General features: G+C 51.2%; 47 protein-coding genes, 1 tRNA gene and 1 pseudogene. 16 read left to right on the top strand and 33 right to left on the bottom strand.

From position 1 onward, the window contains the following. The coding region (locus ACXJJA_RS08770; RefSeq protein WP_456487836.1) for a hypothetical protein at positions 1-227 on the bottom strand (227 nt) is incomplete at its 3' end. A 63-nt stretch (positions 228-290) separates the two neighbouring features. Here ACXJJA_RS08770 and ACXJJA_RS08765 point away from each other — a divergent pair. Continuing rightward, positions 291-761 carry a (Fe-S)-binding protein gene (locus ACXJJA_RS08765; RefSeq protein ID WP_456487835.1) on the top strand — a complete coding sequence of 157 codons (471 nt, stop codon included), beginning with the start codon at positions 291-293 and terminating at the stop codon, positions 759-761. Positions 762-927: 166 nt separating this feature from the next. Here ACXJJA_RS08765 and ACXJJA_RS08760 read toward each other — a convergent pair whose 3' ends face one another. The 5 genes from ACXJJA_RS08760 to ACXJJA_RS08740 all read right to left on the bottom strand — a co-directional run bounded on the left by ACXJJA_RS08760 (position 928) and on the right by ACXJJA_RS08740 (position 6,229). Beyond that, a complete protein-coding gene (locus ACXJJA_RS08760) occupies positions 928-2,076 on the bottom strand; it encodes an acyl-CoA dehydrogenase family protein (RefSeq protein ID WP_456487834.1) in 1,149 nt (382 codons plus the stop codon). Positions 2,077-2,178: 102 nt separating this feature from the next. After that, entirely contained in the window at positions 2,179-2,829 is a 651-nt protein-coding gene (locus ACXJJA_RS08755) for a hypothetical protein (protein WP_456487833.1), read from the bottom strand. 280 nt (positions 2,830-3,109) lie between these two features. Beyond that, complete coding sequence (locus tag ACXJJA_RS08750) at positions 3,110-5,284, bottom strand: V-type ATP synthase subunit I (RefSeq protein ID WP_456487832.1); 2,175 nt, start codon at positions 5,282-5,284, stop codon at positions 3,110-3,112. A 59-nt stretch (positions 5,285-5,343) separates the two neighbouring features. After that, entirely contained in the window at positions 5,344-6,096 is a 753-nt protein-coding gene (locus ACXJJA_RS08745) for an alpha/beta hydrolase (protein ID WP_456487831.1), read from the bottom strand. Next, the gene (locus ACXJJA_RS08740; RefSeq protein ID WP_456487830.1) at positions 6,071-6,229 is read right to left on the bottom strand and encodes a hypothetical protein; all 159 of its coding nucleotides are present in this window, start codon (positions 6,227-6,229) and stop codon (positions 6,071-6,073) included. Before ACXJJA_RS08740 ends, ACXJJA_RS08745 begins: the two co-directional genes overlap by 26 nt. Positions 6,230-6,350: 121 nt before the next feature. On the opposite strand from ACXJJA_RS08740, the gene ACXJJA_RS08735 reads away from it, so the two are divergent. Both ACXJJA_RS08735 and ACXJJA_RS08730 read left to right on the top strand, forming a co-directional pair. Next, the gene (locus ACXJJA_RS08735; protein WP_456487829.1) at positions 6,351-7,817 is read left to right on the top strand and encodes a 4-hydroxyphenylacetate 3-hydroxylase family protein; all 1,467 of its coding nucleotides are present in this window, start codon (positions 6,351-6,353) and stop codon (positions 7,815-7,817) included. A 4-nt stretch (positions 7,818-7,821) separates the two neighbouring features. Further along, positions 7,822-8,874, top strand: a complete 1,053-nt coding sequence (locus ACXJJA_RS08730) for an LLM class flavin-dependent oxidoreductase (protein WP_456487828.1) — start codon at positions 7,822-7,824, stop codon at positions 8,872-8,874. A 98-nt stretch (positions 8,875-8,972) separates the two neighbouring features. Here ACXJJA_RS08730 and ACXJJA_RS08725 read toward each other — a convergent pair whose 3' ends face one another. Continuing rightward, the gene (locus tag ACXJJA_RS08725) at positions 8,973-9,428 is read right to left on the bottom strand and encodes a methanogenesis marker 5 protein (protein WP_456487827.1); all 456 of its coding nucleotides are present in this window, start codon (positions 9,426-9,428) and stop codon (positions 8,973-8,975) included. On the opposite strand from ACXJJA_RS08725, the gene ACXJJA_RS08720 reads away from it, so the two are divergent. Next, positions 9,357-10,010 (top strand): FumA C-terminus/TtdB family hydratase beta subunit, encoded by a 654-nt coding sequence (locus tag ACXJJA_RS08720; RefSeq protein WP_456487826.1) that lies wholly within the window; start codon positions 9,357-9,359, stop codon positions 10,008-10,010. The genes ACXJJA_RS08725 and ACXJJA_RS08720 overlap by 72 nt on opposite strands. Positions 10,011-10,013: 3 nt before the next feature. On the opposite strand, the gene ACXJJA_RS08715 is transcribed toward ACXJJA_RS08720, so the two are convergent. Next, positions 10,014-10,742, bottom strand: coding sequence for an RAD55 family ATPase (locus tag ACXJJA_RS08715; RefSeq protein ID WP_456487825.1), 729 nt, complete (start codon positions 10,740-10,742; stop codon positions 10,014-10,016). Positions 10,743-10,831: 89 nt separating this feature from the next. Here ACXJJA_RS08715 and ACXJJA_RS08710 point away from each other — a divergent pair, with 89 nt between their 5' ends. Both ACXJJA_RS08710 and gatD read left to right on the top strand, forming a co-directional pair. Then, entirely contained in the window at positions 10,832-11,596 is a 765-nt protein-coding gene (locus tag ACXJJA_RS08710; protein WP_456487839.1) for a thermonuclease family protein, read from the top strand. A 67-nt stretch (positions 11,597-11,663) separates the two neighbouring features. After that, positions 11,664-12,977 carry a Glu-tRNA(Gln) amidotransferase subunit GatD gene (gene gatD / locus ACXJJA_RS08705; RefSeq protein ID WP_456487824.1) on the top strand — a complete coding sequence of 438 codons (1,314 nt, stop codon included), beginning with the start codon at positions 11,664-11,666 and terminating at the stop codon, positions 12,975-12,977. A gap of 89 nt (positions 12,978-13,066) precedes the next feature. On the opposite strand, the gene ACXJJA_RS08700 is transcribed toward gatD, so the two are convergent. The 11 genes from ACXJJA_RS08700 to flaI all read right to left on the bottom strand — a co-directional run bounded on the left by ACXJJA_RS08700 (position 13,067) and on the right by flaI (position 25,191). Next, on the bottom strand, positions 13,067-13,561 hold the full coding sequence (locus ACXJJA_RS08700) for a chemotaxis protein CheD (protein ID WP_456487823.1): 495 nt from the start codon (positions 13,559-13,561) through the stop codon (positions 13,067-13,069). Beyond that, positions 13,551-14,207 carry a chemotaxis protein CheC gene (locus tag ACXJJA_RS08695; RefSeq protein WP_456487822.1) on the bottom strand — a complete coding sequence of 219 codons (657 nt, stop codon included), beginning with the start codon at positions 14,205-14,207 and terminating at the stop codon, positions 13,551-13,553. Before ACXJJA_RS08695 ends, ACXJJA_RS08700 begins: the two co-directional genes overlap by 11 nt. Before the next feature lie 13 nt (positions 14,208-14,220). Beyond that, a complete protein-coding gene (locus ACXJJA_RS08690; RefSeq protein WP_456487821.1) occupies positions 14,221-16,197 on the bottom strand; it encodes a chemotaxis protein CheA in 1,977 nt (658 codons plus the stop codon). Further along, positions 16,194-17,246, bottom strand: a complete 1,053-nt coding sequence (locus ACXJJA_RS08685; protein WP_456487820.1) for a protein-glutamate methylesterase/protein-glutamine glutaminase — start codon at positions 17,244-17,246, stop codon at positions 16,194-16,196. Before ACXJJA_RS08685 ends, ACXJJA_RS08690 begins: the two co-directional genes overlap by 4 nt. A 3-nt stretch (positions 17,247-17,249) precedes the next feature. After that, positions 17,250-17,609, bottom strand: coding sequence for a response regulator (locus tag ACXJJA_RS08680; protein WP_456487819.1), 360 nt, complete (start codon positions 17,607-17,609; stop codon positions 17,250-17,252). A gap of 58 nt (positions 17,610-17,667) precedes the next feature. After that, positions 17,668-18,528, bottom strand: a complete 861-nt coding sequence (locus ACXJJA_RS08675; RefSeq protein WP_456487818.1) for a hypothetical protein — start codon at positions 18,526-18,528, stop codon at positions 17,668-17,670. Continuing rightward, on the bottom strand, positions 18,525-19,049 hold the full coding sequence (locus tag ACXJJA_RS08670; protein ID WP_456487817.1) for a chemotaxis protein CheW: 525 nt from the start codon (positions 19,047-19,049) through the stop codon (positions 18,525-18,527). The genes ACXJJA_RS08675 and ACXJJA_RS08670 overlap by 4 nt, the downstream gene beginning before the upstream one ends. A 14-nt stretch (positions 19,050-19,063) precedes the next feature. Continuing rightward, positions 19,064-21,337 carry a methyl-accepting chemotaxis protein gene (locus ACXJJA_RS08665; RefSeq protein WP_456487816.1) on the bottom strand — a complete coding sequence of 758 codons (2,274 nt, stop codon included), beginning with the start codon at positions 21,335-21,337 and terminating at the stop codon, positions 19,064-19,066. Between the two features lie 114 nt (positions 21,338-21,451). Further along, the gene (locus ACXJJA_RS08660) at positions 21,452-21,796 is read right to left on the bottom strand and encodes a hypothetical protein (RefSeq protein ID WP_456487815.1); all 345 of its coding nucleotides are present in this window, start codon (positions 21,794-21,796) and stop codon (positions 21,452-21,454) included. 10 nt (positions 21,797-21,806) lie between these two features. Then, positions 21,807-23,405, bottom strand: a complete 1,599-nt coding sequence (locus tag ACXJJA_RS08655; protein ID WP_456487814.1) for a type II secretion system F family protein — start codon at positions 23,403-23,405, stop codon at positions 21,807-21,809. A gap of 19 nt (positions 23,406-23,424) precedes the next feature. Next, positions 23,425-25,191, bottom strand: coding sequence for an archaellum flagellar ATPase motor FlaI (gene flaI / locus ACXJJA_RS08650; RefSeq protein WP_456487838.1), 1,767 nt, complete (start codon positions 25,189-25,191; stop codon positions 23,425-23,427). 160 nt (positions 25,192-25,351) lie between these two features. Between flaI and ACXJJA_RS08645 the strand changes: the two genes are divergently transcribed. Then, entirely contained in the window at positions 25,352-26,602 is a 1,251-nt protein-coding gene (locus ACXJJA_RS08645; protein WP_456487813.1) for a geranylgeranyl reductase family protein, read from the top strand. Between the two features lie 43 nt (positions 26,603-26,645). On the opposite strand, the gene ACXJJA_RS08640 is transcribed toward ACXJJA_RS08645, so the two are convergent. Continuing rightward, positions 26,646-27,872, bottom strand: coding sequence for an RNA-guided endonuclease InsQ/TnpB family protein (locus ACXJJA_RS08640; protein WP_456487812.1), 1,227 nt, complete (start codon positions 27,870-27,872; stop codon positions 26,646-26,648). Between the two features lie 953 nt (positions 27,873-28,825). On the opposite strand from ACXJJA_RS08640, the gene ACXJJA_RS08635 reads away from it, so the two are divergent. Next, on the top strand, positions 28,826-29,116 hold the full coding sequence (locus ACXJJA_RS08635) for a GYD domain-containing protein (protein ID WP_456487811.1): 291 nt from the start codon (positions 28,826-28,828) through the stop codon (positions 29,114-29,116). Positions 29,117-29,199: 83 nt separating this feature from the next. Here the strand turns inward: ACXJJA_RS08635 and ACXJJA_RS08630 are convergent, their stop codons facing one another. The 4 genes from ACXJJA_RS08630 to ACXJJA_RS08615 form a co-directional block, all read right to left on the bottom strand. Continuing rightward, positions 29,200-30,159 (bottom strand): transcriptional regulator, encoded by a 960-nt coding sequence (locus ACXJJA_RS08630; protein WP_456487810.1) that lies wholly within the window; start codon positions 30,157-30,159, stop codon positions 29,200-29,202. Between the two features lie 151 nt (positions 30,160-30,310). Further along, complete coding sequence (locus tag ACXJJA_RS08625; protein WP_456487809.1) at positions 30,311-30,823, bottom strand: GNAT family N-acetyltransferase; 513 nt, start codon at positions 30,821-30,823, stop codon at positions 30,311-30,313. A 5-nt stretch (positions 30,824-30,828) separates the two neighbouring features. Next, a complete protein-coding gene (gene argF / locus ACXJJA_RS08620) occupies positions 30,829-31,758 on the bottom strand; it encodes an ornithine carbamoyltransferase (protein ID WP_456487837.1) in 930 nt (309 codons plus the stop codon). Positions 31,759-31,787: 29 nt separating this feature from the next. Then, positions 31,788-31,885 (bottom strand) — tRNA-Leu (locus ACXJJA_RS08615). A gap of 118 nt (positions 31,886-32,003) precedes the next feature. Between ACXJJA_RS08615 and ACXJJA_RS08610 the strand changes: the two genes are divergently transcribed. Continuing rightward, on the top strand, positions 32,004-33,842 hold the full coding sequence (locus ACXJJA_RS08610) for a PINc/VapC family ATPase (RefSeq protein WP_456487808.1): 1,839 nt from the start codon (positions 32,004-32,006) through the stop codon (positions 33,840-33,842). A 23-nt stretch (positions 33,843-33,865) separates the two neighbouring features. On the opposite strand, the gene ACXJJA_RS08605 is transcribed toward ACXJJA_RS08610, so the two are convergent. From ACXJJA_RS08605 to ACXJJA_RS08575, 7 genes are read right to left on the bottom strand one after another with little or no spacing between them, the layout of a single operon-like run. Beyond that, positions 33,866-34,711 carry an ABC transporter permease gene (locus ACXJJA_RS08605; protein ID WP_456487807.1) on the bottom strand — a complete coding sequence of 282 codons (846 nt, stop codon included), beginning with the start codon at positions 34,709-34,711 and terminating at the stop codon, positions 33,866-33,868. Then, complete coding sequence (locus ACXJJA_RS08600; protein ID WP_456487806.1) at positions 34,711-35,718, bottom strand: ATP-binding cassette domain-containing protein; 1,008 nt, start codon at positions 35,716-35,718, stop codon at positions 34,711-34,713. The genes ACXJJA_RS08605 and ACXJJA_RS08600 overlap by 1 nt, the downstream gene beginning before the upstream one ends. 40 nt (positions 35,719-35,758) lie before the next feature. Further along, entirely contained in the window at positions 35,759-36,223 is a 465-nt protein-coding gene (locus ACXJJA_RS08595) for a hypothetical protein (RefSeq protein WP_456487805.1), read from the bottom strand. A gap of 39 nt (positions 36,224-36,262) precedes the next feature. Beyond that, on the bottom strand, positions 36,263-38,179 hold the full coding sequence (gatE, locus tag ACXJJA_RS08590; protein WP_456487804.1) for a Glu-tRNA(Gln) amidotransferase subunit GatE: 1,917 nt from the start codon (positions 38,177-38,179) through the stop codon (positions 36,263-36,265). 27 nt (positions 38,180-38,206) lie between these two features. After that, entirely contained in the window at positions 38,207-38,665 is a 459-nt protein-coding gene (locus ACXJJA_RS08585) for an Lrp/AsnC family transcriptional regulator (RefSeq protein ID WP_456487803.1), read from the bottom strand. Positions 38,666-38,676: 11 nt separating this feature from the next. Next, complete coding sequence (locus tag ACXJJA_RS08580; protein ID WP_456487802.1) at positions 38,677-39,660, bottom strand: DUF128 domain-containing protein; 984 nt, start codon at positions 39,658-39,660, stop codon at positions 38,677-38,679. A 38-nt stretch (positions 39,661-39,698) separates the two neighbouring features. Further along, on the bottom strand, positions 39,699-40,991 hold the full coding sequence (locus ACXJJA_RS08575; RefSeq protein ID WP_456487801.1) for a formylmethanofuran dehydrogenase subunit B: 1,293 nt from the start codon (positions 40,989-40,991) through the stop codon (positions 39,699-39,701). Positions 40,992-41,107: 116 nt separating this feature from the next. On the opposite strand from ACXJJA_RS08575, the gene ACXJJA_RS08570 reads away from it, so the two are divergent. Continuing rightward, on the top strand, positions 41,108-42,100 hold the full coding sequence (locus tag ACXJJA_RS08570) for a tetratricopeptide repeat protein (RefSeq protein ID WP_456487800.1): 993 nt from the start codon (positions 41,108-41,110) through the stop codon (positions 42,098-42,100). A gap of 531 nt (positions 42,101-42,631) precedes the next feature. Here ACXJJA_RS08570 and ACXJJA_RS08565 read toward each other — a convergent pair. Together ACXJJA_RS08565 and ACXJJA_RS08560 are read right to left on the bottom strand one after the other, a co-directional pair. Then, positions 42,632-43,429, bottom strand: a complete 798-nt coding sequence (locus ACXJJA_RS08565) for a tRNA (adenine-N1)-methyltransferase (protein WP_456487799.1) — start codon at positions 43,427-43,429, stop codon at positions 42,632-42,634. A 20-nt stretch (positions 43,430-43,449) separates the two neighbouring features. Next, on the bottom strand, positions 43,450-44,373 hold the full coding sequence (locus ACXJJA_RS08560; RefSeq protein ID WP_456487798.1) for a PP-loop family protein: 924 nt from the start codon (positions 44,371-44,373) through the stop codon (positions 43,450-43,452). A 745-nt stretch (positions 44,374-45,118) separates the two neighbouring features. Between ACXJJA_RS08560 and ACXJJA_RS08555 the strand changes: the two genes are divergently transcribed. The 6 genes and pseudogenes from ACXJJA_RS08555 to ACXJJA_RS08530 form a co-directional block, all read left to right on the top strand. After that, positions 45,119-45,553: a DUF3796 domain-containing protein gene (locus ACXJJA_RS08555; RefSeq protein WP_456487797.1), complete on the top strand. Its 435-nt coding sequence runs from the start codon at positions 45,119-45,121 to the stop codon at positions 45,551-45,553. Between the two features lie 3 nt (positions 45,554-45,556). Beyond that, entirely contained in the window at positions 45,557-45,730 is a 174-nt protein-coding gene (locus ACXJJA_RS08550; protein ID WP_456487796.1) for a hypothetical protein, read from the top strand. A 347-nt stretch (positions 45,731-46,077) separates the two neighbouring features. Continuing rightward, on the top strand, positions 46,078-47,487 hold the full coding sequence (locus ACXJJA_RS08545; protein WP_456487795.1) for a DNA methyltransferase: 1,410 nt from the start codon (positions 46,078-46,080) through the stop codon (positions 47,485-47,487). A 3-nt stretch (positions 47,488-47,490) separates the two neighbouring features. Further along, positions 47,491-48,048, top strand: a pseudogene (locus ACXJJA_RS08540) (CfrBI family restriction endonuclease). A 10-nt stretch (positions 48,049-48,058) separates the two neighbouring features. After that, entirely contained in the window at positions 48,059-48,460 is a 402-nt protein-coding gene (locus tag ACXJJA_RS08535; RefSeq protein ID WP_456487794.1) for a CfrBI family restriction endonuclease, read from the top strand. 22 nt (positions 48,461-48,482) lie between these two features. Beyond that, positions 48,483-48,775, top strand: a 293-nt coding sequence (locus ACXJJA_RS08530; RefSeq protein ID WP_456487793.1) for a hypothetical protein, incomplete at its 3' end; no start/stop codon positions are given.

The raw sequence follows: 48,775 nt of genomic DNA, 5'->3' as shown, positions 1-48,775 counted from the left end.
ACACTTCGAAGAGAAACTGGGTTTTCTTCAACGGTAAGAGAAAGCTGTTCAAATGCAAATGTGGCTACGAAGCCAATGTGGATAGAACTGCCTCTCGTAACATAGCAACTCTGGCTCTGGAGCGGGGTTTGGTCTCTGAGACCACTCTCAGCACCCAGCCCCCGAGTTCCAGAGCCGGGGGCGCTGTCAGCCGCCCCGTCAGGCTCGATGAGGGTTGTTGGCAACATCTCCCCTCCGAGAGCAAGCTCCTCGATTTATCGAGGAGAAGCTGACCCCACGCTTACAACATCATGAAGAATGAGTATCCAAAGTTAGGAGGGCACTTCGAAGTGCTTCATTACACGCAACTCCTACAAGAGTTAATTCAAAAAGGCGAGATAAAATTATCAGAGTTTAAATCTAAAGTTACATATCACGACCCTTGTTTTCTGGGTAGATACAATGGGATTTATGAACCTCCAAGGGAGGTTCTACGGAGCGTTCCGGGAGTCGAACTTGTGGAGATGGAGCGAAATAGAGAAAATTCCTTTTGTTGCGGTGGTGGCAGCGGGAACATCTATATGGACTTCTTAGGCGGCGACGACGCAGCTCCTAACAGGATTAGAATAAAAGAAGCTTACGATACCGGCGCTGAGGTTTTAGCCGTAGCGTGCCCTGGCTGCATGATGATGCTTGAGGACGCTTTAAAAGAAGAAGAATTAGAGGATAAAATGGTCGTCATGGACTTATCTGAGCTTGTGAGAGATGCTTGCCTGAGATAAGCTTCCTTTATTTGAGCGGATTTTGATGTTAAATTGTCAAGGTGCTGCCTGTTCAGAGCGCCGCACTACGAGCTTTACGCTTGTTTACCCGGCCGGAATGCACCCCCCGTCTGAAGCGAATGATTCTTTTATGATACTTCCAGCAATTAAATAAAAAAAGGAGAAATTAACGAGCAATTTCTCTGGAGATGATGAGTTTTTGGATCTGAGTGGTGCCTTGGGCGAAGGTGAAGCACTTTGCGTCTCGGAAACAACGTTCTACGCGTCCTTTCATCACGCCGTAGCCGCCGAGCACGGTCATTGCGTTTACTGCCGCTTTCACGGCGAGTTCCGTGCCATACCACTTCGCCATTGAGGTTTCCTTCGTGTGTTTCTCGCCACGGTCGCTGAGCCATGCCGCCTTATAGCAGAGGAGGCGAGCAGCCTCGATTTCTGTCGCAATTTCCGCAAGCATGAAGCCGATGGCTTCGTGCTCCCAGAGTTTCTTCCTAAAGGTCTCCCGCTTCTTCGCATATTCGAGCGCGGCATCGAAAGCGGCTTTCGCAATCCCGACGTTCCCCGCGGCGAGCGTCAGTCTCGTCTCGTCAAGCGTCTGCATCAGAATCCTGAAGCCCTTGTTTTCCTCACCGAGCATGTTTTCGGCGGGCACTCGCACGTTGTCAAAATGGATGACGTAGGCTTTGTGTCCTCTCGTGCCAATGTAAGGCTCTCGCTCGCCGATTCTGATGCCGTCGGCGTCCTTAGGCACGACGAAAAGGCTTACACCTCTCGCTCTGAGCGAGGGGTCGGGGTGCGTCCTTGCTGACGTCACGAAGAAGCTGGCGATGTGCACCTGGCTTATTTGCCGCTTCACGCCTTTCAGTACGTATTCGTCGCCGTCCCTTTCCGCTTTTAGCGTTATGGCGCCGGCGTCGGAGCCGCAGCCCGGCTCCGTCATCGCAAGCGCCGGGAATGCGTCGCCTCTTGCAATCTTTGGTAGCAATTCCTCCTTCAGCGACTCTTTGCCGCCGATAACTATGGGGAGCGTGCCGAGCCCTGCGACCTCGACGAATGGGATGCAGGAGCCGCAGGCATAGCCTATTTCCTCGGTGATAAGGCAAATACTCACCTTATCAAGCTCAAACCCACCGTATTTCTTCGGAATCCAGACCGCAGGTAGCCGCAACTCCTTCAGCATCTTGTCCAAAAGCTCCTGCGGCACGTCCTCCTTCTCGTCTATCTCCTCAGCTCTCGGAAGGAGCTCCTTCTGCGCAAATTCCCGAACCCGCTCCCTCCATTCTTCCTGCTCGGGGGTCAAGTCGAAAGAAATCGGCATGATTTTTAGTTGTCTTTATTGCATAAAAAAGCTCATTGTGGGGGCGGCGATTTGATAATTCAGAAGTTCTGGTGACGTGCTCTCTGCCGGGCTGCTGAGATTTCAAGGCGTCTTCTTCTGTTCGGACCCAGCCCGCCTCGCATTAAGTAGTCTTTGCATGTGTTCTTTTAAGCCTTTGAAGGGAAGTCGCTCCACATACCAGTCACACGGCAGCCGCAACTCCTTAAGCTCCGACTCCGCAAGCTCGACCTCGACACTTGTGCCTTCGGCGGTGGGCTTGACGAAGATGTCAAAGCTTTCGAAACGCTTTGACGAAACGAAAAGCATGAAATAATGGCGGTAGTTGTGCAGCTCCCACTCTAAAACTTTGATATTGTAACGGCGGAACTCCGCAGGGTGCACAAGCCGCAGCTCCTTCGGGCTTACGATGGGCTCATATCTTATCCTCGTGCGGAGGACGCCGCCAGTATCTCTCGCTGCTACGATATATTCTCTCTCCTCGCCGTCATACAGCACTCTCGCACGGTAAAAAGGTCCACCGTCGGACGAGCCTCTAAAATTTGAAACTACCTCGAAAGGAATGGTATCCCTCGAAATGAGCCCGGAGTCCGTCAGCGCCCCGTGAAGCTCGTCCGCAGTCTCCCCGAAGAACAGTGACGCTGAAATGCGGACGGTGAGCTGCGGCTTCCTCGACGTGCCGTAATTGTGAATCTCCTTAATGCGGGCTTCAAAATGCTTCGACTCTAACATCATAGCTAAACCTCGGAACACATTTTCTTAATCTTCATTTTCCCCACTCTCTTCGAGTTTTGTAAGATTCTGACGTAATTTAAGTTTTATTTTTGTATTTCAATCTTTATAGCATACTAATTTATTTTCCCGTTGCTTGCAAGACCCCCTTAGGGAATACGCAACGCAAGCGGAGGGGGCGGGTCAGATTTAAATGCTCTGAGGAAGAATACAACGACCTTGTGACAGCCGTAAGGCTGGACGTAGCTGACGGTCAAAGCACGTCGCAACTCGTCAGCTAAAATCAATAGGTATACGTCCTACTAAACTTAAACGGCGAGAATGGCGTTCCGCCGCCCTCATAGAACTTGGTGAACCACTCGTAGAAGTGCAACCTGATGGTGTGGATGCCCGCCATGATGGCTTCAAGGATAACGACGAGGGCGGTGCCGCCGAGGAAGACGAGGGCGGCTATTGCTGCGCTTATCTTCATGCACATGAACGTCAGCAGTATGAACACCTCGATGAGCGCAGCGTGGCACAACGCCAGCGCCAGAATCCTACCGTATGAAACGGTATTTGCGAGGAAGCGGAAGAAGTTTTCGAGCAAAGCGTCAATAATCCCATCTATCAGGATGATAAGCAGGTCCATGGTTGAGCGCTTCTGCTTTTCGCCGCCGTTCTCCGCAATCGCAAGCTCGCCGCCGTCAGTTGCCATTTCTCCGTGCCCGTGCGCTTCGCCATGTTCTGCATGCTTCAACTCCTCCACGATTCTGAGAATCATGAGTGTAAGTATCGGAGCGATTATGAACGCCGTGAAGTTTCTCAGCAGCACGGGGATGTTGCCGTCGCTGAGTTCCGTGAACGGCGGGAAGCCGAAGAGCAACAGCAGGAAGTAAAGGGCGCCGAAAAGACACCAGATCTTCACAAAACCAGCAACGCCTTTCAACTTATCACCTTTCAAAAAGTTGTTCACGCCGTTGAGCGTCAAGCCCAGCCCCATGTGCAGTGCGCCGATGAGCATCGAGACCACAAACATGAACTCCACGTTCGGAATCGGCTCGAACCACAGCGGCTTGAAAATCAAGGAGTGCGGCGGGTGCATATGCAGCGCCTCCTCAATCATGTGTGCAGCGTATTCGCTGAAGCCGAAGAACTCGCCAAACAGCGCCCCGGCGACCATCGAGAAAAAACCGCAGAGCGCAATCACTAACCCCATCTGCCGCATCTCCTTGCCCAAGCCTCTGAAAGCAAGCATTAAAGCAAGACCGAGCAAGAAAACGAGCAACCCATGCCCGATGTCCGGGAACATGAGGCCAAACAAGATTGGGAAAATGATGGCGGTAATGATTGTGGGGTCGATGTCGCCGTAAGACGGCGGGCTATACATGTTTATTATGGACTCAAAGGGCTTCAAGAAACTGGGGTTCCGGAGGAGCGTTGGGACTCTTGTGTCATGTCGGCTCGGCTTCCGCACCTCAAAGGCGCAAACGTCGTCCGTGACGGAGCGCACGCCCTCAATGACGGCATCCACGTCGTCCACAGGCACCCAACCCTCTATGACCTTCGCCCGCTCAGTTTCGCCGAACAGGAGTCGCATCCGGGCGCTTGTATCCTCTATTTGCACGAGCTCCCGCATCACAAACAGGTCATACAGCTTCTCTTTTTTTACCTCCTCAATCTTACGCTTCGCCTCCTTTATCTGCGCCTCAAGCTTGTTCTGCCTCTCTCTCACCTCTTTTATCGCATCCTCTATGTTCGCAGACAGGAACGGCGGCGGTGTGAAGATTTCGAAGTCTACCATCCTTAACGCTCTTGCCACTTCGTCCCTGTGGGCTTTCAGCGTGACCACGATTGCTGCCACGACGCCCGCGTCAAGCGGCTTCGAAACAACAATACTTTCTTCACCGGCAGCACCCGCAACGAGTCGCTCCAGCTCCGCAGCGTTTTCAGCAGAAACCCTTCCCACAAACACGTAAACGAATTCTTGCTCGCCCACGAAACTTAAATCCACACCCAAATCCCGCAGCACGTTTAGAATCTCAAGTGTGTTTTCAAGCTCCGAAAGCTCAGAATGAGCACGCTCTGCACGCTCTCTCGCTCCGATGACGGCTTCCTCCACCCGCCTTAGCTCATTTTCTATATCCCTAATGTCCACCCTTTCCACTTTTACCCGCCGCACCGCCTCCTCGTGCCGCTTGAACAACAAGTCCTTTATACTCCGTTTCTCCTCCTTTGCGGGGCGGAGCACTTCTATCACATTATCAATACGCATCAAAAGCCCAGAATACTTCGCTAAAGTAGGATCCGCCTTAGGCGGCTCTACCAAATCACCAAACTCGTCCAAAAACTCTTTTATGTCGGTGACATGCACGCAGCCAAGCTCGTCCATCTTCTTTATAATCGCATCCACGTGCTCGTCCAGCACGATTATGCGAAGCTCCCGCATCTCAACAGGACGTAGCATACCAACCTCCATCTTCCATGGAAGAGCTATAAAAGTTTTTTGAATTTGCTTAAAGGGAAGAGGTATTAAAATCACCGTCGCTGCTGCAACCGCCACACGACCCAATCTGCTAAGAACTCCATGGCAACGACATGCTCCCTAATCCTATGTCCGGCACCTTTGACTATAAAAAGCTCCTTTTCCGAGCTTCCAGTCGCCTCGAAAAGCTTGTAAGCGTCTCTTACGTCCACAAGCTCGTCAAGCTCGCCGTGCATGATGAGCAGCGGCTGCCTCACATCCTTAATCCAACGCAATGGCCTCAGCCCCTCAGCCTCCGCTGCAAATTTTTTTATAAATTTGTCAGCGTCTTCGGCTCTTAAGCTTCTCTGCTTTTTGATAAAGGCTTTAAAGCTTTCGGGGTCAAGCCGCAGCGCCGCCGGGCAACTGCACGTCGCTAGCACGTTTATTCGAGCGTCGTGCGCCGCATTGTAAATGGCAACGACGGCGCCGCCACTGAACGCAACGACGCCCAACTTGCTGACTTCTCTCGCGCGCGACAAAAAATCCACGGCAGCTCGCAAGTCCTCGGACCAAGAGCGCAGGCTGAAGTAGCCGCTGCTGCCCGCCGTGCCACTGAAGTTGAAGATGAGGGCGATGACGCCACGCTTGCAGAAGCGTTTGGCGAGTTCTCCGTAGCCTTTTTCCTCAACGGGCTTCGCTACCTTCGGAATGCCGTGGCAGAGGCACACCGCCGGGCGTTTCTCCGCACCTTCAGCTTGCGGCGTGAATAACGTGCCGCTCAGCCTCACGCCGTCCCGCTTAAACGAAATTTTCTCCTCCCTCATCCTCGTCTTCAGGGGACTTGTAGTAAGGACATTCTGAAAAATTGCCGTCGACGAGCAGCGGGCACTGTGGGTAGCCGAAAACGAGTGTGCAAATCCCTCTGTCCTCAAGAAGATACCGACACTTCCTCTCCATCCTTTTGAGTTTGCTTTCCACGTCGTTAAATTACATTCGTTTGGCAGCGGCAATACACTATCAGCCGCAAAATAGCTTGCTCTCGGCTTCTACCATAGAGATATAAGCCCGGAGATGTAAAATGAAAGGCATGGGACTAAGGACTTCTGATGAATATTTAGAACGACTTCGAGAGATGCGCCTCAATGTTTACATAGGTGGCGAGCGTGTCCGCCGCGATGATAAGCGGCTGCTGCCCTGCTTGCGGGTGATATGTAAGACTTTTGAGGAGGCGCAGAAGCCGAAATATGAGGGTCTGATGACGACGCCATCGCATTTGAGTGGGGAGAAGATAAACAGGTTCACGCACGTTTGCCAGACGCCTGAAGACCTTTTGAAAAAGCAGCAGATGATAAGGACGTATTGTAGGATGACTGGCGGCTGCATCCAGAGGTGTATGGGCTGTGACGCCATAAATGCGCTCTCAGTCGTCACCTACGAGCTTGACGAAGCCTTCGGCACGGACTACCACGCCCGCTTCCTCGAATACCTGCGAGAGTTTCAGCAGGAGGACATGGTCGCCGCCGCCGCTCAGACAGACGTCAAGGGTAACAGAGTCTTGAGACCTCATCAGCAGGCGGACCCCGACCTCTACGTCAGAGTCGTGGAACGGCGTTCAGACGGCATCGTGGTGCGTGGCGCAAAGAACAGCATAACGATAGCGGCATACGCCGACGAGCTGATAGTGCTACCGACGAGAGCGATGACCGAGAGGGATGCGGACTGGGCGGTCTCCTTTGCGGTCCCCGCCGATGCTGAAGGCGTGCATCTCGTAACGAGGGCGACGGCGCCGAGACAGAGAAAAGTGTTGAAGGCGCCTTACACCGAATATGGCATCGGCGACTCTTTTGTCGTCTTCGACGACGTTTTTGTCCCTTGGGACCGGGTATTCATGTGTGGGGAATGGCAGTTAGCAGGACGGCTGGCGACACTCTTCGCCCTTTTCCACAGGCACAGTTACACGGCGTGCAAGCCCGCCCTCACCGACGTCTTTCTCGGCGCCGCCGTCTTAGTTTCGGAATACAGCGGCATACTCGGCAGGGAGCACGTGAGACGCAAGCTCGTTGACCTTGCGTGCGTTGCGGAACTCGTCTATGCCGCCGGCATCGCCTCCGCAATATTTTCAAAACGAGCCACCTCTGGCACCTGCATCCCTAACGTGATTTACACGAACGTCGGCAGGCGGCACGTCGGGCTCAACATCTACCACGAATATGATATCCTTGCGGACCTTGCAGGCGGGCTTCCGGCGACGTTGCCTTTTGAGGACGACTTTTTCAACGAGGAAACAAAAGGCTTTCTCGAGAAATACATAAAACGTGCCGCCGACATCCCGTCTGAGAACGTTCACAGATGCTTCCGGCTGCTCTCCGACATACTGTGTTCGGCGCACAGCGGCGTCATGCAGCTCGTCGGAGTCCACGGCGGCGGCTCTCCGATAATGGAGGAAATAGCCGTTTACCAGAATTACGACTTTGAGGATAAGAAGAAGGTGGCGGAATATCTGGCGGGTATAAGGGGAGACCTCCCTGACTTCGAAGTGGGGTGAAGTGATGAAATACAAGAGCGTGGGCTTCGGCTACATGCTCCCGCTCCACCCTTGGAGCCTGATTTTGGAGCTTACAAAGCATTGCGAGGCAGCAGGGCTCGATGCGGTTTACATGGCAGATCACACCGTGGCGTTCGGCATAAAGAGATTTGACGCCCTCGAAGCTTGGACGACGCTCGCCGCCCTCGCCACCGTCACGAAAAAAGTCCGGCTCGGAGCCATCGTCAGCGACGTCCACCGACACCACCCTGCAGCCCTCGCTCAGATGGTAACGACCGTTGACATCATATCTGGAGGACGCACGGTCCTTGGCATCGGCATAGGCGAGGGTATGAACCTTATCCCCTTTGGCGTGCGCCACGACAAGCCCACAGCACGCACCAAAGAGGGGGTGCGGCTTATAAAAAAATTGTGGACTTCTGAGGGACGAACTTCCTGCGACGGCGAGTTTTTCAGCCTGAAGAACGCAAAGCTGCAGCCAAAGCCGATACAAAACCCACACCCGCCAATCTGGATTGCCGGGACTTCGCCTTCAATGTTAAAGCTCGTCGCCGAAGTCGGGGACGGCTGGGTTCCGGCATTCATGACGCCCGATGAGTTTGCGAAGACGCTAAATGAAATTCGGGTGATGGCGGCTGAGCTCGGCAGGGACGCTTCGGAAATAACGCCGGTATGTTACACCTACTGCGTCGTGGCAAAGAGCGACGAGGACGCTGAAAACATGATAAAAGTGCCGGCGAAGATGAATTTAGCTCATTTTTCGACGAGGCTGCGCCGCTATGGTGTGGAAGTACCTGAGGAATTAAGAGTAACGAAAATGCCGCTCGATGAGAGCTCTGCTCGCAAGCTGCTCGAATTCGCAAAGAGGCTGCCGGATGAGACCATAGAGAATCGCTTCATCTACGGCTCTCCAGAAAGGTGTATAGAAATCATCGAAGAATTCATAAAAGCCGGCGTGCAGCAATTTTGCCTGCCACTACTCGTCAGATACGAAAACATGAAGGACACGCTCAAGCTCTTCGCCGAGGAAGTAGTTGAATACTTCAAGGAAGCTTAAAAGCGATGCTGCGATGGAACAACAAGCTCGGCAGCGGGACGCAAAAGTAACGCACGCTTTAAGCTAAGCACTCCAGCCGATTTAGCCGCACTCCGCCGTTAGCCAGAGGCTTCCTGCTGTTTCAACTCCTTAAGGAACTTCATGATTTCAGAGACGAGCTCTTCAATTTTTTCTTCGCCCTCGTAGCAGACTTCGAGCACAGGAACGCCCTTTTTCCTTATCAAATATTTGAAATACTCGTCGGCGACAGCGCAGCCCATGCAGCCGAAAGTAGGTGGAGCGTTCTCTACGATGACCGCAGCCTCTGCCTCCTCAAGCAGCGGGACGAGAACTCCGATACGCCCCTTGAGCCCCGCAGGCTCCTCTACGGAGACGTAACGCAACGCCCGCTTCAAATCCTCTTCGGTGATGTTTAGCGGCGGTGCATCTATCTCTGCATCTCGAACCCGCTTACCTATCTCCTTCATTAGCACCACGGGCTCGTGCCCTGCTCGTTCTACAAGGTCCGAAAGTATCAAACTGTTCGGCGGGTAAACAAGCACCTTCATCTTCATCCCCTACTCCTTTATAATCACAAACAAAAATATACCTTCGTGGAACTTTGCCCGCCGCTGACCGAGGAGGACGTAAGGAAGCTGAAGGTAGGTGACGTCGTTTACGTCAGTGGCGAGGTTGTCGCCGTAAGAGACAGGACGCTGGCGAGAATCTTGGAATTCATCAGGGCGGAGCAGGGGCTGCCGGTGCGTCTTAACGGCGGCGTGATTTTCCACTGCGGACCCTTAGTGCGTAAGGTGGGCGAGGGGTGGGAGGTCGTTGCCGCCGGTCCTACTACGAGCTGGCGGATGAATGAAACAACGACGAAACTTCTGGAAATGTCAGAAATACGGGCGATAATAGGGAAAGGCGGAATGGATGCCGCCGTGAAGGAAGCGATGAGAAAGCACGGCGCCGTGTATCTTGCGATGACTGGCGGCTGTGGCGCTCTTGCCGCCGAATTTTTAAGGGCAAAAGAGGTGCATTGGTCCGACCTCGCCGCCGAAGCCCTCTGGATTTTTCATGCAGAAAAGCTCGGTCCTCTGCTTGTAGCCATAGATGCGCATGGGAATAGCCTTTACGAGCGGCGAAGAAGCCGTTAAAAGTTAAAGCTCCAATTCTTTTTTCGTGTAAATCACAAAGCGATCACCTTCATACATGAAAGGAAAATATTGCAGGTCGTGATGCGTGCTCCGCATCTTCACAACGCAAAGATAACGCTCAAGTTCGGGAATAGGTCCTTCCTTCCTCGTCAGATCCAGATGGATTATTGCATCAGCTATAAACTCCTCCACGCCATACCTGCTGAACCTCTTCTCAGCAAGCTCCATTTCCGAGACCAGAAAGCTCGTGACTCCCGCATCCTTTAGCCCTTTAAAAAGGTAATATATCTCCTTTCGAGGATTCGTGACCATCGTCAATGAGTATAAAGCGTTCAGGGAATCTATGACCACAAGCTCTAAACTCGCATCTTTTCTTTTTACATCCTCTACGTAGTTTTTGACACGCTTCATCCAGTTCGTCTCGAACCTCATGTCGCTTTTTGCTTCCTCCTCTATCGTGTTGTAGTCCACAATCGTCAGGTTTTCACTCTCAGCACTCATATTAAGCTTCGCCATGTGCAGTTTCAGATCCGGAATGGGCTGCTCTAAGGTTATGTAGAGCCCACGCCGCCCTTCGTTTATTGCGTTATGATACAGAATGCTGTATGCAAGAGAGCTCTTCATACAGCCCGGCATCCCACATATCAAAGAGACGCTGCCTTTAGGAATTCCTCCTTCAATGTGTTCATCTAACCTCTCGACGTAAGTTTTTATTCTTTCTATCTTAACCATAACGTTTTCCCCATTCTGCTGCCAATATATAAAAATTTCCTTGCTGATGTTATATACTTTTAGCAACACATATCAAATTGGTGGTGAACATGCGTGTGGGAATTTTGCTGGCGTTATTGCTTACAGCTTTTCTCTTTGCAGGCTGCATAGAACGCATAGGCTACGAGCAGGCGACCCCCTCGCCCTTAGAAGAGGGCACGCCGACGTCCACACCAGCACTAATGACGCCAACGCCGCCGCAGGCAACACCGACGGAGACTGCGGAAGCCACGCCGCTCGTGACCTCAACGACGGCAACGCCGCCTTTGGAGAGGCATACTCCGAACGCCACTGAAGGCACGCATACACCAACACCGACGCTCCCCGCAGCCCAAGAGAGAGTTAGAGCTTACGTCAAAAACGTTGTGGACGGCGACACCATCGACGTCGAGCTTGAAGGAGGCACGGAGGAGAGGGTGCGGCTGGTCGGCGTGGACGCTCCGGAACTTTCGGGGAACGAGCCTGAGGAGTATGGTGGGATAGATGCAGGGTGGCTTGACTTCTGGGGGTTCTTAGTAAAGAGCTTTGCGGAAGGTAAACTTATGGACAAGCATGTGTATTTGGAGTTTGACGAGCTTGCGGGCGAGCGGGATAAATACGGGCGCCTTCTCGCTTACGTTATCTTAGAAGATGGCACGGACTTCAACGCCGAACTTGTGAAAGAGGGCTTTGCGAGAGTTTACGTTGAGGGCGAGTTCGCCAAGAGGGACGAATACCTCGCTTACCAAGAAACGGCACAGGACGAGCGGGCGGGTTTGTGGTATTATTATGAAATTCTCTCTGCCCTCGAAAACTTCACAACAGAAAGCTTCTGAGCAGTAGAGCGCAGAACTGCAGGACGCTGGCGGTTAAGTTATAAATCAACTGGGAGAAAATAAGAACATGCAATTCAGCGAGGGCGCCCGTATAAGAGTGAAAAAGCGGACAAGGAAAGGTGTCGTTGTCTATGAAGGCACAGTAATGCCGACAGCGTTTTCCAAGAACATAGTTATAAAGCTCGACAACGGCTACAACATCGGCATACGCCCTGAAAACGCCGAAATCGAGGTCATAAGCGGAACTGAGGGCAGAGCAGAACGAGATACATCACGAGCGGAGAGGCAAATGAAAAAAGAGGCAAGGGGAAAGCCGACTATTTCCATACTCTCGACGGGTGGGACGATTGCGAGCAAGGTGGATTACCGCACCGGTGCTGTAACGGCACAGTTCACAACGGAGGACATCTTAGAGGCGATTCCAGAGCTTGAGGAGCTTGCGAACATTGAGGGCAAGGTAATTTACAGCATACTGAGCGAGAATATGCGTCCCGAGCACTGGATGCAGCTGGCGAAGGTGGTTTATAACGAAGTGAAAAGGGGCGCTGACGGCATCATTATTACCCATGGGACGGATACTATGGGCTACACGGCGGCGGCGCTCTCCTTCATGCTGCGCTCGCCGGTTCCGGTGGTGCTGGTCGGCTCGCAGCGCAGCGCAGACCGCCCGTCGAGCGACAGCGCAATGAACGCCATCTGTGCGGCAAAAGTTGCTACTTCCGACATCGCGGAAGTAACTATCGTGATGCATGGGGGCACGTCCGATGACTTCTGCTACGTGCACCGTGGCACGAGAGTGCGAAAGATGCACACTTCCGCCCGAGATGCTTTCCGCTCGATAAACGCATTGCCGCTCGCAAAAGTGCATTACGGCTCTAAAGCAGGCGTGCCTCGTATCGAAGACTTGAAGATAGAAATTCTTGACGAGAATTACAGGCGGCGGGGCGAAGGTGAGCCTGAGCTGCGGGCGCACATCGAGAAAAGGTGTGCGCTCGTGAAGTTCTACCCCGGAGCAGACCCGGAAGTTATTGAGTTTTTCTTGGAAAGGTATAAAGGGGTCGTCATCGAAGGCACTGGCTTGGGACACGTCTCAAGCGAGTGGATTCCGAAGATTAAGAGGGCGGTGGAGCGTGGCGTAGTCGTCGTGATGGCGTCACAGTGCCTCTACGGGCGTGTCTGTGACCGTGTCTACGACACCGGGCGAGACCTTTTAAAAGCAGGCGTCATCGAGGGTGGTGATATGCTCCCCGAGACCGCACTCGTGAAGTTGATGTGGGCACTTGGCGCTACGAGCGACGTCGAAGAGGTGAAAAAGATAATGCAGACGAACGTTGTGGGCGAGCTCTCAGAGCGAACTTGCGTTTTATGCGTGGAAAGTTAGTTGCACGACGCCGATTTTGAAATTTAAAGTGTTGAAAGGCTTAAGAACGATGTTAGATGCGTCTCCGAGCTTGAAGAGCTAAGACCGAATCACAGTATTTTGTCCCCATGCATCGTCTTGACGGTCATTTTCCCGGTGCATGTGTCCAAGATTACCGTTCTGCCGTGATTTCCACCTGTGTCCTCGGCGATGAGCCGCACACCCATGTTTCTCAGAGCCTCCTTGACTGCTCTCACGTTTTCCTCCCCGATGCTCACCGTCATAGTCTCCGGAAACATGCAGGCGCCGCCCGCTACCTTCGCCACAACTCGCCCCTTTTCCGCCCCTGCCTTCAACATCTCGTCTAAGAGCAGACGCACGGCATCCTCGGCGAACCGCCCATCCACGCCGCCGTTAGCATCGCAAAAAATGCTAACACGCCGCCGCGGCAGCATCACGTGCGCCAAGCCTCCGACTCTGGCGATAGGGTCGTAAAGGGCGACGGCTACGCAAGAACCCAACCCCACAATTCTCAAAACTTCTGGATTGTGAGAAACCCGCACCTCGCCGATTCCGACGTCTCGCTCTTTTGGCTTAGACACCATTTATTTTCGCCTCAAGTAGCGCAAGCATCTTCCTCAGACCGTCGAGGGAAGGGAAAAGTAGAATGTAGCCGTGGATATCATTCTCTTCTTCGGAGAAGTCGCACTCGAAAAGAATGATGCGGTCGGTGGCAACTGCGAGTATTGCGCTCTCGACGATGGCGCCTACGAAATCGAAGGCAAAGGACGGCGGAGAGGGAACGACGGAGACGCCGAGGAATTCCGAGAGGGCATCACAGAACGCCGATGCCAGTATGTTCCCAACTTCATTCAGCGCCGACCGCTCAAGCTCCGAGTTTATATTCTGCGTCTCCCCTACCGCTTTGCCCATGAGGACATCAACGAGCGTGAGGGCGCTGCGTTCTGGGAATAGAATCTGCATGTAGCCAGAGATCTCACCTCTCAGCTTGAAAAAGATGCCGGCGGCTATTTTATCGCCCCTCATGGTTTTTTTTGCATCTTCCAGCCGCAAAAGCTCCACACGAGGCACGTTTATGTGAACAAGCTTCCCGCCCAGCATTTCCGAGAGTGACGTAACTGCATGACCCGAACCAATGTTGGCAAGCTCCCGCAAAGCGTCCTTCTGGAACGGGCTTAGCACACCAGCGTTAAAGGCGATTCCAAGCTCCTTAAATCCTAACTTTGCCATAACGCCCCCCCAATCAAATTAGAGTTAGAACGTCAAGTATCGGCACCACCCTGCCGTCTCCGAGAATTGTAAAGCCGCTGAGCCCTTTGACACCTTGCAACAGCTTCCCCAGCGGCTTTACTACTATCTCTTGTTGCTCGATTATGGAGTCCACGAACAAGCCGAGCTTCTCGCCGCTACGCTCGACAACGACCACGGCATTTGGCTTTTCTTCACCATTGGGCAGCTCAAGGAGGCAACGCAAAGAGAGTAGCGGCAAGAGCGAGCCCCGCAGCAGCATCACTTGCTCGCCGTGCAATTGCCGCACGTTGCCGTTCAGGTCTGACCATCTTACAACCTCGACGACGCTCGAAAGCGGAATCGCATAAAGCTCGTCGCCCACGCTGATGAGCAGCGCTTGTATGATGGCAGTCGTCAGCGGAAGCCGCAGCGTTATCCTCGTTCCGCAGTCCTTTTCCGACGTTATTTCCACGGTGCCGCCGAGCGCCTCGACTTTGCTCTTCACAACGTCCATCCCGACACCCCTTCCTGAGGTCTCGGTGGCGGCGTCAGCAGTGCTGAAGCCCGGAGTGAAAATGAGTGCCGATGCGTCGGCGTTGCTGAGCCTTGCAGCGTCAGCCTCCGAAATTAGTCCTTTAGCGACCGCTTTCGCCTTCACCTTTTGCACGTCAATGCCACGCCCGTCGTCCTCGACTGTGATGGAGACGTGCCCACGCTCACGCTGCGCAGTCAGCCTTACCCGCCCCTTACGATTTTTGCCCTTACTCTCCCGCTCCTCAGGCGGCTCGATACCATGGTCTATGGCGTTTCTTAAAAGGTGAATTAAGGGTTCTACGATTTCGTCGAGGACTGTCCTGTCAAGCTCTATCTCTTTGCCTTCAATGATAAATTCAACCTCCTTGCTGAGCTTTCTACAGAGGTCCCGCACAAGCTTCGGGAAGCGGTTAAAGATATGTTCGACGGAAACCATCCGCATTTGCATGATTTCATATTGTAAATCGGTAATCGTGCGCTCGACGATGGACATCGTGTCGCCCAGCTCCTTAATCCCGTATTTGCGGGCGATTTGCACGAGCCGCCCCTTGTTGATCACGAGCTCACCGACGAGGTTCACGACGGTATCGAGCTTTTCTATGCCGACCCTGACGCTTCTTATGCCCTCTTCCCGCTTCTTACTTTTCTCGGTTCTCGCCTGCTTCGTTTCTTGTGACTCTTCTTGTAACTCCCGCACCTTCACGCACTCGATTTCTGCAATTGCGTTCAAAACTCGCTTTATGTCAGCTTCGTCGGCATCTGTTACCAAAACCACCTTGAACTCAAAGTCAAATCGTTCCTCCTCGATGTCTTGCGGCGGTGGTGTTGTTTTAACAATCTCTCCCACTTCAGAAAGTCCTTTCAAGATGAGAAAGCCACGAGCGCCCTTGAACATACAACTCTTGTCTAAAACAACCGTTATTTCGTAAGTTCTATTTCTTCCCTCTCTCTTTTCAGTCTTCTCTTCCACAGCATCCGACTCGCAACTTTTAGTGACGCTTGCGGCGCCTTCAGCATCAGCGCTCATAGTGTCTGCGCTTGCGGATACGCACGCGTCTAACTTCGAAAGAAGTGTCGAAATTTCAGTTTCAGCTTCGGCATCGGTAGTAACTTCCTGTCCTTGTGTTTCGATGTTTTGTAGCAATTCTTCAAGCGTCGCAGCGCTTTCCAGCAGCACGTCCACCACTTCAGACGTCGCGTCGACCCTGTTGTTCCTTATCGAGTCGAGGACGTTTTCCAAAGCATGACAGAGTTGCTCCATATATCTAAAGCCCATAGATGCCGCCATGCCCTTGATGGTATGTGCCGCCCTGAAAGCTTCGTGGACAGCGTCTGCGTCGCCGCTTTCCAGCGAGAGCACAGCATGTATCAGTGTTTGCACGTGCTCGCCCGTTTCGTCCAAAAACACTTGCAAGTATTTTGTTACATCTACACCCCCGTCATTCAATATTCTCACCCACCGTTAAGAGCGTTCAATATTCCTTTTGGGATTTCGTGCAACGGCGCAACAATATCCACGCAGCCCGTCTCGATAGCGGCTTTCGGCATGCCGAAGATTAGCGACGTTCTCTCGTCGCAGGCTATCGTCCGCCCGCCTCGCTCCTTAATGCGTATGATGCCCGCGGCGCCGTCCCTACCCATACCGGTCAGCACGACGCCCACCACGTTCTCGCCGTAAGCGTCAGCTGCGGAGCGCATCGTCACGTCAGCGGACGGGCGGACAGCATTCACCGGCGGCTCCTTGTTCAGCTCCACTTTACGGTCGTTAATCAGCATGTGAAAATCGCCCGGCGCGATGAGCACGCATCCGTCTTTTATCTCGTCGCCGTTCTCAGCTTCTTTAACTTGCAACTCGCAAGCTGCGTTCAGACGCTCCGCCAACGCCCTCGTGAAAAACGGCGGCATGTGTTGCACGACGAGCACGCCGGCGGGCAGCGACGCAGGTAGGGCAAAAAGCACTTCCGAGAGCGCCCTCGGACCGCCCGTGGACGCCGCAATTACAACGACCCGCTCGCTCCGACGACCCGGCTCGAAGCCGGCAACACTGCCGGCCTTGGATACTCTCCTCCCTTGCGTCAGCGTTGTCCCTCTCGCTCTTGCCGCCGCTTTAATTTTCGCAAGCAACTCCGAACGCACTTTCTCGATGTCAAGGGAAATCGAGCCAGAAGGCTTGGGCACGAAGTCGAAAGCGCCGCTCTCTAAGGCTTCAAGCGTCGTTCGTGCCCCTTCCTGCGTATGCGCGCTGAGCATTATCACAGGCGTGGGCTTCTGCCTCATTATTTCTTTAAGAGCACCGATACCGTCGAGCCGTGGCATTTCCACGTCCATCGTTATGACGTCCGGGCTTAGCTCTTCTAATTTCTCCAAAGCATCTTCGCCATCCCTCGCAACGCCCACAACTTCGACCTCCTCGTCGCTGCAGAGCATATCTGATATTAGGATGCGCATGAATGCTGAATCGTCAACTACAAGCACACCTATCTTTTTTTCTCCGCTCATGCTCATAAATCAAGAATTCAGCACTTTGCTTACCTCCTCCAGCACCTTCGGCGCCTGGAATGGTTTGACAATGTAGCCTTTGGCGCCGGCTTTCATCGCTTCGAGCACCATCGCTTGCTGGCCGACTGCGGTGCACATTATCACTTTTGCGCTCGGGTCAAGCTGCGTTATCGCCTTGAGCGCTTCAATGCCGTTCATCCCCGGCATCACAACATCCATGGTAACAAGGTCCGGCTTTAGCTCTTTGTATTTCTCGACCGCACTCTCGCCATTTTCTGCCTCGTGGACCTCGTGCCCATTCGTTTTGAGAATGTTCTTTAGCATCATGCGCATGAACGCCGCGTCATCCACGATTAAAATCTTCGCCATGGAAAACCACCCCTGTCAAACCTCTTCTAACAATTAACTACCCTCTGAACCACTTCAATCAGCCACCGCCAAACGTCCCGTCCTTAGAGCGTTCGACCACGTATTTAATACCGTATTTCGTGAGTTTCGGCGGGCGGGCGGCGTCACCTGAAAATTCGATTAGTCCACGCTCCGCCAGACTCTCAATGTGCCGTTGGAGCTCGTTATCGCTTAATCCCAGCGTCATCGCAGCGTTCTCACCAAAAACGCCCGTGTATATCATATAAAGAATCAGATTCTCCACGTCAGGCAACTTTTCTTTCACCCTGTAAGCCTCGAACAGCTCGAGGATATGCCTGTAGAGCGCCGACATCGTGTCGCTTTCGGTGATAACAATGCTCGACACGACGTCGCCGTTTTCGAAGTGGTCAATAGATATCGCACTATATTCCGTGCCCTTGTAGCGGCTTCGCTTCTTCTCTTCGACGTTTACAATGTCGTCCCATTCGATGCGTTTGACGCTGTTGTCCCCGACGATCCAGAGCGCCACGTCGGAAAGCATCAGCACACCCCGTTCAAGTTCGAGGTTCTTTTCCAGCGAGAGCACGCCGCCGACACCGGCATGCGTGAAATAAACGTCGAACTTGTCAATACCCATCCGCAGAAGCAACAACCGCTCCAAACGACGCAGCGTCTCGACGTCCATGGATATGAACGTAGTAAAAGGCGTTTTCGCCCCCGCCCGTGCCGGCGGCATAATTTCAGTGTGTTTCACCACGAGCCTCCTCTTTTTTTCTTCGAGTCTCACGTCCCGTACGCTACGTAATGGTATCCAGTGGCGGTGGAACAGCGTCCGCAACCATAAACCCCCTTCATCAATCGACAGCGTCCCGTTACGCCACTTCCCGTCCGCCGTCGGCAGCAAGAATCGCACTTTCATGCGAGCTGCGAGCGCTCGTCTTCGTTCAGCACTTTCTTCAGGTCTATTAAAATGAGCAAGCGTTCTGGCAGCTTCCCGATGCCCTTAAGGTATTGTGTCCGCACGTTTTTCATCATCGGCGGCACGCCCTCGATGTCGCTTTCCGGCAGCCTTATGACCTCGGAGACGGCGTCCACTTCCATGCCCACGACGTTCCCATCCATCTCCACGACGATTATCCGCTCTTGATGTTCGTCGCCGCCCTCTTTATTAGGCAAGCCGAGCTTCTTCCGCAGATTAATAATCGTGGTGATTTGTCCCCGCAAGTTAATTACGCCTCGCACGAAGTCCGGCGCCCTTGGCACCCTTGTTATCTCGGTCTTCCTAATGATTTCCCGCACTTGCATGATATCTACACCGAATTCTTCATCACCAAGCTTGAAGACGACGAGCTGCCGCTCCCCCGCCGGTTTTGTAGCTTGCGGGCTTTCGGTCACGCTTGCCGGCGGCGGTTGTGTTGGCTGCGTTGCCGAATCCACCATCACAACCACCACCGCTACTCAAGCTTGAACTTCGATATCATCTGCATTGCCGTATCCGAAAGTTCGGCGAGCCGCTGCATGCCGGCTGTAAGCTGCTCGACCGCCGCCGTTTGTTCTTCGATCGCAGCAGAGGTTTCCTCGGCGGCGCTTGCGCTTTCCTCAGCGGTGCTCGCTACGTCGTCCATACCTCTCGAGACCTTTGCGATGTTCTCCATGCTCCGTCTCGCATCTTCGGCGATGCGTTCCAGTCGCTCTTTTACGTCGGACATCATGGTGGCGATGCTGCTCACGCCGCTTATTGCGTCCTCCATCGCCTTCGAACCTGCCGCTGCTCGCTCTTTACTCGTGCTCACTGCCTCTATAACGTTCTTAGTTTCCTTTTGCACGTTCTTTATCATTGCTGCTATGTCCTCGGTGGACTTCTTTGACTTCTCTGCAAGTTTCCTAACCTCTTCAGCAACAACAGCAAAGCCACGCCCGTATTCGCCAGCTCTCGCAGCTTCTATTGCAGCGTTCAACGCCAACAGGTTCGTTTGGTCAGCGATGTCTTTTATGGCGCTTGTAATTACACCTATATGCTCAACGGCGTTGTTCAGCCGCTCTACGGCGTCGAACGCGTTTTTGACCGCCTCTTGAATCTCACCCATGTCCTTGGCGGTGCTTTGCGCCTGCTCATCCACGGTTTTCGCAACGACAGCGCTCTCAGCCGCGAACTTCAGGGCTTCCTCGACGCTTGCTTGCACGTTCTCGAACATCGTGGCGGTGTCCTTAAGCGTTTTTGCCGAATCGCTCACAACGTCGGTGAGGCTCTGAGCGCCTTTCGCAATTTCTTGCGACGCCGACGCTATCTGCTGCATCCCGGCATTCACCTGCTCAACCGATGTTGCTGACTCCTTCGCTATTCCAGAGACGGTCTGCATCGTTTCTTTGAGCTCAGAAAGGAGGTCGCCCACGTTCGCCACGGTCTGATTGAGCATGTCAAATACTGTCCCGACCAAGTCATCCCGCTCTTTCTCGACACGAACAGTCATGTCGCCCCTTGCAATCTTGGAAAATGCCTCGGAAAGCCGCTCGACTTGCTGTTGCAAGTATTCATGCTGCGTCTCCATTTCGGCGAGCAGACGCCTCTGCTCCGTGATGTCGACACCGGTGAAGAGCCAGCCTGTTGTGTTCCCATCGGCGTCTTTCAACCTCGTCTCCGCCACCGAGAGGATAACGGTCTCGCCGTCCTTGTTGACCCAAGGAATTTCGTAGCCGGCGGCAACGTCCTCACCCTGCTTAAGATGCTCTTTCCACATCCGTCTGAACGCCGCAAGCGCTTCTTCTGTGAAGAACGGGAGTTCTGGCGCCCGCTTTCCAAGGATTTCGTCACGACGGTAACCCGTGATTTTTTCGAGTGCCGGATTCACCATGACAAAGTGCCCATCGGTGTCGAGAAGAGCAACGACGATGGGCATCGAGCTTATAATCTGCTCGTTTTGCCGCCTTTCACTCTCGATTTTCTTCGTGGCTTCCTTGAGTTCTGAGATATCTCTGCCAAAAGTAACGTAGCCGATAGGCTCACCACGCTCGTCCCGCATGACCGTCGCTGAGAACAGCGCAGGGATTACCTTCCCCCCTTTGAGTATCAGCGGAACTTCGACGTTTCTGATAGCGTCGAGCTTCGGCAGCTCCTCCAACAGCAGCTTTTTAATCTGCGGACGCAACTCCGGCGGGAACCACGGCGCCTCCCAGAAACACATGCCCTTGACATCCTCAGTCGTGTAACCGCTATCCGCCTCCGCTGCCTTATTCATCATGACTATTTCCCCTTCTAAGTCAATGACTACCATATAGTCAGCCATACTGTCAAGGATGCTGTTCAAGTGAGCATTCATCTCTCGCTGCTTCTCGGCAGCGGCATCCATCTCGTCAAGCAGGCGGTTCACGAGCGTTCCGAGATCCTTAGCATCAGCTTCGAGCTTTTCGACGTTGACTCGTGCAGAGAGGTTGCCCTTGGCGACGGCGTCGAGCGTTTTTGCGATTTGTTCGTTAGAGGTTCTGAAGGCATCTCGCATCATTTCGAGCGTGCTCGTCGCCGAGCTGAATTGCTCCATGAATTGCTCCATCTGGGCTCTGAGGTTCTCTTCCTGCTCGCTGATGCGGCGCTTCAGAGCAGAATTTTCGCTCTGCAGCTTTTTAATTTCACGCTTTGCAGCTTCAAGCTCGTTAAGAAGCTCGTTCTTCGTGAGTTTCGGTTGCGGCACAGTGGCGCCTGCATCGCTTTCCTTCAAAGCTTCTTGCACCATACGCTGACACATTATCGAAACTTCAAAAAAATATTTTCTAATCTTAAACTAAATTAAATGATACATGGTATATTTGTATAAATTATTAAAAAATAAATTTCAAATAATTGCAACTTATTTCTCAACACGCTCCTCCGCAAGCTCCTCCTCAAGAGTCTCTCGCACGTCCGTCGCAAGCACCAGAAGCTCGTGGATGTTCACGTCCTCCAGCTCCTCAAGCAGTGGGTTCGTCTCCTTTACGCTCTCCACTTCCTCCTTCAATTTTAGAAGGAGGTCGTCGTCATCGACTTTCGTCTCGCTCTCGTCTTCGTCAAGCTCCACCTCGTCCTCCGGCGGCGTTTCCTGCCTCCACCATTCCTCCACCTCTTTTTTCCGCACTTCTTCCTCTTCCAGCCTCGACAACACCTCTAAAGCCTCTTTTTCCAACTCTTCATCTTTCTTCTTCCCTCTTCTGAACATCTCACCCCTCCTAAATTATTTGCATCGCAAATATTTTAGAGACGAGCGCCGAGACTGCGAGCAACACGGCGCCGGAGATGAAGCACATGACAGTTGCGAAGTAGAAGATTTTGAAGTTAGAACCGCCCTCTGCAGCCTTAGGCGCCAGCGAGTTCGCGACCGTTAGAATGAGTATCGTGATGAAGACGAAGTTCTTGATGAAAGGTGCGTCCATGACTCCAAAATTGCCGATGAAACCGATGCCCGTTGGAAGTTGGGCGGCGGCGCCTGCCATTTCGGGCATGTGCTCTACGAACATCCTGCGTATTGCGTCGTTAAAGGTGGTAAGCGTGCCCGCAACGAACGCTAAGAGCCCGGACATCGTGGCGTGCAGCGGGATGACGAGGTTGGCGAAACCTGAGGAGATGAGCTTGCGCCTCGCTCGCAACAGGACGGCGCCTAAGGTCGAGGCGCTCACGATTTTGCCTATTTCCGCAGGGTCGCCGCCGAGGTCCACGGCGTCCAAGAACGTCATCGCCGCCCTTTTTATCAACTCGCTGCCGGTCTCTCCGACGAAACGCTCCCAACATATCCTCGGCGATATCCCCATCGCAAGCCTCGTGTGCAACAATTTTATTTCATTCTCAAGGACGCCGACCGCCTTCCTGTCAAGGTTTTCCATGGCTCTTGTCACCGTGGTTCCCATAGAGCCCGCAGTTATGCCAAGCATCTTGAAAAACGTCGAGGCGTCGGCATCTCGTCTATCTATTTTCCAGTCGTCTATTTTGGCAAGAATGCCTATCGGCGCAAATAAGGCAGCAGTGAGCATGAAAAGCTTCCAAGCGCCGTTACTGCTGGCGACGCCCATAGCAAAAAGGAAGGTGTCAAGCATCAACGCCGTCGGAACGAGCGTCACGCATAGCAACCTTGCTAACTTCTGCTCTTTCGGCTTCGTTTGGAGGGCGTGCACTTTTATCTCCTTCGGCGAAACTCGCCATATTACATATGCGCCGAACAGAGAGACAGAAGCTATGAGGAGCATTGTAAGAATGATGGTCGTTTGCGTACCCCCAATACTAAATATCATCATTGACATCAGGATGACGGTGGCTATGAGCGTTGTCGAGACGAGGAGAGCAGTGTAGCCATCTGTCCACTTCCTTAAGGATTCCAAAGCCCGTTCATACTTGTTTGTGTAAATTTCCAACATCGTTTCAGTTTCGGTCTTCAGAAATTCCTTTTCAGGCTCGCCGGTGCTCATCGCCGAAGATAGGCGACGCAGAAAGTCTTTCACGAGCGGCACTTTTGTCCTTTCTGAGACGAGCTTGCAGGCATTCGCATATCCGTAGCTCCAGTTCCTCGCAAGCACAAAGATTTTACGTAAATAACGAGCGGGCACGTATTCTTGACGAGATGTATATTCAAAAAGTATGTCTCTGGAAATGCCAGCGGTGGCAATTGCACTCATATAAGTGAGCATGGAAAGCATGTCGAAATATAAAATGTCCCGCTCTCGGAAGCTTAGCTCCGCACGGGCGGCTTTGTCTTCCTTGTCTTTCTTAATCCTCAAAAAGATATCCTTGAGGGATTCGGGTATGTTCCACTCTTCAGCCTTCTCACTCGCCACCATAACACTCCCTATACCGTCATTACACTACACCCTCTTTCTCAATCTTTGAAATTGCAGCAAAAAGGTCGTAGAAGTTCGTGATGCCGCTCTCGTGCAGCTTCTTCAGAATCTTCGCCCGCTTCTCAAGCTCTCGGTAAATCTCCCTCTTTTTCTTCCCCGTCATCCCTCGTTTTACAGCTATTTTGTTCTCAAGCAAATACGAGTTCATGTTGCCGCTGAACACGAAGCGGTCCCTCGCAGGGTCCCAGCTAAAAACCTCGATGAAGGCGAAGGATTCTGTAGCAGGGTCGTAGCCGACGATTTCGTTCACGCTGAGCACACGGCGCACGAGTCGTCCGTCTCGAGTGCGCACTTGACTCTGAATGATGACGAAGTTCAAGTTGTCAATATACGTCTTCGGGACGTTTATTGGGTTTCCGGTGAGACGTTGGATGAGCTTTTCGACGGACGCTGCGTGGAAAGTAGCGCAGACGCTATGCCCGGTTTGCATCGCCTGGAATGCGATGTTGCCCTCTTCACCCCGAATCTCGCCGACGATGATTTCGTTAGGGCGTTGCCGCAACGCAGCCTTCAGGAGGTCAAACATCGTTACTGAGGCTCTTCCCTCCTCATTGCTCCCTCTGACGACTTCACGAGTCCAGTTCGGGTGCGGCACTTGTATTTCGGGCGTATCCTCGATGGTAACGATTTTGAACTGCGGTGGGATGAACGTCGTGAGTGCGTTCAGCGTCGTTGTCTTTCCAGAAGCGGTCTCGCCGGAGACGAAAAAGTTCATGCCCTCCTTCATCAGAAGCCAAAAGTAGGCAGCCATCATGTAGTTGAAAGTGCCGAATTCTATGAGCTCGAGGACGCTGAGCGGCGTCTCGCTGAACTTACGAATCGTGAAGTTCGAGCCACGCTTCGAGACGTCCTCGCCGAATACGATATTTATACGAGAGCCGTCGGGGAGCGTGGCGTCCACGATGGGATTCCTGTATGAGACGGGCTTCCCTATTTTTTCTGAAAGTTTGATTATGAAGTCGTCGAGGTCTTTGGGCTCGTCGAAGCGGATGGTCGTCTTCAAGGCTTGAAAGATTTTATGCTCGACGAATATCGAACCGATGCCGCTGCACGAGATGTCCTCGATGTAGGGGTCTTGGATTAGGGGCTCGAGGACGCCCAATCCCACTTTGTCTCTGACCATTAGGTATTTGATAGCCTTTAACTGCTCCTGCGTCACGAGGATGCCGCCGTTGTTATTGAATTTTAAGAAGCCGTTGAAAAGGCGTCCGCCATTGCCATTGAAAAGGCGTCCGCCATTACCATTGAAAAGGCGTCGCCGCCGCCCGTTGCTGTTGCTCACCACGCATACTTTGTCTATATACTTTTCCAGCAGCGCTTTTTTCTCTTCTTGGTCTTCTATCCGAACCACTTCATCAATGACGTCAATGAGCTTCTTTTCGACCTCCATTATCAAATCGCTTAGGTCTTGAAACATCGAAGGCTCTATCGGGATGTAATAGTTGCGCACGTCCTCCTTGTCCGGGAAGACGTGGACCGAAATCTCGTCGCTCACCGGGTATATGATGTTTGGATACCTTAATTTTCTCAGCTCCCTCGAAAGCTTTTCATAAAATTTGGGCACGCCTATTTTTTCAAGAGGGATTACGTGAAGATAGTGAAGGACATGAGTATTTTTTTCCACATATTCCTTCCCGTCCTTAGGGAGCATCCTGAATACGCCGCAACTCCTAAGGTCCTCGTTGTGCTCTTCCATTTCATACAACGTGTCGAAAGGGAGCGCCATGGGCGTCGACACGCGCCTCACCTCCAACTTAAAAATCAAACGGTTATTTCATCCTTAATTCCAAACGCATCATTAATTCTTTTTCAACCTTTCACATTTTTTGAGCAAGCCTTTTAAAAAATATTCAATAATTTTCAAAAAAAGTATCAAATGTCCTTGCGTGAGCTGCAAATATGAGTTTGACGAAACAAGCAGTATGGACTACGACGTCGTGGTCATTGGTGGCGGACCCGCAGGATGCATTGCCGCTAAATACGCAGCTAAGCACGTTTCGACACTTGTCGTTGAAGAGCACACCAGAATTGGAGAGCCAGCACAGTGTGCAGGCTTGATAAGCGTGCGGGCTGCGGCTGAGAGCGAGCTGCGCTCGAAATTCAGGAAATGCGTGTGCAACGAGGTTAGCGGTGCGGTCTTTCACCCGCCGACGTTCCGCCCCCTGACCGTGGAAGGCAGAGAGAAGAAAGCGTTTGTGATAAGAAGAGACGTATTTGACAGGCTGTTGGCTGAGGAGGCGGCGAGGAGCGGCGCGGATTTTTTAATGCAAAGCAAGGTTGTGGGCATAAAGAGGGGCAGCGAGTCGCCGAACGAGTTAAAAATCATTTGTGAGGGTAAAGAATTGAAAATAACGGCAAAAGTGGTCGTAGGTGCTGACGGCGCCTCTGGGATAATGCAAAGAGCGTTAGGGCTGCGGATACGCCGCCTGCTGAGCTGCGTGCAGGTCTGTGGCGTTTATGAATGCGACACGAACTTCGTAGAGCTGTTTTTTGGAAGAAGTATCGCTCCGGGTTTCTTTGCGTGGGCGATTCCTGTCGGCGAAGGAGTTGCGAGGTTGGGGCTCTGTGTGGATGTAACAGTTGGTGGCGAGCCACTTCGGCGGCTCGACTTGTTTTTAAAACGCTTAAGAAAGGAAGGGAAGTTCAAAGGGTCTTCTTTCGATTTCTTGACAGGGATAATTCCGCTGGGGCCGCCGAAGCTGACGGCGGCGGCCTCAATTATGCTCCTCGGGGACGCTGCGGCGCAGGTGAAACCGGTAACCGGCGGCGGTGTTTACTACGGGATGAAATGCGGGAAGCTTGCGGGGATGCTTGCGGCAGAGGCGGCGGGTGTGAAGGCGGCAGCAAGAGAGAAGGTCGTAAGCCGCTACGACGGCATGTGGAGGCGGGAAATAGGAAGAGAAATAGGCTTTGGCATGCTGCTGCACAGGCTAAGATGCAAGATGGGGGATAAGGACTTGGACAGAATTTTTAGGGTGTTAGACGACGAAAGACTGTTAAAAATGGTAGAGGAAAAAGGGGACATGGACTATCAGTCGTCAGCGCTTCTACCTATGTTATGGAGGCTGTTGATGCATCCAAAGACCGCAGTGCCACTCTTTTTCTCGCTCGCGCGAAGCCAGCTTAAATCCTCTTAGTCGTCACCAACTCACCGCTTTGCGAATTATGAACTACCACCCGTTAAAACGAGTGGCTTCCCCCAGATAAACACGCCACTACGGCTGGAGTCGGGCTGTTCACGAGCCCCGCTGCCACCCATCTCACCTTCCTCAAAGCAGGAAGTCTCTTGATGAGTGGCACATTTTCCTTCAAATACATCAATCCTCGCTTGGCTATGTTTACCGAAGCCACTCTATCTGCGTGGTCTTGCAGTCCACAGCTACACATAAAAAGTCTCTTTCTCCTGACTCCTCTCTCCCCGCATACGGGACACGTATGCGAGGTGTTGCGAGGGTCGACCTTCTCAACCAAGATTCCTTCCCACAACGCCTTATACTCTATGAACTTTTGAATCATCGCATAGGGAATCTTGTGCAAGCGACGGTTCATCCTCTTCCCGTAATCAATTGCCTCTCTCAATCCGTTAAGGTTTTCCATTACGATGATAGGTCTCTCGAACTGCTTAGCAAACTCAACTACAATCCTCGATATCTTGTGACACCAGTCTTTTACTGTGTTCTTCTCAAGCTTTCCCAGTACTTTTAACATGGATGGCTTCTTAGACTGAACACGTTTTCTAATCATGTCAAACCTGTGTCGAAGGAATTTCAGCTCGTTGAATTCCAGAATCGCTGATTTTAACACTCTTCCGTTTTCGTCTAAAGCTGTTATGGCAACGGAGTTCTCGTTCACATCCATTCCGATGAAGGTTTTGGGTTCGTAAGACTGGTTAAAATCCTCGCTTATGGTTATGTGCAGGTAGAATTTATCGTTTTTCTTGAGCAGTTCAGCAGTTCCTATATCATACTTTCCCCTTAAAGCATTGTAGAGATAGGCAAAATCCAACTCACTCCCTTCGAGTCTTCCATGAACGTGAATTCCTGGGTAGACGGATATCCTAACCGTAAAAGCTTCCTTAACGATGTAACCCTCCTTATAGTTCATCCTAACCGGCATTGGCTTCTTTCTTGCTTTGGGGAATGAGACTTCTTTTCCCTGTCTTTTGAGTTCAAAATAGGATTTCACAGCTTCTCTCGCCTTCTCCCTTGCCATCTGTCTTGTGTTCTGAATGAGCTTTGACTTAACGGGATACTTCTCAAGCTTGTTTCTATTCGTGGTGTTCAGCTTTTTGCAGGCTTCGAGGTACTGGTTGAACACATTGCGGAATTCAAGCATAAGTTCATCGAGTAATTCTGGATTATCTGGGATGAGTTTGAAACACAGCGTTCTTACTAACTTTTTTCCCATGTTAGATAATTGTTAGATTAAGTATTTAATATTCCTCCCCCACCTTCCCCACCCACCGATTGAAATCGGTGGTCCTCTTAGCGACATTTTATAGAAGTTTGTTTATACCGTCTATCATGGCTTCAACGCTCGCTCTGACGATGTCGGCGTTCGCCGCTCTTGCGGACACGCCACTCCGCCTTGAGTGTCTCCGCCTTAACCACGACCGCCTGCCACAGCGTCAGAGCCCCCAGTAAGCGGCGTCGTCCACCCCGACCTCGCCGAAGATGTGCGGAATAATGTCTTTGCTCGTGACGAAGCATTTGAGCTTGCCGGAGACGGGTATGAGCATGCTCCCCCGATACCCTGAACCAGAGTTTCCCAAGAGCGAGGGCGGCAGCCGCATCCGTCGAGCCTACGCCCTGCGGCGAAAGCCCCGAAGGCGCCGTAGGTGCAGGTGTGCGAGTCCGCCCCGACGACCGGCATCCTCGGCTCCACGTGCTTCTCTCAGGCACCACTTGGTGACACACGCCCGCCCCAACGTCGTAAAGCGCCCCTACTCCAAATTTCGACGAAAAGCGCGCAGAAGCTTCTGATTTCCAGCAGACTGGGCGGCGGCGGGTGTTTGGTGGTCCAGGAGCATCACGAGTTTCTTGTATCCCAAATTCTCGGCTTGCTGAGCATTTCGAGCGCTTCGACCGTCAGCGGACCAGTTATGCCATTAATCATGACCAAATCCACATTTGCCTCCACAAAGCCCTCGGCTCGCCTCTCGGGAAACCTGAGGCTCTTGCTAAGATTTTCTCAGCGACGGTTTGTCCTGCCATTCCCTTCTCGAATTTTGGCACTTTAACATTTGTCAAAACTCTTCGGACAAGACTTCCGACATTCGAGACGAGAGTCCCACTATGGATTTTTAATGAATAAACATAACTTATAAATAATACGGTGACGCTTTCTAAGAGGGGGAGAGCATGCCGATATATGTGATGCTAACGACACTGACCGACGAGGGGCGAAAGACAGTGCGGGACAGACCTGAGCGAATAAAGGAGGTCAACGAAGAAGTGGAGAAGATGGGCGCAAAAGTCCTCGCCCAATATTTGATTTTCGGCCCTTACGACTTTGTGAACATCCTTGAGGCACCTGATAATGAGACTGTTGCGAAGATTGCGATTGCGCTCGGCGCACGAGGGACGATACAAACGATGACGCTGCCTGCAATCCCAGTCGATGAGTTTATAGAGAGCATGAAGAAAAAATAAACTTTCTATTTTCTTTTTTAGTAAAATGCTGCTTTTTACCCTTTTAAAAGCAAGAGATGGAGGTTATTTTAACAGAGGCATGCTCAAGAGCCAAGAGCGCCCATCCGCCCTTCCGACTTTAATCTTTCTTCTACGACGTCGGTGAAGTCATCAACATCTCTCATCTGCTCGAGTTCGTCCTTTCGTATCACGGCGGTGTTGCTCAGGCTTTCGTGCTCGACGTTACCGCTCACGATGAGGACGGATTTTGTTTTAGTGACGTAGGAGATGCTGCCTACGATTTTAGCGCGCCTTATAATATTTTTCGTGGACCGCAGCACGCCCGTGAGAATTTTGTCGAGTTCGTGCTGCGAGACTGCTCTGAACGGGGTGTGTATGGTCTCGAAGACATTAAAGCCGAGCCGTGTCATCATGCAAAGGACATACCGCTCTAGGTTGGATATGTCGCTCAGGTTTTTGGGAATTTCGGCATCGCATACCCTCTGCGTTATCTCCAGTGGCTTAATGAGCATAGTTTCAAGGAGCTCTTCCATCTTAAGTGCAACTTCTATATTCGTGCTCATGCCCTCCTCATACTTACGGACGCACCTTCTTGAGAGACCGAGCTCGGAAGCGACGTCTCCAAGGGAGAGGTCCTTCCGCTCTCGTGCCCGCCTCATCTCTTCGCCGTCTATGTTTACGTAAAGCCCGCCGGGGGCGCAATAGACATAAGGTCTTATGTGCATCACGAAATAATCCCGTAATGTGTTCACATTTACAGCAACGACGCCGTGCCGTCGGTAAACGACGCCGTCCTCCAGCGGGAAGGCGCCTTTTCTCTCGCCTACGAGGAGGGGCGAGGCGAGGAGGCAGAACGCCGCTCTTTTTATCCCGATGGCAGCAGCCTCGCCGAACGCATCTATATTCCGAAGGACTTTCACCAACAGCAAAACATCCTCACGGCGAGCGGCGAAGTCGAAGCTCTTCGTGTTACACCGCTCTGAGAGCACAAAACCGCCCTCATGCAACACATCCATGACTTTAGAGAGCAATACCTCTTTCATAGCTCCAGCTTGGGAACTTAATAAAATTTTCCGTATTTCAAATATATAAAGCTTACTTTTCGCCTATCGGGATGGGTGAAAGATGTTGTGAGCGTGATACTCACAAAGCGTGATACCCACAAAGGGGCAAGTGTCTCAGCACGATTCGAAACTACGCACGCATGCTTGATTTTGCTTTATCCGACAAAGGCTTACGCATGAGGATGGCGGCTTCGCCATCGCTGTAGTAAGCGGGGACGTAGCCGAAGTCGGAGAAGCCGAGCTTCCGGTAAAGGCGGCGTGCCACGTAGTTGTTGACACGGACTTCGAGCCTGACGGACTTCGCTCCCCAGCTCATAAGAATGTCAAACGCCGCATTCAAAAGCTCGGTGGCTATGCCACGCTCTCTGAAGTCTCTATCGACGGCGATGGCGAAGATGCGACCTTCGGCAGGCGTCGAAAGCAGGACGACGACGAAGCCCACGACGCCGTAGCCGCCAACCTCCGCCACTAAGAAGCCCTCGGGACACATTTCGTAAACTTCGAGATAAATTGCCGAAGTGCCCTCGAGGTTGCCCTCCCTGCTGATTTTCATGACGCGGTCCAAGTCCTTAGGCTCGAAATTTCGTATTCGCAGGAGCTCCCCTCCATGCAACGCCTTAACCACAAACACCCTCGGAAGCATGCGCCCTAATATTTATCACGGGACGCCAACAACTTCAGGAGCAAAGCTTTTTGCGCATGCAGTCTGTTCTCAGCCTGCTCGTAGACTGCCGAGTGCGTGCTTTCTATCACGTCTTCGGTAATTTCCTCGCCAACGTGCGCGGGCATGCAGTGCATGACTATTGCATCGCCTTTTGCGACGCCCAACAATCGCTCATTTATTTGGTATCGTCGAAAAGCCTTTAGCCGAGGCTCGCGCTCCGCCTCGTCGCCCATTGAAACCCAAACGTCGGTGTAGAGGACGTCAGCATCGGCAGCCGCCTCCACAGGCTCTTTCACTATTTTGATTTCGGTGCCACTCTTCTCAGCTAACGCTTTCGCCTGTTTTAAAATTATGATTGGAGGCTCGTAGCCTTTGGGGCACGCAACGCAGACGTTCATGCCAACACTCGCCGCTCCGAGGAGTAGCGAGTTGCAGACGTTGTTGCCATCGCCAATCCATGCAAGCGTCAGTCCCGAAAGCCGTCCCTTACGCTCCTTTATCGTGAGGAGGTCGGCGAGCGTCTGGCACGGATGCTCAAGGTTCGTCAGCCCGTTAATCACCGGAATGGAGGCGTGCGCCGCAAACTCGACGACCGTCTCGTGCTTAAACGCTCGAATCATGACTGCACTGAGGTAAGCGGAGAGGACTCTAGCGGTGTCCTTGATGCGTTCGCCCCGCCCGAGCTGGAGGTCGTTCCAATTCAGGTAAAGAGCGTGCCCGCCGAGTTCCAACATCGCAACCTCGAACGATACGCGGGTGCGAGTCGAGGGTTTCTCGAAGATTAGCCCCAAAATTCTGCCCTTTAAGTCGTCACGGAGCTTCTGAAACGCCCGTTCCGCCTTAAGCTTAGTGGCTTCCTCAAGCAAAGCTTCTATCTCCTCGGGTGTGAGATCGCCCATCGAGATGAAATGCATTCCTGTCACGCTCCGCCGCGCCAGCACAATGCGGGGGGCGGGATTCGAACCCGCGCATCCCTGCGGAACAGGATTTCTTCCATGCGACTTAAGTCCTGCGCCTTTGTCCAAGCTCGGCAACCCCCGCACTTAAATATTTGGCGTTACATTTTATAATGATACGACTTAAGCTCGTGAGCGGCTGAAGTTTGCTTTGAGTAGTGAGGCGTGTCGACAGTGTTTTATCTTCTCAATAGAAAATAACTGTGCAATTAAAGGAAGTGAAGTGCGAAATGAGCAAGAAGATATGTATGGACACCTCGGCGCTCATCCATTGCGAGCCTGAGAACGTCGTGAAAGACGCATCCGAGATAATAGTCCCGTATGCGGCGTTCGACGAGCTGCAGGCGCAGGCGTCGAAGGGCAGAGAGGAAGGCTTTGAGGGCTTACGGAGCGTGAAGCGTCTCCGTGAACTTTGCGAGGAGCGAGGCGTTCCGCTACGTTTCGCAGGCAAGCGTCCGAATTTCGACGAAATACGGCTTGCGAGCAGCGGGCGGCTCGACGCTTTAATTATCGGGGTAGCGAAGAGCGAGGGCGCCACTTTAATGACTTGCGACTATGTGCAGTCGTTAGTGGCGGAGGCGGAAGGCGTCGAATCCATTTACGTCCCTGTGGAAATCATTGGTGAGAAATTTTCGTTCGAACGCTTCTTCACGGACGATACCATGTCCGTGCATCTGAAGGAGGGCGTACCGCCGCTCGCAAAGCGTGGTAAGGTCGGAAGGTTCAAGCTATTGCAGATCAGGGAGGAGCCGTGCACCGAAGAGGAGCTTCTCCAAATTATAAAAGAGATTAACGAAGCAATAAGGATGCGGCGGGAGGCTTTCATCGAGGAAAGCATCCCCGGCGGGCGTGTCGTCCAGCTTGGCGAATTCCGCATCGCAATCGCAAGACCCCCGCTCGCCGACGCCACTGAAATCACCATCGTCCACCCGATCGTCAAGCTCTCCCTTAGAGACTACAAGCTTTCGGAGAAGCTGATGAAACGGTTTGAGGAGCGAGCCGAAGGCGTCCTAATCGCCGGTCCGCCCGGCTCCGGGAAGACGACGTTCGCAAGCTCCCTCGCAAACTTTTATGCGTCGAAGGGCAAGGTTGTGAAAACACTGGAGCTGCCGAGAGATTTGCAAGTCGGACCCGAAATCACGCAATACAGCGCACCAAGAGGCGACTTCAGCAGCATCGCCGACATCCTACTCTTGGTTCGTCCCGACTACACCGTCTTCGACGAAATTCGGAAGACGTCAGACTTCAGAATTTTTGCAGACATGCGACTTGCGGGCGTTGGGATGATAGGCGTGGTGCACGCCGCCAACCCCATAGATGCGGTGCAGCGCTTCGTCGGGCGGCTCGACCTTGGGATGATCCCAAGCGTCATCGACACGATTATTTACGTGAAGGACGGCGAGATAAAGAAGGTTTACGAGGTTTCGATGACCGTGAAGGTGCCGACGGGCATGACCGAGGCAGATTTGGCGAGACCGGTCGTTGAGATTCGAGATTTTGAAACCGGGAAGCTCGAATACGAAATTTACACATACGGCGAGGAGAACGTTGTTATCCCTGTTAGAAACGTGACGACGCAGACGCCCATCGAAAAGCTCGCTGCTGAAAGGGTCTTACAGGCAATTCGCCGCTATGACGGGCAAGCTGAGGTCGAAATCGTTGGGAACAAAGCGGTGGTGCGTGTGCATCCCGATGCTATCGCGAGATTCATCGGCAGAGACGGACGCAACGTCTCAAAGCTCGAAGCCGAACTCGGCATAAGCATCGACGTCGAAGCCCGTAGTATCGAAGCTGAAGCTACAAAAGAAGCGGCAGGCGTCGAGATTCCGTTTTCGGTCTCCGAGACGAAGAACTATTTGACGTTGAACCTTGAGGACGATGTGAGCGGACGGAACGTCGAGATTTATATTGACAATGAGTTTTTATTCTCTCCTGTCGTCGGCAAGAAGAACAGAATAAGGGTCGGGAAGAACTCGAAAATCGGGAAGGAGCTGCTAAATACCTTGAAACATGGTGGGCAGATAAGAATTTTAAGAAGTTGAGGTCGGAGTGACATCTCGACTCATCAAACTTCAGTCTTCTCAAACAGGTAAGCGCCGAGCCAGACCATTGCGATGCTGCTTAACACGAGTGCTGCAAAATCAAGAAGCAATGGGAACTCGCCGACGCCGACGAGGCACTTCCGCAAGGCGTCCACGCCGTAGGTCAGTGGGTCTGCATACGCAAGCGTCCTTACCCAGTGCGGAAAGCCGTCCAAGGGGAACAGCGCCCCCGACAGGAAGAAAATCGGGAACACCAGGAAATTCATCACGAGCGAGTAGCCCGACATGTCTTTGAGCTTCGAGGCGAGAGCCACGCCCATCCCGATGAACGTTACGGAAATCAGCATCATGAAAAATACTGCAAGAAGGACGCCGCCGAGAACGGCGACGGCGGGCGACGCCGCTTCGTTTAGCCCTTCGACGCGGAAGCCCATGGGGAACGCCGCAAGCAGCATCAGCACGCCCTGGAACAGCGATGTCGTCATGCCGCCCGCAATCCGTCCCAATATTATCGATACCCTGCTCACTGGCGCCACCATTATTTCCCGAAGGAAGCCGAACTCCTTGTCCCAGAGGACGGAGAGTCCTGCAAACATCGAAGAAAAGAGCAGGGTCATGCCGACGATTCCCGGCGCCAGGAAGTCGATGTAACGCAAGCCGTGGACGCTCGAAGCTTCCACGGGGAGGAATGCGAGGAACGCAAGGAAAAACAAGGGCATGCCGAGGGAGCCTAAAACTCGGCTTCTCAGCCTGAAAAAGCGGATGGTTTCCCGCAGCCACAATGTGTATATCGCCGCCGGGTTTAGGACTCTGACCTTCATTTTGACTTGCGTCCGCTTACCCACCTTGTCGCTGCTTCTTGCTCGCATCACCGCCGCCTGTGCCACAGCACGTGCGCTCGTCTTATGAAATCGTTAAAGCTCCCCTCTTCATCCCTGATTTCTCGTCCTGTCAGCCTGAGGAAGGCGTCCTCGAGCGTTGACTCCCTGAAATTCAGAGCCTTTACTTCGACGCCTGCCTCGAACGCAGCAAGCACGAGCCTCGGGACACTCGCCTCGCCGCCACCACGCACGTTGACAACGTTGTTCCGCACGCTTACGCCCTCAACAAACCCGAAAGCGGAGAGGCGAGCCGCCAGTCGCTCCGCATCGCTCTGAGAGGCAACGGTGATGGAGAGAGATGCTGAGCCGTAGGAGTTTTTGAGTTTCTCGGGAGTGTCCGCCGCTATTATCTTGCCGGAATCAATGATTGCGATCCTGTCGCATAGGAACTCCGCCTCTTCCATGTAGTGCGTCGTGACGACAATTGTAACATCCTCCTCCTCGTTCCGCCGTTTTATATGCTCCCAAATGCCCCTGCGAGTCTGAACGTCCAAACCGAGTGTCGGCTCGTCTAAAAACAGGACTTCAGGGCTGTGCAACAGCCCACGAGCAATCTCAAGGCGGCGTTGCATCCCACCCGAAAAGTTTTCGACGAGCACGTTGACTTTGCCCTCAAGCCCTACGAGCTTTAAGACATCCTTGATGCGTCTTCGCCGTGTTTCTTTGTCCATGCCATACATGCGGGCGTGGAAGTCGAGGTTTTCGAAGGCGGTAAGCTTGTTGTCGAGCGTCGGCTCTTGAAACACGATGCCAATACGCCGCCGCACCTCATCAGCCTCACCGACGACGTCATAGCCGCAGACCCTTGCAACTCCCGCCGTCGGTTTTAAAAGCGTTGCCAACATCTTCAGCAGCGTCGTTTTCCCGGCGCCGTTCGGTCCGAGTAGTCCAAATATTTCCCCGCTTTTTATCCGGAAAGTTACGGAATCAACGGCTTTCAGCCCGTTAAAACACTTCGTTAAGCGCTCCGCTATGATGGTATCCACAAATCCCATTTTATCCTCATGTCACTAAATAACTTCCAGAAGCAGCAAATTAAGACCCTTCGAAAAACTTCCTTATTTTCTCTCGATATTCTGGCAGGAGTCTCCACTCCGTGAGGCTTATTTTCTCAAATATCTCTTTTTTATTGTATTTTCGTATTTTCCTGACAATACCGGCGGCGATGGCGCCGATGCCTCGCCCGCCTGTGATGTTCACACCGATGTTACGGATTCGCTCCATGAGCTCGTTCACAGTGACTACGCCCTTCTCTGCGAGCGTCTTCAGAAATTCCTTCTGTGACGGGCTGCATTCCGCCAAGAATTTATTAAGCTCGTTGTCCGTCCATTCCTCAACATAAACGTCAGTGAAGTGCTCCTTTATGAAAGACACAACTCTCTCAAGTTCCTCATACTGCTCCACTGGTATCGGCTTCTTCAGGAACAACTGCTTCTTCCCGATGCGTAGGTCTTCGACTGCTACTATCTTCCCATCTTTTATGTCGACCTTCATTTTCACCCACACCAATAATATATGTGCATGTTATATAAATTTTTATCATTCGATGTTATATCGTTCGCTCAAGAATTTTTTTATCGTATTTTCAAGCATTTCACTTACAAGTTTCCCGTCCACCTTGCCCCTTAATTCCTTCATCACGACGCCCATCAGCGGACTTATTGCTCTTAACCCTCTGTTTCTCACAAAATCTGCCCTCTCCATAACTACTGCTTCTATGAATTTTTCTACATCCTCAATGCGCATGGTCTTCAGTCCCAACTCAGTTACTATTTCTCCAACACTTTTTTCCGGGTTAGCTGCCAAATTTTTAAGAATTTCAGGTATGCCTTCCTTACTAAAGTCGCCGGCGGCTAACATCTCGAATATTTTGATGATATGTGGCTCTTCGATGTTCTGGATGGCTATACCTTCCCGCATGAGTTCCGTCATGGTGTCCGTGAGCGTCCTAATGACCAACGTCGCTGGTATCTCCACTTTCGTTCCTTTTGAAGAGAACATGCTCATTATTTCCTCGAATAGCTTAAAATTGATGGATCTGGCAATCTTCCCAGCAAGCTCCTCGTTTATACCATACTCCTGCATATACCTCTTTTTTCTGTCCTCAAAAAGCTCAGGTAGCTTTATTCTCCGCAGCATCTCCTCTGTTATTTCGATGGGCGGCACGTCCGTCTCTGGATACATACGAGCGGCGCCGGGCAGCGGACGCATGTAAGCGGTGTTCCCCCCCTCTAAGGCACGCCTCGTCTCCTCCGGAATTCCGTGCACCGCAACCTCTGCCCTCTCCAAAACGGCGTTCAGAGAGCTCACCGCCCGCTCTTCATCAGCGGCAACTATAACCACGCAATCCTCGTCGCTGGCGTTAAAAGCCGTCTTTAACTTTTTCACCTCCTCCTCGGTTATTCCGTAAGCGGGAAGCTCATCAGTGTGGAAAATCCCGCCGACGCCGAATCTCTTTGCGATGTCAGAAAGCTCGCTGCCAAAGCGGCGTCCGGGCTGTATTTGCCGGCCGACGAGTCCGCCGAACCGCCGCAAGCACATGCCGAAAACACGATGTCCTGCTTTTTTGATAACCTTAGACTTCGTATTCTTGAATATTTCAGAAACGTCTTTTATTTCACGCTCGACATAGGCGTCGCGTCTCCGCAGCTCGTCCCGTATTTCCAGAAGATTTAGCTGCCGGATCACCTCGTTCTTTATCACTTGCTCTATCATTCCGAGGTTCTGCACGCCTTTTATCTCGACACGGGCGCCGTCCCGTATGGAGACGTTTATGTCTTGGCGGATTGTCCCCAGCCCTCTTTTGACCTTGCCCGTCGATTGCAGAATCATGCCGATGTGCTCCGCCACCTTCCTAGCCTGTTCCGGCGTTTTTATGTCCGGCGCCGTCCCTATTTCGACGAGCGGGATGCCGAGCCTGTCCAGAGAATAAACGACGTAACCTCTCTCCTCCAGTAGCTTCTGCGCCGCTTCCTCCTCAAGACAAAGCGTGTTTATTCTAACGACGCCCTCCTCAGTTTCTATTTTTCCGTTAGTGGCGATGAGCGCAGTTCGCTGGAAGCCACACGTGTTGGAGCCGTCAATTACGATTTTGCGCATCGTGTGCACTTCGTCCACAACGTCCATGTCGAGGAGCAGAGCTACCTCTAAAGCGATTTCGAGCGCTTCCCTGTTAAGCTCGTGCGGCGGCTCCTCATCGTTCTCCACGAGGCACGTGCTGTCGTAGGCTTTGTAAATGAAGGTGCGGCGGTAGCGCTCTTCAGCCTCTGCTGCCTTGTCAACTTCGCCGAGCTCGCTCTTTGACGCCCGTAAATACCTAAAAAACTCGAAGTTTGAGTCTTTCTTCGCACGCAACGTCGTGGGGCATTTACAGAAGAGTTTGTGTTTTGTGTCCAATTGCTGATGGATTTCGAGCCCTGCCACCAGTCCTACCTTCCCGTAGTCAAGCTCCGCCATCACCATAAATTTGCATGAAGTCAAAAATCATTCCGGGAGATAAACCCGATAGTCCTCCTTGACGACGTTGAGGACAACGAAGGTGCAAGTGCGCTGAACGTGTTTCATGCCGAGTGTTGATTTTATGAAGGCGTTCAGTTCTGTCGTGTTTTTGAATTTTGCGACGATGATGGCGTCGAACTCGCCGGTGACGTCATAGACCGCACAGACCTCCTGGCGGCGTGCCAGCTCTCGTTCTACCTCGACGAGATGCCCGCCCTCGACGACTATGCCTACGATTACGGTGACGTCGAGTCCGACCTTCTTCGCATCTATCAGGGGTATGAAGTTCAACAGAACTCCCCGTTCCTTCATGTCATTTATCCTGCGGATGACGGTATTTACTGAGACTTTAAGGTTGCGAGCGAGCTCTCTGTATGAAATCCTCGCATCCCCTAAGAGGAGGGAAAGAATCTTTTTGTCGAGGTCGTCAAGCTTTTCCGACATGTGAACCCCCCCTATAACATCTTAAGCTCCTTAAAGGGCATAACAGTATGCATGGGCAAGGTCTCGGTTTTTATGCCTCGTTCCTCCGCCGCAGCGAAGGCGTTCACGCCCGCATATACAGGGATGCCCACTCTGCCTCTGAGAAGAGGGACGCCGAGAACTGAGAGCCCTGTGCCGAAAGTAATCACGCCGGTGATGCCAGCGGCTTTCAAGCTTTTTATCACCTTTGCGGCGCTCTCCAACGCAATCGCGGGGATTTCACGGTAGTTTGCGATTACCCTGCCGGTGCCCTTAGCCAGAGCGTCGCAGACTGACGTTATCTTCCTCGACACGAAGACCTTCGTGGGGTCGACGGAGGTGCCCTCGTAGCTGATGACGTCTATGAAGCGTTGCGGCTTCCCGCTGCTTATCTGGACGATGCCGCTATATCTCACTTCAACAGGGATGCCGTTCTTCACGAGGACACCGTCTATCGTGATGCTGCAGATGTTCGCCACCGCTACCTTGCCCTGCGGGACGTGCAGTCCACCCACCCGCTCTTTCTCGTCTATTACTTTGACGTAATGGCTTACGACGTATGCGGAAAGCTCCTCAAAGAGCCCCACAATTTTTTCAAAGTCCCGCTTGTCTATAAGTGCGACGTTCACGATGACGTTTCCTTCCCGCCGCAGAGGGTCGAATGTGGTCAAAAAGATAAGCTCTTCAATCCTTGCTTTCACAGAGCCGAGACGCTCCTCAAGGCTCGCCTCTTCCAGCTCTCTCAAGCCCTGCTCTGTAATCGTGCGTCCTTTCTTGCCGTGCTTCTTGGTGAATCCCATAGCGTCGAGGAAACTGAGATGGTAGCGGACTGTCCGCTCCTTTATGTTGAAGCCCCGCCGCTGCAACTCTACTGAAATCGCTCTCGCACCCAGAGGCATATCACTCTCACCGAGTATCCTCAAAATTTCGAGTAGCTTGCGTTTTGTCTCGAAATTCTTGTCCGCGCGTTTTCCCATCTCTGTATCGTTGTAGCAAGTAAAGAAAAAGCAAGCGGTCAGACGGCATTATGCAACTGAAGCAAAAAGTCTCTGTCTGTGGGTTTGTTCCCCTCCACGAGCTTTTTCAGCTTCAGTGGCAAGCAATCCATCCGATATGCCGTCTCCTCCGTTTCGACGCCGGTCAGCGCCGTCGGGATGGTGACGGCTGCCGCCTCGACCGTCGGCGTCCTGAACGGGTCGAGCACGATTAATGGCATTTTCGCCAGCAGTTTTGCCTTTTCCTTAGGGAACGAGGCTATGGGGTCAGCACCGACGATGAGAGCGGCATCACAGCCCTCAAGCACGTCAAGAGCAGTCGTCTTTCCGGGTTCGAAGCGGGCATTTCCGCCTGAGAAATCCACGCCGAACGGGAATCCTGTTTCTCGTAGGAACGTAATGACGGCGCCGACGACGTTAAAGTGCCCTTTCATTGGGAACATTGCGAAATTTGTTGTTCCGCTCAGCGCCTCCACGAGCGAGAAGAGGGCGGCGACGCTGTCTTTTGCGTTTTCGGAGGCGGCGACGCCGAGCCCGAAAAATACGACGCCGAAGGACGCGTTTTTCAAAGTCTCGGCGACCCTGCTCAAATCTTCGACGCTAACGCCCGCCGCCTCTGCCAACGCCTTCACGCTCCTCGCTGCCGCCTCACCACCACCGCCGCCGGCAGTGCCGCCGACCATCGTCCACAAAGCCTCGCAGACCGCAGCGTCTGCCCCGGGACGCACCCGTAAAAACCATTTAGCAATCTTGTCAAGCTCGCTCGTGACGACGTCCACACACACGATTTCACGGTCGGTGATACCTTTGGGGAGGAAGCGACCTTCGGCGTATGAAAATTTCGAGAGGTGACGAGGGTGCGAGTGCACGGGGTTGCAGCCCCAGAAGACGACGACGTCAGCGTTGTCCTTGACGGCGTCGAGCGTCGTAGAGAAAAGGTTGAACTCTCGCTGGAGCGTGTGGAACAAATTGTGGCAGAGCGACTCCGTGTTGTCGCAGATGCCGTTCAGGCGGCGAGCGAGCCGTAACGCAAGCTTCTGGGCGCTGCAACCCGTGTTGCTCAGCCCGTAAATCAAAGGTCTCTCCGCACCTTTTAAAATTTCGGCTGCCTCCCGCAAAGCGTCGTCGTAACTCCGCTCCTCGCCACCGATTAGTGGCGTTTCCAGCCTGTTCTCCCTAAAAGCGAGAAATTTGCGCACACCGAGCGTGCAGGCATTTCTAACCTCCTTTATCTCGTTGCCCTCGACGCGCACAACAATGTCATCGCACAGGCACGCACAGAACGGGCAGACTGCCATCTCAAACACTACCATGTTACCCCCTATGTTTATTCATATCACCTTTAGAACTAGATTTCGCCGCAAGTGTTTTGGCTAAACGTAACGCCCGATTAAAACGTTTTTTATCTCGCCAGCACTCAAGTAAAAACATGGACAAGACGACGGCTGCGCTTGTGGCAATTGTGGTGGTGGTCATAAGCGTGGCGGCGTTCCTCGTCTACCGATTCGGCTGGCTTTTCCTATTGAGGTTGGTTTTGGGGGTGGGGTTTGCGGGGCTGGCAGTGGTTTTTACGGTGCTACTTGCGCTGCTGGCTTACGCAAGGGCGTTGCTTTATACCACGCTCTCGCTGCTCGGCTTTGCGTCGTCGGCATATGCTTTTTACCAGTGCTATGTTTGGACAGAGCCGCTGCACGTCATCTACGTCGTCGCAGCTTACGTTGTGGCTGCCGCTGCTGGTTTCTGGTATTTGTCAGAGCCGAACCTGAGCCTGCTTGAGCGGCTTAGAAGTGTGCACTCTTTGGAAAAATCTGGAAACTACAAGGCAGCAGCTCGGAAATATGAGATGCGTGGCGATTATTTAAGGGCGGCGGAATGTTACGAGCGTGCGGGCATGCTGGAGCCGGCGGCGTGGTGCTACGAGCGTGCGGGCGAGCTTAAGAAAGCGGCAGAGTTTCACGAGAGGGTTGCTGAAGAGAAAAAAGATAGTTACCACTGGAGGGAGGCGCACGAGCTTTGGAAAAGAGTTGGCGAGAAAAAGCGGGCAGCGGATTGCCTCTGGCGGTATGCTGAAAACGAGCCTTGGTATTGGGATGTCGTCGCAAAGCTTTACGAGGAAGTTGGCGACGAGGAAAATGCAAAAGCGGCGTGGCGGCGTGCCTTGGATTACTACGTGAAAGAAGCTAAGGAGGAAGGCGCCTTCTGGGAAGACGTCGCTAACATTTACGAGAGACTCGGCGAAGCTGAGAACGCAAGGGCAGCAATGGAGAAATACGTGGCGTATTGTGGGAGGGAGGCTGCAAACGATGCTTCGTGGTGGAAGCATGCAGCCGATGCTTATGAAAAGTTAGGGATGAAAGAGATGGCGGAAGAGGCGAGGCGCCGCTACGAGGAGTGGAGGAAAAAGATAAAGGTGAAACAGTGAAAGCGAAAGTCATCATGGCATGCAACGGGTCTTCAGCTCGGAAAACAACTCAGAGGAGCAAACGCAGGGAAAATAAGAAGCAAATAGAAAAACTTTTCGTGAGTAGGATTAAACCTTGCATCTCATCAGACGAAATCCTCAAAGAACAACACCTCAACATTTGAAGGGGCGCTCGCAAGCTCTTTGACCAGTGTGAGGCAGTTGGGGAGTGTCGTATCCTCTCACACTTATATTTGGCTGCCTGCTCACAAATGGAGCCCATGTCCTCAACTGGATGAAGCCGCAGGACACGAGGCTTTGACACTCTTCGCTGCTTTTTCTCGGTCGAGCTTCCTGTATAGAGCATATTCGGTCTCAACCATCGCAAGCTCGCTCACATAGCTAAATAATCCCCGCTTAACAATTTCTCCCTAACCAGCACGCCTCCGCATGGAAAACAGCCGCTCTATAAAGACGCCAGCTTCATGGGTCATGCTTCATTTTAGTTCTCTCCCCATCTTTCTTCCGCTCTTTGTAGAACCCATCCAACTCTTATTTAGTTTCGGCGCCACTCAAGCGGCGAGCGGCGAGGAGGAAGCCGGTGTGTGCGACCATGCGGTGCTCAGGGCGGATGCTTCGTTGCCCAACTTCCCAAGTGCGGACAGCCACCTCGTGAATGCCGGTGAGGAAGAAGCCACCAGTTTTTTCGAGGCGTTTTGAGAGTTTGAAGATTTGGAGGATGGAGGGGTTGTAGGCGACGAGGATGCCGCCGTCCCGCAGCGAGGCTTTTGCGTGCTTGACGACACGCCACGGCTCAGGCAAGTCCAAAATAATCCTATCAAGGTTTTTGTCCTCTTCGGCAAGTCCCTCATAAATGTTCCACTCACGGAGGACGAGGTTTTCGGGGATGTTTCTGAAGAAAGCCTCGATGTTGCGTCTTGCGACTTCGAAGAAGTCCTTTCTGACCTCATAGGAAATGACAACGCCGTGCTCGCCGACTGCTCGTAGCAGAGCGAGCGTGAGGGCGGCGGAGCCCGTGCCTGCTTCCAAAACACGAGCTCCGGGGAAGATGTCTGCGAGCATTAAAATGGCAGCAATGTCCTTTGGATAAATGATTTGGGCGCCCCGCCGCATCTTCAGGACGAACTCGGCGAGCGTTGGCTTAAACACGAAAAGACGTTCGCCGTGCGATGAGGTTACGATGCTGCCCTCTTCAAGCCCGATGAGCTCGTCGTGCGGCACGACGCCTCTGTGGAAGGAAAATTGAGCGCCCCGTCGCACTCTGAATTGATACCTGCGACGCTTCGTGTCCACGAGCTGCACAACGTCGCCATCGGCAATTTTGCCCATAATATTAGATGGACAAAGGTTTAATTTTGCTCCCCCTCACCGTGTCGCCGCTTCGAGCGTTCTAAAAGCTTGCAGAACGCGCAAAGCCCGACGTTTGCCGTAGGCATGCCGCAGGCTTCGCACTCCTTAAGCTCGAAGCCCTCTTGCTCGCCGAACAGCGCTTTGTTTTTCAAAAATCCGAGGTAGAAAGCTTTTTTCAAGCCGGGGTGCCGCCGCTCAAGCTCGTTCAGCGCTTTCTTGTAGCTGAGTGAGGTTGCGCCGCTCGCCAGCGGGCACTTCTCTCTTACGAAGTCCAACTGCTTTATCCTTGCGTATACTGCCGTTTCCTCGTCGGAAATCCTGAACAGCGGCTTTACTTTACGCACGAGCTTCGGGTGCGTGCTTTCTAAAATCGGATGCTGTCGCTGCAGAAACTCCAAGTTCCACCGCGTCAAATTTCCGAGAAGCGTAGCGCACTCGTCGTCAAGCGTGTGTCCGGTGGCGAGCACCGAAAAACCCTCCTCGTAAGCAACTTTATTCATCAAATAACGCTTCACCAATCCGCATGCGGAACACGCATCCCTCACCGCCAGCTCCATTAGGCTTTTCCCGAATTCTTTTCTTAAGTCAACTACTATCAGGTCGAGGTTTTTAGAAGCGGCAAAGCTCTCGACGACGGCTCTTGAGGCTTCAGAATATTCGTCGATGCCGAGGTCGATGTGAAGCCCGCAAGTCTCGTAGCCGAGGTCGTCCAGGACGTTCCAGAGCGTCATGCTGTCCTTGCCGCCGGAGACTGCCATGAGGATGCGGACATCTCGTGAGAACATTCGCACGCCGAGTTTTTCGCCGTCGATCGCACGTTGCACTTGCCTTTCGAAATACTCAATAAAGCACGAATCGCAGAAACGCACAGCACTGAGAATCACGTCCGCCTCTTTCTTTCTGCACCGTTTGCAGACCTTCATCTTTACATGTTCAAGGTGCATGCAAATATGCCTTTTGAGAAGAAGGGGACAAGGGGGATTATAATTATGCAAGGGGAAAATTGCCTCTGGCGAAACTTTCGTAGATACGATGAATATTTGGGGCGACGTAGCGGGTGTTATTGGCTCAGGTCAAAGAAGAATGCGACTTCCTGAAGAAGGGGGCTTCACTCCGACAGGCGCATCTTAACCAACGGGCGTCGGCAACATCCGTGGATGCCCCTTGAGCAGGCACGCCGAATAAAAAAGCTCTATAGATGGGGCTCGGGAGAGGTATATACGAAGTGTTACGAGTATGCCAATAAAATGGTAGAAATTCGTATGTTGGAGGATATGCGCAATGCGGATATGAACGAGATAAACAAAATTTCGCCGCTAACGCTCCGAACCTTCGCTTATCTTGCGGATATGCGGCTCGCTATCGCTCACCCAAATTGCTTCGCAACTTCCCATATCCTCTGTGCCGTTAAGTGAATTGGGCTTCGCGGCGGCTTTAAAAGAAAATATTTAGAGGTGATATATTGCCAACTACCACTGTCTAAAGAACGGTGGCTTGTAGGTGGTGCAAGCAATCATCGCCCTTACGTTAAGCTGGTTGACGGCCGTGGGCGGGGGGAGCCGCCCCCAGCCCGCTTAGTCGAAGCCTTCACCGCCTTACAGCCGTTTCTCCGAGCTCGGAGTGTCTTAAGGCTCTTGCTTAATACTATTATTACTTCAGCTAACGGAGGTGAGAAAGGCGGCATTCGGTCTCCTGCCGCCAAAGCCTATGAAAAAGGAAAAGCAGGCAATCATAGGAGGACTTGCAGGAGGCAGGGGTTTAGCGGGTAGTTTTGGTTTAGGAATTTTAAAAGGTGTGTTGCTTGGTGTTATATTTTTTATTATAGAAGGACGGTATCTCTTATTCAAGAACGGAGGAAGTAAAATGGAGAAAGGAAAGCAATTAGGAGATAAACTCTGGATGAATGGATTTTTAGGCTTTTTAGGATTCCTTGGATTTGAAGCTTTCAAATTACATGAGCCTTGGTATTTATTTTACTTCTGTTTCTTTGCATTCTTTGCCCATTTCAAATATCTTAAAGAAGAACTCAAATATTTGGGTCTTCTTGGGATAATAGGTTTAGTTATAGCAATACTTGGAGTTATAGGAATGATAGAGGTGTAGAAAATGATAGAGTTAAATGACTTCAAATATGGAATGCTGTTTGGCTTTGTAGGTTTTGCTCTAACTCTTGTTAGTATGTATTTTGCAACTGGTATGTTTGATCCGAGATTTTCTGCTGTAATAGGGGCTGGACTTTTTTGGAGGATTTCTTGGTTCATTGATAAAAAGATTGCATAAAGAAGGAGAAGAAAGAAAGGTAAATCTCATTTTTCTTGCTATTGTGCTGATTGCAGGCATTCCTTTAATTACTGAGTATACGTATGATATTCTGGCAAAGAATTGGGAAATATGGAAGCTTATTTCTATATTCGCTTTTGCATACCTGATATGTCATGGAATTTTTCGTATAATGAAATCGAAAGGTATAGAAAAATGATGCCACCGCTCCGCTCGACTCCTCGCTCCCTAACAGTCGCTTCAGGGCTTACGCCTTCACTTAACAGGTGGGCGGGCGAAATCGGGCGGTGCAGCTTAGAAGAAAAATTAAAAAAGACAAAACTATTAGAGGATTATAGGCAAGGAAAATGCTATACGAAACAAAGCAAACGACATTACCTGGATTAAAAACTTCTGAACAAGAATACTGGGAATTAATTAATGGTAATTATTCTTTTTCAGAAGCATTACAAATATTGGATAAAATTGATTGGGATTTTAAGGATTTTACAACACAATATTTAACTCATAAATTCCACTCATATCCCGCAAGGTTCATTCCACAAATCCCTTTGACATTTATAAAACTATTTACAAAAGAAGGGGAAACTGTCCTTGACCCCATGTGCGGGTGTGGAACAACATTGGTGGAAGCTTTCTTAAATAATAGAAATTCAATAGGCAATGATTTTAATCCACTTGCTACTTTAATAAGTAAAGTTAAAGTTACCTTGATACCAAATACTGAATTTAGGTATTTAAAAGAGAAACTGCAAAAAATGAAAAGGTATTTAGATCTAGACTATAAAAGGATTGATAAAAGAATAGAATCTCTCCCTAACAGGAAAATAAGTAAAATTTTTAACAGAGTGGTAATATCAAAATTAGAGGTTATAAGAGAAACTCTCCTTGAAATTAAAGAGGAAGGCGGGCACGATGATATTTATGATTTAGGGAGAGTTGCTTTATCCGCTACTATATGGTCATTAGTGGAAAATGGTGGGGGACTTGATGTAGATGACTTATTCTTAAAGAAAATAAATTCTATGGAAAAAGAACTAAAGAAGATGGCAAAAATTGTAAAAAATCCACCAAAAGTGAGAATTATAACAGGAGACGCGAGAGAACTTGAAGTTAAGACCAATTCTGTTGATTTAATTGTTACTTCTCCACCGTATGTTAATGCGTTGGACTATTATAGAGTTCACATGTATAATATGCTTTGGCTGGGTATGAATTTTGACTTATTCAGAAAACATGAAATCGGTGCTCATTCCCATTTTATTTATAATCGTTTTAGATTACTTTCTGAATATCTGGGTGATATGCTTAGAGCGATGATAGAAATGAATCGTGTGCTCAAAAAGGGCAAGTTATGCGTAATCGTTGTCGGAAACTCAAGCTTAGAATATGAATTAATAGAGAGTTATAAATTCTTTGCTGAAATGTCAAAGTGTATAGGATTTAAACCAATAAAGACCTATTTTAGAAATATAAATAAGACGAGAAAATATGCCAGTGCAGATATTGGGAAAATTGATGATGAATATATTTTAATTCTACAAAAGGTAGCCGATTCTGATGTAACGGCAGATAATGATGATTTTATAGCAGATATAGTAGCTCAACAAATGATAAAGTTCAAGAAGCAGATAGAAAAAGTTCAAGGCACATCAATCAGAGGTAGAAGACCCACAAAAGAAAGATTACTGAAAAATATAGATAAAATAGAGGAAGCGACTCAACATATCCGTGAAGATATAAAAATAAAGAGGTGAAAAATGAAAGAACTAATAAGTAGAATCATCTATTCTATTTTGATAGGGCAAGATTATAGAACATTCGTTTTAGCCACGATTAACAAAAGATTTATTGACAAAGTAGAAGAATTAACAGCGGAAATTTTTGAGTATAAGAAAAGAGGAGATAATTGGCTTGAGAAATCATTGGAAGATACTTCCAGAAAGAAGGGGAAAGAAAATAAATTCAAATTGTTATGGTATGGTGGATTGAATGATAAAACTGTAAAAAATATGACAGGTGGGACATCTAAGAAAGAAGTTTGTTTAGAAATTGGAAAGAAAAATTTGGAAGCATTTAGATTGTTATTATCTGAAATAGAGAGCGAGAGCCCATACAAAATTAAAATAATAATCAAAAAGGATAATGAACAGGTTGAGCTTGACGATATTGAAAGCATCATATTTGTTAATATCATCTAAGCAATGAAATTAACCATTCAAGGTGGAGCATGGAGTGAAGTAGGAAAGCAAACAGAAAAGATCCTTTTGTATGCGATTTTCACAATTCTTGGGATTCAGAGGATGATTAAATCTTAATTTTGATGAGATGAAAAAGAAAGGGTTGGTTGAAAACAGGGAAATTGATGCTATCGTATTCAACAGAAATAAAGAGCCTATTACTATTGAATTAAAATTATTAGGAATAGGAAATCCAGAGATAGGAGATGAAGCATTAGCTAGGAAAGTAGATCTATTTTTGATTGATAGATTAACGGAAATGATGATAAAAGAATCTGAAAAAATAGGGGTAAAAGTTATAGAATTTCGGCAGGAAAACCCATTGAAGGAGATTTACAAATTCTTTTTATCAAGAAATGTCAAATGTAGTGAGCCTGAAGATATGACCTCTGAAGAATTGAAGGAAAAAATTGAACATATAATTAAAGAGTGGAAAGAAACAAAGGAAGAATACAAAATATTGAAGAAATTAAAGGAGTTGACGAAATGATGTCGAAAACAAAAAGGTCAAAATGATGTATAAATTCTTTGAAAGTTCATCAAGACTTCCTGTGAGAGTTGAAATGAGATGGAGCGGATATTGGGAATTACTTATAGTTCCCGATGATATAGGAAAACTTTACGAAAACCTTAAAAACAGACTTAGCCAAATTGATTCTGAAGAATTTGATAAATTTGGGTTTTATATGTTGTTAACAGGCGAACCAACCCAAGAAGGAAAATTCAAAATAGGGAAATTATTATATATAGGTCAAGCTTATAACCAAGGAATTGAGGAGCGGATACTTCAATCACATCATGGGTA

The sequence above is a fragment of the Candidatus Alkanophaga liquidiphilum genome, from assembly GCF_053996935.1.
Note: the sequence above shows the minus strand (reverse complement) of the source record. Positions and strands in the feature narration are given on the sequence as shown.

Excerpts from the sequence above, each read along its gene's own strand:
- ACXJJA_RS08745 (WP_456487831.1), bottom strand. The coding sequence starts at position 6,096 with ATGAGGGAGGAGAAAATTTCGTTTAAGCGGGACGGCGTGAGGCTGAGC.
- ACXJJA_RS08545 (WP_456487795.1), top strand. The coding sequence starts at position 46,078 with ATGCTATACGAAACAAAGCAAACGACATTACCTGGATTAAAAACTTCT.
- ACXJJA_RS08765 (WP_456487835.1), top strand. The coding sequence starts at position 291 with ATGAAGAATGAGTATCCAAAGTTAGGAGGGCACTTCGAAGTGCTTCAT.
- ACXJJA_RS08560 (WP_456487798.1), bottom strand. The coding sequence starts at position 44,373 with ATGAAGGTCTGCAAACGGTGCAGAAAGAAAGAGGCGGACGTGATTCTC.
- flaI (WP_456487838.1), bottom strand. The coding sequence starts at position 25,191 with ATGGCGCTCCCTTTCGACACGTTGTATGAAATGGAAGAGCACAACGAG.
- ACXJJA_RS08740 (WP_456487830.1), bottom strand. The coding sequence starts at position 6,229 with ATGGAGAGGAAGTGTCGGTATCTTCTTGAGGACAGAGGGATTTGCACA.
- ACXJJA_RS08755 (WP_456487833.1), bottom strand. The coding sequence starts at position 2,829 with ATGATGTTAGAGTCGAAGCATTTTGAAGCCCGCATTAAGGAGATTCAC.
- ACXJJA_RS08625 (WP_456487809.1), bottom strand. The coding sequence starts at position 30,823 with ATGCTTCCGAGGGTGTTTGTGGTTAAGGCGTTGCATGGAGGGGAGCTC.
- ACXJJA_RS08680 (WP_456487819.1), bottom strand. The coding sequence starts at position 17,609 with ATGGCGAAGATTTTAATCGTGGATGACGCGGCGTTCATGCGCATGATG.
- argF (WP_456487837.1), bottom strand. The coding sequence starts at position 31,758 with ATGCATTTCATCTCGATGGGCGATCTCACACCCGAGGAGATAGAAGCT.
- gatD (WP_456487824.1), top strand. The coding sequence starts at position 11,664 with ATGCAATTCAGCGAGGGCGCCCGTATAAGAGTGAAAAAGCGGACAAGG.
- ACXJJA_RS08535 (WP_456487794.1), top strand. The coding sequence starts at position 48,059 with ATGAAAAAGAAAGGGTTGGTTGAAAACAGGGAAATTGATGCTATCGTA.
- ACXJJA_RS08760 (WP_456487834.1), bottom strand. The coding sequence starts at position 2,076 with ATGCCGATTTCTTTCGACTTGACCCCCGAGCAGGAAGAATGGAGGGAG.
- ACXJJA_RS08655 (WP_456487814.1), bottom strand. The coding sequence starts at position 23,405 with ATGGTGGCGAGTGAGAAGGCTGAAGAGTGGAACATACCCGAATCCCTC.
- ACXJJA_RS08710 (WP_456487839.1), top strand. The coding sequence starts at position 10,832 with ATGCGTGTGGGAATTTTGCTGGCGTTATTGCTTACAGCTTTTCTCTTT.
- ACXJJA_RS08700 (WP_456487823.1), bottom strand. The coding sequence starts at position 13,561 with ATGGTGTCTAAGCCAAAAGAGCGAGACGTCGGAATCGGCGAGGTGCGG.
- ACXJJA_RS08665 (WP_456487816.1), bottom strand. The coding sequence starts at position 21,337 with ATGGTGCAAGAAGCTTTGAAGGAAAGCGATGCAGGCGCCACTGTGCCG.
- ACXJJA_RS08640 (WP_456487812.1), bottom strand. The coding sequence starts at position 27,872 with ATGGGAAAAAAGTTAGTAAGAACGCTGTGTTTCAAACTCATCCCAGAT.
- ACXJJA_RS08660 (WP_456487815.1), bottom strand. The coding sequence starts at position 21,796 with ATGTTCAGAAGAGGGAAGAAGAAAGATGAAGAGTTGGAAAAAGAGGCT.
- ACXJJA_RS08605 (WP_456487807.1), bottom strand. The coding sequence starts at position 34,711 with ATGCGAGCAAGAAGCAGCGACAAGGTGGGTAAGCGGACGCAAGTCAAA.
- ACXJJA_RS08580 (WP_456487802.1), bottom strand. The coding sequence starts at position 39,660 with ATGGGAAAACGCGCGGACAAGAATTTCGAGACAAAACGCAAGCTACTC.
- ACXJJA_RS08730 (WP_456487828.1), top strand. The coding sequence starts at position 7,822 with ATGAAATACAAGAGCGTGGGCTTCGGCTACATGCTCCCGCTCCACCCT.
- ACXJJA_RS08575 (WP_456487801.1), bottom strand. The coding sequence starts at position 40,991 with ATGGTAGTGTTTGAGATGGCAGTCTGCCCGTTCTGTGCGTGCCTGTGC.
- ACXJJA_RS08715 (WP_456487825.1), bottom strand. The coding sequence starts at position 10,742 with ATGGTTAAGATAGAAAGAATAAAAACTTACGTCGAGAGGTTAGATGAA.
- gatE (WP_456487804.1), bottom strand. The coding sequence starts at position 38,179 with ATGGCGGAGCTTGACTACGGGAAGGTAGGACTGGTGGCAGGGCTCGAA.
- ACXJJA_RS08685 (WP_456487820.1), bottom strand. The coding sequence starts at position 17,246 with ATGAGCATGAGCGGAGAAAAAAAGATAGGTGTGCTTGTAGTTGACGAT.
- ACXJJA_RS08565 (WP_456487799.1), bottom strand. The coding sequence starts at position 43,429 with ATGGGCAAAATTGCCGATGGCGACGTTGTGCAGCTCGTGGACACGAAG.
- ACXJJA_RS08635 (WP_456487811.1), top strand. The coding sequence starts at position 28,826 with ATGCCGATATATGTGATGCTAACGACACTGACCGACGAGGGGCGAAAG.
- ACXJJA_RS08550 (WP_456487796.1), top strand. The coding sequence starts at position 45,557 with ATGATAGAGTTAAATGACTTCAAATATGGAATGCTGTTTGGCTTTGTA.
- ACXJJA_RS08725 (WP_456487827.1), bottom strand. The coding sequence starts at position 9,428 with ATGAAGATGAAGGTGCTTGTTTACCCGCCGAACAGTTTGATACTTTCG.
- ACXJJA_RS08570 (WP_456487800.1), top strand. The coding sequence starts at position 41,108 with ATGGACAAGACGACGGCTGCGCTTGTGGCAATTGTGGTGGTGGTCATA.
- ACXJJA_RS08585 (WP_456487803.1), bottom strand. The coding sequence starts at position 38,665 with ATGTCGGAAAAGCTTGACGACCTCGACAAAAAGATTCTTTCCCTCCTC.
- ACXJJA_RS08735 (WP_456487829.1), top strand. The coding sequence starts at position 6,351 with ATGAAAGGCATGGGACTAAGGACTTCTGATGAATATTTAGAACGACTT.
- ACXJJA_RS08695 (WP_456487822.1), bottom strand. The coding sequence starts at position 14,207 with ATGGCAAAGTTAGGATTTAAGGAGCTTGGAATCGCCTTTAACGCTGGT.
- ACXJJA_RS08675 (WP_456487818.1), bottom strand. The coding sequence starts at position 18,528 with ATGAAAGTGCGATTCTTGCTGCCGACGGCGGACGGGAAGTGGCGTAAC.
- ACXJJA_RS08670 (WP_456487817.1), bottom strand. The coding sequence starts at position 19,049 with ATGGTGGATTCGGCAACGCAGCCAACACAACCGCCGCCGGCAAGCGTG.
- ACXJJA_RS08630 (WP_456487810.1), bottom strand. The coding sequence starts at position 30,159 with ATGAAAGAGGTATTGCTCTCTAAAGTCATGGATGTGTTGCATGAGGGC.
- ACXJJA_RS08600 (WP_456487806.1), bottom strand. The coding sequence starts at position 35,718 with ATGGGATTTGTGGATACCATCATAGCGGAGCGCTTAACGAAGTGTTTT.
- ACXJJA_RS08750 (WP_456487832.1), bottom strand. The coding sequence starts at position 5,284 with ATGGAGGTTGGTATGCTACGTCCTGTTGAGATGCGGGAGCTTCGCATA.